This is a genomic window from Paenibacillus senegalensis JC66 (assembly GCF_000285515.1).
Taxonomy (GTDB): Bacteria; Bacillota; Bacilli; order Paenibacillales; family NBRC-103111; genus Paenibacillus_L; species Paenibacillus_L senegalensis.
In genome coordinates, this window is sequence record NZ_HE610960.1 from 478,837 (window position 1) to 536,507 (window position 57,671).

The window sequence follows — 57,671 nt, forward strand, 5'->3', positions numbered from 1 at the left end:
ACAAATCGTACAAATGCCGGGGTTTAAGCGATGTTCTGGGGAGTTTTACGCTAACGCTCGCCCTTGCTCTTATTTCGCAGAAAAGATAGCGTATTTATTTCTAACGCTCATCCTTGCTCTTATCTGTGACAAACAGGCGGGAAAACCGCGATTTGAAGCAAAATAAGGACGATGGCAAGCGTTACAATTTCCCCCCCTGATTTTGCTCAAATAAGGACAACGGCGAGCGTTAGAATTCGAAGCGGCTGCTAACGAACTGCACTCCAACTGCCAGAGCAAGCAAGCCACGATCATACTGCAAGTAAGCTGCTCACGACTCACCGAGCAATCGAGCTGCTCACGGACTCACCGAGCGCATTCGAGCTGCTCACGGCTGCATCGAGTGCATCGTGTTGCTCACGGACGCATCGAGCGCATCGAGCTGCTCACGGACGCATCGAGCGCATCGAGCTGCTCACGGCTGTACCGAGCGCATTCGAGCTGCTCACGGACGCATCGAGCGCATCGAGCTGCTCACGGACTCACCGAGCTGCAATCAAGCCGCAATCATGCGGTTCGCGACGCCCATAGTCCCCGCACACAGGGCTGAAAAGGCCTCCCTTTCCTTTACAACCGTCTTTTCCTTTTATCTCTATTAACCGATTATCTCTATTAACTGACAACCTCGACCGATATATTCTTAATCCTATAGATAGCGAGCCCCTTATTATCCTGGCGATAACAAACATAGTCTATCGACTTCAACCGTAACTAAAAATTAAATAATACTATATTTTTAACGGATGAAGGATTTTCCAAATTATTGTCGAATTTTAAGAAAAAGTAGCGGATGGCAGGGACTTAACGCCGTCAGTCACAATCTCATTTAGGGGTGTTAAGAATGAAACAAGAGAGAATTCGACATGCCAAAGGATCGGGGTTATTAGCCTTAAGCTTCCTATTTTTGCTGCTATGGCTGCCCAGCTACGTATCCGCAGCGCAAGTGGACAGCCTGCTCCCCACAAGAAGTGAGCAAGAAGTGAACGACAAATGGAACCAGTGGATGAAACCGGGCAGCACGGAGCTTCCCATCTTTGTGGATACGCCAAGCACAAGCTTGCCGTATGCAGCCGGTAGTCTCCATGGAGACTATGTGCAGCAAGGATTAAATGCCGCCAATTTTTACCGCTTTATTTCTGGTCTTGATGGCAATTTAGTGTTGGATCCTTCCTTGAACAAGCAGGCTCAACATGGGGCCGTACTGATCGCAATATCCGGCCAGCTTACCCATGAACCGAAGCAGCCCGCTGGTATGCCGAATGACTTTTATGAGCTTGGCTATCAGTCTGCCGGCACCTCCAACCTCTACTATGCCTATGGTCAGACGGGGAATTTTCTTGTTAATAGCATTGTGGCCTACATGAATGACTCTGACAAGTTCAATATTGACAGGGTGGGCCACCGCAGATGGATTTTAAGCCCCCAGCTGCAGAAAGTAGGCTTTGGTCTCGCTACCATACATAACTCTGCCAAGAACCAAACGGAATATTACAGTGTGATGCAGATTTTCGATAAGAGCAAGCCGCATCCTGCCGATTACAATTACAGTCTTTTTCCGAATAAAGGATCATTCCCTATTGAGGCGTTTGGTGCTGACCAGGCCTGGTCCATTCAGCTAAACCCGCAGCATTTTCAGAAGCCGCAGCTCTCTGACGTCCAAGTACAAGTAACTAGACTGGCCGATCAAAAAACATGGCAGCTCAATCATACGACGCAGCAAAACGGACAAGCCTACTTCAACGTGGACACGAACCAATTTGGCTACGGGTATGCGGTTATTTTCCGGCCGGATGGTATTGAGCAGCTAGCTGACGGAGATCAGTTTCAAGTTACCGTTACCGGATTAAAGAAATCCGATGGTACTTCTGCGGAAATCTCTTATCAAACGAACTTTTTTAATGTAGGAAAGCCTCAGCCCTCCCATGTAAAGCCTGCCGCATCTTCTCATTTTACGGATACGGCATCCCATTGGGCAAGAGAAGCCATACAGTGGGCTGTGAGTGAACAAGTAGTTAGCGGCTATGAGGACGGAACCTTCAAGCCGGATGCGCAAGTGACGGAAGCAGAGTTTCTTGCCATGCTTTTCAAGCTGTATTCCGAATCCAAGGTTCTTCAAACCATTCAAAACAGCACGGGAAGCACAGCGTCCAACAGCGGCGTTTGGAGCGACCCCTTTTACAACTATGCCACTGCTCTCAACCTCGATGTGGAGGATCGTTTAAAAGACACCAGTCTGCGTAATCACGCTATAAAAAGAGTTGAGGTTGCACAATTTGTGGCAGGACTGGGTGGCAAACATTATACCAATGATGATGACGCAATAAGATATCTTCTACAAATGGGTTATTCGTCAGGCAAAACGTCCGCAACAGTGGAAGGATACGCCGGTCAGGAGAAATTAACCCGTGCCGAAGCCATCGTCTTTCTTAAAAATTTAAAAGAACGAGGCTTTGAATTACAGAGCAGACCTACAACGCCAACGGTATTCACTGCCCAAGCGAACTGACGTGTCACCTGCGACCTAACTGGTTTTCCCCATTGCTCGGAACCAGCATTCTAAAGCCCCGTATAGGAGAAGCTAGTCGTTCTGCTAGAGCTTTGCTCGGCCGTTCGGCTAGCTTCTTCTCTGCTTGCTGCTTGCTCAGCCGTTCGGCTAGCCCCCTGCTTGCTGCTCGCTCGGCCGTTCAGCTAGCTTCTTCTCTGCTTGCTGCTCGCTCGGCCGTTCGGCTAGCCCCCTGCTAGCTGCTCGCTCACCTGCCTGGCTAAGCCGTTCTCCTGTACGGGCTTTTTATGAACCGCTTTATCACTGATCCCCTGGCTGCATCTGAATTCTTACCGTCCTTCATATTGAGCGGCCAAGTCATACAAAGCTTTGCGCATGAACTCAACGAGGGCGACCGGCTTCTTGACCATCGCATCAGCTCCCAGTCCGATAAAAAACCTGCCAAAAAACGGAATGCTGCTCTCAGGAATCTGATTATCCAGCCAGCCGCTGCCGTCCGCTCGGACATTGATTTTCGGATATCCGTTCGATTGTATCGAGATGTGCATTTTCGGCGCCGGCCACAGCTCGGCTTCACACCTTTGAACCCCTAGCGGAGTCAGCTCCACATGCAGGTCAAGCATAGTTCCATCCTGCTTGGCAAATGATTCCCAATTGCCTGTATGAACATGAGACAAATCGATCGCAGCTTGCTCTGAAGGTGCAATAGACCGTACCCGGTCACAGCGGAACAAGCGAAAATCGCGGCGCTCAAAGCAGTAGGCCGGACAGTACCATAACCCGCTGCTGGCATACACTCCGACCGGCTGGATGTCTCTTAGCTGCCTCGCTTGCCTGGATTGATATTCTATACGGACAACCTTCTGATCGATTGCGGCATTCAGAAGCATTTCTAAATAGGGAGCTTGGACATGACGCATTGGCGTAACCAGATCAAAGCGCTGCCTCATCTGGTCAATCCGTTTTCGAACGTCTTCAGACATGTACGAGTAGAATTTGCGCAGCACCGACTCCGTCTCCGCCTCAAAAGGAAAATAAGCGTAATGCCGCAGGGCATGACTGGCGAAAAAAATCGCCAGCGCCTCATCTTCCGTAAAAGCTATCGGGGGCAGCATTCTCTCCGTTATCATGGTATATCCCCCATGCGGGCCAACGGTGGAGTAAAACGGGACCCCCAGCGAGCTCAGCTCCTGCAAGTCTCGCAATATTGTCCGAACAGACACGCCGAACTCTTCAGCGAGCTCCTTGGCGTTAAACGTTCTCCGCTTGTTGACCGCCATCATCAATTCGATCAATCTTTTGGACTTCGCCATTTTATCCTCCTATCTAAACTTTCCCCGCCCTCATCTAAGCCTTTTTCACCTTCGTTTAAATTCCTTAATCCCGTTTCGCCTGCGTTCTTTCCCCCACCTTGCCTAAATTTTTATTTCCAAATTTATTTTCCACTTTAATCACGACAATAGTTGTCACTATTATGATTTACTATCGATTATAAGTCCAATAGGACGAGGGAATAACGATAAATTAGTTAGGAGATGATGATATGTCAATGCGTGCTACCCCATTAATCATGTTGGACGGAAAAGCGGCAGAAGCGGTCGAGTTTTACGAAAAGGCCTTCAATAGCGAGGTGCTGTTTAAGAGGACTTTCGGAGAGGGAAAGGATGCCGGGATATTGCCTGAGGAAGCCAAGCCCCGCATTGCCCATTCCGTGTTAAGAATCGGGGAGAATGACATAATGGTCGCCGATATTTTCCCTGGTGAGCCTCATAGCCTCGGAGACCAGGTAACCATCTGTATCACAGCGACAGAGCACAATGCGGTTGAAGAGATGTATAGTCGGTTAAAAGAAGACGGGGGCCAGATCATTTTCCCGCTGCAGGAAACGGAATTCAGCCCCTGTTACGGAGTGGTCAAAGACCGGTATAACGTCACCTTCCACTTGTTCAAGAATGACACAACGCGCAGCTGGAGCGGCAAATAAAGAGCAGCTGCGGCCGCGGCCGCTAGTCTTTACGAATTTACATTCTATTATAGAACCTGCCGGAATTGTCCCAATAAAAATCGGCAGCCACACCGGGAGGGAATTACGAGGAAACGGCTTGCGGACCCTGCTGCTCCCGATACTCTGAAGGGGTCATGCCCATCATTTTTTTGAACACCTGGGTAAAATAGCGGGGATCCTGATAGCCGACAAGCGAAGCAATCTGAAACACCTTGACCTCCGATTCGCGAAGAAGCTGGCAGGCTTTCCCGATCCGGAAGCGGGTTAAATACTCCAGAAAGGTACAGCCGGCCGTCTGCTTGAACAGGGTGCAAAAATAGCTGAAGCTGATTTCAACATGCTCCGCCACTTCCTCGATTCCGATGTCGTGCTGATAATGGGCATCAATGTACCGCTTCGCTTTTTCAATAAGTCCCGGACCGCTTTCTTGAGAGCGCAAATTGCAAGCCAGCTCCACCCACTTGGCAAGGGAAAGCTCCAGCACGCGGATCATCCCCTGTAAAGTATGCTCCTCTTCCAGCCGGTCGTAAAATGCATTCAGCCCGGCACCCGGCACCGAAGGAAGGAAATCCAGCTGTCTGTGTACAATCACTGCCATCTCGAACAAAATCCGTTTCGCTGTTTCCCGGGTTGCTGCCGATTCAACCAGCTGTTCCCCCAGCTGCTCCAGAGCCTGGCTGATGCCGGGCCGGTGTAGCGTTCTGACAGCGTCCACAAGCCGCTTCTCGATAGAGGCAGGATAACCTGAAGGCAGCTCCTGAGCGTTAAATTGTTCTTCATAGATAAATACTTTTTGCGCGGTTTGGTGAAACCTGTGGTGAAGCGCCTTGACCGCATGCTGGTAACATAGATTTAGATGCGAAAAGCCGATGCAGGTGGAGCTGATTCCAACCGAACAGAGCAATTTGGCATTCGTCTCCAGCGCATGCACAATCTTCCCTCCGAGCAGTCTTTTGTTGTCTGCCGGCAGCTCGGCAAACAGCAAAACCCACTCTCCGCTGTAATAAGGGAATACGGCTAACGCCTCATTCTGGGCAGCCACCTCTTTGAGAATGTTGTCGATGGCAAAAAAACGCAGCCTTTTCTCTTCCGCCGCCCAGCCTCCGGAAATGACCGGATCAAGCTGAATGAGCATGAGGAAATAAGGCGCCTCCAGCGGGTCCAGTTCAATGCCAAGCTGAAGGAGAGGGGATGGAGCCTGACCATCCATCATTTCGGAATACAGTCGTTCCTTGGCCGTTTCCGAAAGCCGCTGAACCGAGATCCGCAGCTTTTCTTCCTCAATCCGTTTAAGGTGATAGTCATCGAGCTTAAGCTTAGCCTTCTCGATGATTTTTTCCAGCTCGTCATGATCAATAGGCTTCAATATATAATCAAAAGCCCCATGGCGCAGCGCTTCCCGCGCGTAGTCAAACTCGCCGTACCCGCTCACAACAATAAAGAGCGGTTCCTTCAGCTTTTTCTCTTCGCGGGCGGCCATGACGTTGCGCATGAAAGTAATCCCGTCGATAACCGGCATCCGTATATCGCTGATTATGACATCGGGAAGCAGGCGATCTGCTGCTGTTAAGGCATCCTGACCGTTGCGGGCTTCTCCAACGATTTCCATCCCCCATTGCGACCAGGGAATGGCCACTTTAAGACTTTCTATAATAATGGGCTCATCATCAACCAGCAGAACGCGATAGATCCGCTCCTCCATCTGCTTTCCCTCCTTGTAGGCCGCAACTTCCTTGAGTTCTGGTTTGTCGTGCTCGCCGCGGCTTGGCAGCCGCATGCTGCGTGCTCGCCACTTGCAGCCGTATGCATCTGCTCAACGCAGCCTGCGGTAGTTTTCCGCCGTTCTCTGCAGCTCCTCGAGACTTTCCTGCGGAGTGATCGTCTGTTCCAGCATAGCAGCAATTACCTGCAGGAAGGTCTGCTTGATCTCGGGCGGCAGCATATTGTCATAAGGGACGAATTTGTCCCCGCTTTCCTCTGTAAGCTTGATGACTTGACTGAACACGGGCCCCATCCTCACGGTGTCCACCTTAACAGACATGGCGGGAATCCGGTACGCTTCCACCATAAAACGCTCCTGCACCTCACGATTGTACATCGCTTCCAGAAACTGCAGCGCTGCTGTTCTTTTCTTCCCGGTCAGGGCAGAGGACAGTCCTACTCCAACTGTATAACCGCCGGCAAGGGCCCCTGTCTCTTCACGCTGCTTGGCAGGGAAGGGAAGGACGCCCACATCATCCACGAAATCCGGAGGCGCCTGCTCATTTTGAAATAGCGTTATATCCCAGTTCCCATTTACATACATAGCGGCTTGACCATGGGCAAAGAGGTGAACAGCTTGTTCAGTGCTCAACTGATTGGCCATTTCCGGAAAAGCCCCCAGCTTGATCAGCTTGTCAAACGTTTCCATCGCCTGCACATAAGCCTCATGATTGAAGCTCTCTTCCCCTCTGACGACCTCCGCAAAAAAATCCGATCCAATCTGCCGGTCCATCAAATAATGAACGTAAATGGCGGCGGGCCACTGCTGGTCATTTCCCAAGGCAAAGGGGATAATCCCGTGCTGTTTAAGGTCAGGAACGAGCTCAAGCATGCCGTCAATCGTTGCCGGAGGCTCCAGGTCCAGCTCGCGGAACAGCCTTTTATTATAAAAAAGCGGCTCGGAGTTGCCTTCAAAAGGCAGCCCGTAAACCCGGCCGTCGAATGTCCACAGGCTTAAATCGCTGAATTCATCGTCCATTTCCGTCTGCTCGATAAACTCCGTTAAATCCATCAATCTCTCCGCACGGACATAAGGCTCGATCTCTCCCCCGCCAAACAGGGAAAAAATATCAGGAGGGCGCCCGGTGACCATTTCGCTCTTGAGCTTTTGCTCCCGGTGGATCGTCTGGTCCAATCCTTCGAAATCGATTTTAATATGCGGATGGGCTTCCTCAAACTCCCGGATAACATCGGCGATAATCCGCTCGACAGGACGGTCATGCTCTCGGGTCCAAAAATGGCGGAAAGTCAGTGTGATCTTGTCATCCGGGACAGCTTGCTGAGGTGACACGAACAGCCTCTGGCAACCGGTTAATGAACAGCCGGCCAGAAGCATAGCGAGGGCTAGAAGATAGACTCTGCAGGATCGGCTGCAACTTGGCATAGCGTATACCCCCGTTAAATGATCTTGGGAATTCTTATGCGAATGATCGTACCGAAGCCTTGTGACGAGCAGATCATGAGGCCGAATGGAGGGCCATACTGAATTCGTATTCGTTCAAATACGTTTTTCAAACCGACACCGCTGTGCCGATATTTGAGCCCGGAAGCTGCCGCAGGGACACTCCACAGCTTCTCGAATTGAGCATGGTCAAAGCCTGAGCCGGTATCCGCCACATCGATGAACAGATGCGGCTGTGACTGCGATTCCGTTACCTCTATCCGGATAAAGCCGGGCTCCTGCTTGGTCTCAATCCCGTGATACAGCGCATTCTCTACCAGAGGCTGAACGATTAGCTTAAGCGTCATGCAGGATTTCAGCTCATCCGGACATACAATCGCATAATCGAACTGGTCCCGGAACCGCATTTTTTGGATGTCCAAGTAATGCTTTACGTGCTCCAGCTCCATGGAAAGCGGGATCGACTCAACGTTCTCATTAATGCTGATGCGCAGCAGCTTGCCGAGAGAAATGACGATGCGGCTAATATCCCGGTTCCCGGCCAGAACGGCCATCGAGTTGATCGATTCCAGAGAGTTATAAATGAAATGAGGGTTGATTTGCGCCACCAAGGCGTGCATTTCCGCTTCCTTTTTCCGTTTCTGTTCTTTCTTCACTTCATTCAGCAGATCGCTGATTTGCCGGCTCATCTGGTTAAAACCGTTGACCAGCATTCCGGTCTCATCCCGCCAGCCGGTCGGCGACTTCAGTTCAATAAACTGGCCCTGCTCAACTCTCTTCATTCCCCTGGCGCTGACGACAATCGTACGCACCAGCTTCATAACGAACAACCTCTCGAAAATCAGGCACATAAGCAGGGAAAATAACAGCAAGCCCAGCGCCACATTGCGGATGGCGCCTGTTTCCTTCTGCAGTTCCTTCACTGGCGTTACGGCGGTAAGCAGCCAGCCTTCACGGGAAGAAGAGACGGTCGTCAGCATGGAATCCGCATCATTAAACCGGGCAAACTGATAGCCTTCCTCGTCATGCTCCAGCAGATGAGCGGGAAGGACGCGGCCTGTAGAAGCTCCGGATCTATCCCAAACAACCTTTCCCTCCCGGTTCAAGAGCAGGATATCACTGCCATCTATCGTATTGGCGCCCCATAACGCCTGTTCCAGCACATCCGGTTTAACCGTTATGACGATAGCTCCAATATCTTTCAAGGAATAATAATCTTTAATGATGCGGGCATGGAGGAGAACCGGGTTCCCGCTATCATAGGTTCCATTCTCCCCTGGTCCAAGCCATAACGGGCGCCCCTTGAGACTGCTCATTTCATGGCTCCAGGGGAAATCGTCCAAGGTATGCGGCTCAGCAGCCGGACCTGCCGTACTGTAAATCAACTTATCGCCAGAATACAGGCGGAAGGCTGTTATTTTCGGATGGACCATAATGAGATGATTGAGTGCCTGGGCCAGCTCGCTTCCGATTCTCTCCGGCGGCTCCTTGAGGATCTGCTGCAGCACCGGCTGGGTAATAGCCAAATCAGACAAGGTGCTGATTTCATTGAGGGCAAATTCCAGCTTGCGGTCGGTATCCTGCAGGGACACCCGGTAGAAGGCGTACGTTTTATGCTCAATCATGCCGGAGTAAAACACGTAGGAAACCGTCCCCATAATGAGGACTGGGATGAAAACAAGCAGAATAATGCCCAGTCTGAATTTTTTCTGCAGCTTCATGCTTGCTCATCCTCTCCCTTTTGCTTGCGCGAATCCCCTCCTAACTTATTCCATATCGGTATCATTTTTCCTACTGCCTCACTTAGTATAAATCGTTTTTTACCCAGAATAATGGCTTCTGCAAAATGAATACGCGGCTCTGTACATGTTCTCACCGCCATTTCCGGTACGCGGCCCAACATGAATCAGCTTTTTACAGCGCCGCTCGTTAACCCGGATATAAACCAACGGCTGAAAAACAAGAACACAATGAGCAAAGGCAATGTGGCGAAAAAGGTCGCCGACATGATCATGCCGTAATCCAGCCCGTCCCGGTTGCTGAACAATTGTTGAAGTGCTATCTGAATAGTAAAATGCTCCTTGTTCTTCAGAACGACCAGCGGCCAGAAGAAATCGTTCCATACGTTCATGAAGGTGAAAATTCCAAGAGTAGCGAGGGCCGGCTTGATAATAGGCACGACAATCGTATATAAAGTGCGAAAATGGCCGCATCCGTCTATGCGAGCCGCTTCCAGCAGCTCTTTGTGGACCGCCGATGAAATATACTGCCTCATCCAGAAGATCCCGAAGGCGTTAACCATACCGGGTACGATGATAGCCTGGTAGGTGTCGATCCATTTGAATTTTGCCATAATAATGTAGTTAGGCAGCACGCTTAATTGTTGCGGGACGAACAGGGTAGCCAGCACAAATATAAACAGCGTTTTTTTACCCGGAAAATCATACTTGGCAAAGGCATACCCCGCCAGCGTGCAGAAGAAAAGAACTAGCAGCGTAGTTAGTGACGAGACGAAAAACGAATTGAACAGCGCTTTGAAAAAATCGATCCGCGCCAGCACCCTTTCAAAGTTATAGACAAGCTGATCGCCGAAGGACAGGGTTGGCGGAATGCGGAACACGGCGCTGCGGTCATTGGTGCCAATCACAAACATCCAGTAAAAAGGAAAGGTCGACAGCAGGGCTCCGGCAGCCAACAGCACATAAGCTGCTGCTTTCATCAGCCGTTTGCCTGGTGCCACTGAGTTGGCTGCGCTCATGGCCGGCCTCCTTCCGTACCATTCAGCCGATTGCTGAACCCGTAATTTACCAGCGAGAATATAATCGTAAAGAAGAACAAAATGACGGCTGAAGCAGCAGCTGTTCCGAAGAACGAATTGCGGAAAGCTTCACTGTACAGATAGATCACCATAGTAATGCCTTCCTGCCGCGTCGATCCGGTCCCGGATTGCCCGAGAAAGACATACGGCTCGGTAAAGAGCTGCAGGCTGCCGATTGTTGACATCAAAATTGTAAAAATAATAAAAGGCTTGAGCAGAGGCAGCGTCAGGTAGATGAGCTGCTGCCTTGCATTGGCACCGTCGATCCGTGCGGCCTCGTACAGATCCGGAGGAATGCTCTGCAGCCCCGACAAATAAATGATGGCATTGTAGCCTACCCACCTCCAGAACACCATAGCAGCAATGGCGATTTTGACTCCCCACCAGCCGGAATTCCAGGCTACCGAGTTCAGCCCAATCAGATTGAGAAGCCAGTTGGCTATTCCTTCATGACCGAAAAAGGAGCTGAATACTAGAGTAACGGCAACGATGGAAGTGATATTCGGCAAAAAATAAAGAATGCGGAACCCCTCTTTAAAGCGGATCAGTGCAGAATTAAGGACAACTGCTAGCAGAAGAGCCGCGGCAAGCTGCGGAACCGTGCCCATCAGGCCGATCAGAATCGTGTTCATAAAGGATGTCCAGAACGTAGGGTCTTCCAGAACAAACTTGAAATTTTGCAAACCTACATACTTCATCGGCCCCAAGGCATCCCATCGGAAAAAAGAGAGATAAAAAGTAAAGAAGATCGGGTATATGCCAAAGATCGCAAACAAAATAAAAAAAGGGGAAATAAATAAATAGGCCGTACCGAGACTGCGCTTTCTTTCTGTCCAAAAGCTTGCTCTATGCAGGCCCCGGGCCGGCGGAGTGGTCTGTGGCTGATTCATGCCGCACCTCCGTAGAAGGAATGGTCGATAGATAAGGATTAGATGAGGATTAGGTAAGGATTAGATAAGGAGCTCCTTATAGACAGCCGCTGCAGGCGGAGATAAAGTCCATGGAAGAGCGTCTTCCATGGACTTTCCCCTGATGGAACCAAAGCGGCCTTACCCTCCGCGTTTGACCAATTCCTGCACCTGCTTGATCACATTATCCCATTCGGCAGCCGGATCAGCGCCAGTCTCCAAAATGTTGCGCAGGGCATTCTTAAAATAAGAATCCGTAGTATCGTGCAGCGGCCCGTAATAAACGGGATTTACTTTTTCCGCTGCCTTGGCAAACTCGACCGCAATAGCTTGCCCGCCGAAGAACTCATCCGGCGTATTGAACTCTTCACTGGAGTACAGTTCAGGTATCGATGGCATCAGCCCGCTGCCGACAAAAGACTTCAGCTGATTCTCCTTGTTGACCATCCAGCTTATGAACTCATAGGCCTCTTCAGCATGCTTCCCTTCCTTGGGAAGAGTCAGGAAGGATCCGCCCCAGTTGCCCGCCCCCTCCGGAAGCTGTGTGACCGCCCACTTGCCGGAAGTATCCGGGGCATTGCCGACGATGTTGCCTTTCATCCAGGCCGGGCCGAGCATAACGCCGAATTTGCCTTCGTTGGTGGCTGCGCCCCATTCCGGTGTCCATAGGGCGGTTTTGCCCACCCATCCTTCCTGGATCGCTTTCACGGTGAAGTCATAGGCTTTGCGGATTTGCGGATTCTGGTCGCCGATGAAGCTGTTATCTTCTTTTTTGAAATAGATTTCATCTACACTCTGATCACGAAGAGCATTGAAAAGCAGGTCAGTAAGATCGACGAAAGGGACGCCGGTACTGTCCGTAAACTGCTTGGCAACGGCCGCGAAATCTTCCCAGGTGCTGATAGCCGCCGCCAGCTGCCCGGGATCGGTAGGCAGACCCGCTTGTTCCATCAAGTCCACGCGATAATAAGTAACGGTTGGTCCTATATCAGTAGGCAGCCCTATTTGAAAAGAACCATCAGGAGATTGCGCCTGAAGCCACTTCCACTCCAAATAGTCTCCTTCGATACTGTCTGCTCCAAGATCGTACAAATTGTGAAACTTATCCTGATGCACTATGAATTTCTCCATAAAAGCAATTTCCAGCATAAAAATGTCGGGCGCTCCCGATCCCGCTGAAAGGGCGGTAAGCAAATTATTGTGATGAGCCGTCTGATCCCCCGTGTTCTGGATGCTGATCTGGACATTCGGATTAGCCTGATTCCACTCCTCTACCAGCTTCTCATAGCCGTTGTTGCCGAGTGTCCAAAACGAGAGATTGATCGCTTCCTGGCTGGGACTAGGGGAAGCTTCGTTATTCTTCTTTTCACTACCGCCATTATTGCTGCTATTATTGCCGCTGCCGCCATTGCCCGTCGTTCCGCCAGTGCAGGCTGCCATGGAGACGGCGAGAAGCCCTGTTAACAAAAGCATTGAACTCTTTTTCATTTGTAGAACCCCTTCCTGTTTAAGTTGAAACTTCACTTTTAATGTAATAGAGAGGTTAGTTTTTTTTGAGGGGGTAAATATTCGAATTCAGGTTGAAATTTATTCGGAAGACAAGCTGGAGGCTATATATATTTGGCTCTAGCGTTTGGTTAGTGCGCTTGACTATTGCGTTTAGTTAGTGTTCTTAGCTTTGCGGTTAGCTTGTGTGTTTAGGCTATCCTATTATTATTTATATATATTTACTTGTATATATTCACTTGACCGTATATATACCTATGTGTATATTATAACCATGAGTACATTATCTCTTCAAACCACATTGATGACGATTGCTGAACCAAATCGGTTCCATATTGTCGAACTGCTCAAGAAAGGCCCGCTTTCTGTAAGCGATATCGTTCAAGCCTTGGGGATCGGCCAGCCCCAGGTATCGCGGCATTTGAGGATTCTCAACGAAGCCGGGTTAGTCCGTGTGCAAAAGAAAGCCCAACAGCGCATTTATAGTCTTGAAGCCCGTCCGTTCCGTGATCTGGATGCCTGGCTGGATTCTTTCAGTCAGCTATGGGAGGACCGCTTGGATCGATTCGAAGACTATTTAAGCGATTTATCAGGAGAGGAGGACGCATGATGGCTGCCAATACCCGTATAGCCGGAGGAACGGTATGGAACAGCCGACTGCAACGCAAGAGCTGGGGAGGACTTGGCTAACCCTCTGTAAAACAAATCGGGCCTTGATACCAGCAGTTATCATTTCCATGACAGATATCGGAATATACAGCAAATACCAGCCTAGCACAGCAGTAATCAGTATACGCAGCAGATACCAGTATGCGTAAAGAGTGGCAAAGGTCAGGAATTCGTGAAATAGCGGGCAGCAAAGCCGGGGACTAAGTTTATGGGAGGAAAACAGAAACTCAATGAGACCAACGGACAAGGATGAGAAAGAATGCGAAATAAGACCATAGTAACGAAAAATCCGGAGCGCAGAGAACTAATCGTCGAACGAACTGTATCCGTGTCAGCACAGCTGGCCTGGAAAGGCTGGACTCGTCCAGAGCACATCGAACGCTGGTGGGGGCCTTCTGGATGGACCGCTGTCGTTCACGAGATGAATGTCCGCATAAACGGTATTTGGCGATACAGCATGTCACCTGACCATGGGGCCGGGGAAACGGTCCGCTGTATAGCCACTTACCACGAAGTCACTGTCCCTTCTTAAACAACGTGAACCGCAACCGTAAACATAGACCCGGGCAGAAACTACATGGAGCTTTTACGTTCTGATAACTTCAACACAATTGGGATTATGTAAAATGCTGGGCGGATAAGATTTACCAGCCGTATACCCTTTGAGGAGGACGATCATTTATGCAAACCATTAAATGCAAAGATAATACAACCATCGCCTATGAAGTCAGTGGCTCAGGACCAGCCCTTATTCTCGTTGCCGCTGCGCTAGCAAGCCATCATGATGCTGCCGGACTTGCAAATCATCTGTCTGCACACTTCACCGTCTATAACTACGACCGTCGCGGCCGCGGCCAAAGCTCCGATACGCTTCCTTATGCTGTTGACCGTGAGATCGGGGATATTGAAGCTCTGATAGATCATGCCGGCGGTAAGGCATCTCTGTTTGGAAGCTCCTCGGGGGCAGTCCTCGCACTGGAGGCAGCTAGTAAGCTTGGCAGCAAGGTAGATAGACTGTTCCTGTTCGAGCCTCCTTTTGTTACCAATAATAGTCGTCCGCCCGTGCCTGCCGAATACGTTGCTCGTCTAAACGAGCTGATTGCAGCAGATCGGCGCAGTGATGCTGTGGAATATTTCATGACAGCTGCAGTGGGCGTACCTGCCGAATTTGTCGGGTATATGAAAGCAGACGCTTCATGGAAGTCGATGGAGCAAATGGCTCATACGCTCCCTTACGATGGTACAATTATGGGCAGCACCCAATCAGGCAAGCCTCTCCCCGCAAATCGTTCGCAGGTAGAGGCCCCCACCTTGATTATGACCGGTGAAAACAGCGAATCCTTCCTCCACGTGGCTGCACAGGAACTCTCAGAGCTGCTGGAAAACGCCAAGTCCCTTACCTTGAGCGGGTTGGATCACTCTGCTGTATTTGCCGCCCCGGATGCCATTGCGAACGCTATTATAGAGCACATCCAAAATGCGTGATGCGGTAAAACAGGCAAGCTCCTAACATAGGGTTAATGGACAGCCGCCAAGGTGCTTTTCCGCAACATTCCGCCTTAGCAACGCTGCGTCGGCGCCACTTTTTCTTAAAACAATCTGCGCTATCGTCTTTAATCGCGAGAACAATGATTTTTCCTGTTTTGTCGAGAAAGCCCTACTCTCCTTTTCAGGAAATTTTGGCAAAACCTTTATTTAAAGTCCCAGGTGTAATCATTGTATGTTCCATTATGGTATAATAATTTGTAATAAAATATATTGGTGTGAAGCATATACCGCTTTAATCGCATGGCTTTGAGTGAGCTTGCGTTTTGAGGCGTTTTTTTGTTTTTCACCGGATGGGGTGTGAAGAATGAACGAAAGATTTGATGAAGCGTTCGCCAGCTGGATGGCCAAACAGATAGCCGCAGAGAAAAGTCTTAGAAGGAAGGCGTTTCTGCAGAACGGATTAAGCCATGGCACGATGGAATTTTTGCGATTAATTTGGTACCCGGTCATTGGGAATTTCGATCATTTGTATGCTGAATATGAAATTCGTGATTTCAGCAATGGCTATCGCTGTTTAGATCTCGCCTACATGCCTGGAAACGCCAAGGGCTGCATTGAAATCCAGGACTATCGAAGCCACGCCCGGGATATAGAGGTTAGCCGGTTTAAAGATTTGTGCAAGAAGCAAGCCCTGAACAATACTCACGAGGCGCTATGCTGATCCATCCCACAGAGCATCCCACAGACAATCCTGCAAATCCATTCCACAAAGCACGCTTGTCCCCCATTCTGGCTCTAACCAACTTAAGCTTTTTCCCTAATTCAAGCGGCTCAATCTAAAAATCAGTGCTTGACTTCCATCAGAGATGCCGCTGCGGGGAATGAGGGGATTTCCGATCGCTGTTGTTAGCATCTGCTCCCGAAGTACGCTTTCTCCCAGAAAGCGCTGACCCCGGATTTCTTGATGATAACCACTTCAACGGTTGAAATCCGGGGACAAAGGCGAGCGCTTCGCTTCTCCTGTCTCCCTCTTCCCCTCCACTTCTGCACAGTTGTGATGGCAAGCACTTATTCCTGTGTTGAGCCATTCAAGCTTTTGTTTTTTATTCTTGTTTGCTTCCACTGTGTAATCACGTTAATGCCCAGCAGCAGGGCGACAACCAGCCCGGAAAAGGTAACGAACAAGGCAAAATATTCAAACGGAGAATATTCCCCCAGCTTACTCCAGTCGATATTCCCCTCCAAGTCATCGATAACCTGATTCATCCCGTATATTCCCCCGATTACGGAATACAAGGTGAGGATGAACAGCAGCAGACTCTGCTTGCGTGAGTTGAAATGGTTTTGGTATTGGAACAAATCCTCCAGCGTTTTTTTTACTCTTGCGTAAAGCTCGAGATTGGAGAACCGCTCGCGCATCTTCGTAAACATTTCTTTCCCCTGTATCTCTGCAACCAGCTCCAAAGGAAAATGCTTCGCCGAAAATCGGGTAATGTCAGAGATTAGCGCCTGAATTCGTACGTTGTTTTTTTCCATCTTTACATGGGAGTAGCTGTCGGACAGCTTGAGGAGCACAATTTTGTGAAAAAAATTCAGCAAGAAGCCGTAGTAGTATTCACCGAACATCTTGTTGGCCAGCTCTGCCGCAATGTCATCGTCCGCCTGATTCGTTATGCAGCAAAACGTATGGTCGTTCATTAAATGATAAGTTGTCGGCGCCCAGCGGTCATAGGCGTGCTCGGAGCAGTAATCGCGAATATAATCCGGATTGCTGGAGCTGATATAAGGATTTCCATTAGCATCCAGCCCGTCCAGTCTTATGGCCCGGTAGCAATCTTCTACCTCTAATGTTTCATCACTATCGAGCCGGTAATAGGCTACGGCATACATCCGTTCATCTACAAAGAAAGGCAGTGTTTCAAAATAATAATCATTCCCGTTATCCTGATTCATATATGGCCGGACACTATCCGCCAGAACAGAAAACACGAATTGCTCCACTTCCTCATAAACCTCTCCGTTGTAATGGACATGAGTATATTGGCCGGAATCGGAGATGTTCTCAAGGACACGAAACCTTCGGACGAATTCCAGTGCTTCCGAGAAATTTTTATGTTCTCCTTCAAGCCGGGTGCGAATCGTAACAAATCCCAATTCATAAGGACACAGCGTGACATCCACCGATAAAACGGACAGCGGAATGCGGCTTGTTTGTGTCTGCATTTCACAACCGATCCCGAGCCTCCGCGAGTAGCGATGGAAAGCATCCTTGTTCATGGAACCCCGGCGGGGAAACAGGACTTCATTGATATAAGGCATGAAGTACCGTTCCATATTGCGGTGGGACACCGAATGCTGCTCTCCATAGTACCGCTCCTCCAGCTCCAGCCGATCGAGAGAAAACGGCTCGAACCCATCGCGGAGCAGCTGCTCGCGCGGAACTCCTTCCGCTTCTCCAGCTTGGTGGAGAACGGAAAAACAAATTGGCACAGCGCTTCCGATAAGGTCTTGTGACCGTCTTCTTTAGGTCTCACTGATCTCCCTCCACCACATTTATAGGTATGCATAGTTTCGCTTGTCTTTCTATACCCGCTATCCGTGACAGGAAAACAAAACATTGATTGTACAGTGAGTACACCCTGCACACCCATCATCTCCATGACGGCGGTCGGCAGTAAACGCCATACCGCAGATAACCTTTGCCTGACTTAGGGCAGAGCCGCCCTGCCATGTACCACGTTTGGAGAACAAAAAGTAACCCGTGCATAGTAGAAAACATTCATAACAATGGTGATTGATCGAAGAAATTGTAGGGTAAACAGACCTAACAGAGTATGGCAGATCCTCATTCCCGGCCGCCTGTTTACAGAAGGCCATAGTCCGGTCGTCCACAAGCCCTGATCCATGAAAAAGATAACTGGAAACGGACTGCTCATAATAACTTTGCGCTCCTGTAATTCTCGTCTGCTGCTCTTGTATTTTGGCTGCTGTATCTGTATTTTTCGTTCATTGCTCCAGTAATATCACTCTCTGGACCAGTACCACCGCAGTGTTGTGAAAAGGCTCAGAAGTCGCAAAGTATAGGTTGGTTTTCTCATGTTAAGCTGGTATTCTCGTAGCTATACCCTTATAACTATGGTTGTTGCCCGATCCAGCTGCCTAGCTCTAAATCAGGGTGCTCAAAATTGCAACGCTTGCCATCGTCCTTATTTTGCTCAGATCGCTATTTTCTGGGCTTTTTGTCACAAATAAGAGCGAGGACGAGCGTTAGCGCAAAACTATACCAGGTCGTCCCGCAGGACATCTGCAATTCAGGTGAAAATTCACATAAAACGACAACCTCGCATCGCGGTCGGGCTTACACTTCAACAACAAAAACAACAACAAACGGACCGACTGGCGGAAAAAATCAGAACTGAAAGGAGAAAGAAACATGCCATATCAATTTAATCGGGGTGCGCATCTCGGGTCCTTGGTCACGGGAAGACCCCCAGCTATCGGACGGAAGGGGGCGGTAACCTCACCCCATTACCTGGCGACCCTCGCCGGCTACGATTTGATGAAAAAAGGAGGCCATGCGGTAGATGCCGCCATCGCCATTAATGCGGTACTTTGTGTTGTTTATCCGCATATGGCTGGCATAGGGGGCGACTTGTTCGCTTTGGTCTGGGACAACCCCAGATCCGCTATTCGCGCGCTGAATGGGAGCGGGGCGGCATGTGGCCGGGCGACTCGGAGGTTTTACGGGGAAAACGGTCACAGCTCCATACCGTCTCGGGGTCCCTTATCTGCGATCACGGTCCCGGGAGCCGTAGATGCCTGGCACAGTCTTCATGCCGAGTATGGCAAGCTTCCGTGGAAGGAGCTGTTTGCTCCGGCTATTGATTACGCCCAAAACGGCTTTCCGGTCACCTTCAAGCTCAGTCGCTTCCTTCACCGCTTTCAAGACGAAATCAGCCGGCATGGTGAAGCGGCGAGGATGCTATTGCCCGGCGGCACCCCGGCCAAGCCCGGAGATATGATGAGGCTGCCCGATTTGGGACTTTCCTTGCAGCAGATTGCCGAACAAGGTGCGGAAGTCTTTTATCAGGGGGAGCTCGCTCGAACCATAACCGGCAAGCTGGAACAGGCAGGCGGATTAATGCGGCTTGATGATTTCCAAGCTCATCGCTCCACTTGGGAGCCAACCATCTCGACCACCTACCGGGGTTATGAAATTCATCAAACCCAGCCTAACACGCAAGGAATTGCTGCTTTGATGATTTTGAATTATTTGGAGCGCTTCGACTTGTCAGAAGTGGGGGACCAATCGGCTGAATACTATCATTTAATGGCTGAGGCTGCGAAGCTGGCATTCACTTATAGAGATCGCTGGGTCACGGACCCTAAGCACTTGGACATTCCCATAAAAGAGCTGCTTAGCAAGGATTATGTGGAGGAGGTTCTAAAACATCTGGATATGAACAAGGCGGGTGACCGGGAGAAACATCGCGAACAGCTCCCCCATATTGGCGTAAACCGCGATACCGTCTATATGGCAGCAGTCGACGATGAAGGAAACGCGGTGTCCTTGATCCAAAGCATTTACCATGAATTCGGCTCCATGTATATCCCGGAAGGAACAGGGATCTTGCTGCAAAACCGCGGATCATTTTTCGCCTTGGATCAACATCACCCAAACACACTGGAGCCTGGTAAAAAGACGTTCCACACCATTATCCCAGCTATGGCATTAAAGGACGGCAAGCCGTTTATGCTGTATGGCTCAATGGGAGGTGAGGGCCAGCCGCAAACCCAAGCCGCATTGATCACTAGAGTGATAGATTTTGGTTACAACATTCAACAGGCGATAGAAGCACCGCGTTGGCTGTACGGACGCACCTGGGGCGCTGCCACGGATTCTTTCAAACTGGAAGCTAGAGTCGCTTCCTCTGTTCTCGAAATGCTCCAGACAAAAGGACATCTGGCGGAATTTACTGTGGATTGGTCGGAAGAAATGGGCCACGCTCAAGGCATCGTCTTCGACCGGAAGCAAGGGGCGCTCAGTGCAGGTGCCGATCCTAGAGGGGATGGCCTAGCTTTAAGCTGGTAGACGCTTGATAAGCTTTTATTTGCTTTAAACACCCAAGCTGCTATTGCCGCACTGGTGCTCTCGCTGCTCTGTCCGCTCTGCTGCTCTCGCTGCTTTTGCCGCTTTTTTTAGGTTTTGTATTTTACCGGCTTCCGTTAGCAGCTTGCTTTTAACTGTTTATGCAGCGTTGGAGATTCAAAGAGCTGGTTCAGATGCTTAGATGCAGAAAAATTATACTTTTCACAATAGGGGGATGACATCATGGAGCATAATCTGCCGATTACAATATTCCATTGGACACTATCCTTGCTGCCTATTGCTGCCCTATTGGTCATGATGGTTTTTCTCGGGTGGTCTGGCTCGCTGTCGGGGGGCATAGCGCTGGCTATGGCTTTCCTCATTGCCCTTATTCTTTTTGACGCTCCGTGGCTAACTGCTGCTGTGGGCTTGGGGAAAGGAGCCTGGGATGCCTTTTTCATCCTGCTCGTTGTATGGCCTGCACTGCTTATTTACCAAGTTGCGGAAAAAGCCGGCGCATTCAAAGCCATCCGCCAAGGAATAGAAGAATACAGTCAAAACTATCTGTTCCTCGTACTCTCGCTCGGATGGGTATTTGCCTCGATCCTGCAGGGAATCGCCGGGTTCGGAGCGCCTATTGCAATCGTCACACCGCTGCTGATCGGAATAGGCGTCAAGCCATTTATGGCCATAGCTATTGCACTAATCGGACACGCCTGGGGAAAAATGTTCGGCACCCTCGGTGTAGGCTGGCTGGCTACCCTTAACGTAGTGAATATCGAGAATCAGACGATGACGCTGATCTACCATGGCATTTTGCTGTGGATTCCTAATCTGTTGGGCGGCTTCTTCATCTGCTATTTGTTTGCGAGGTGGAAGGGAGTTAAAGCAGCCTGGGTCTTTGTAGTAGTCGTTTCTCTAATCCAGGGCGGCGGTCAAATGCTATTAATGCAGGTTAATCCGGCGTTAAGCAATTTTCTGGCGGCTACTTTATCCCTAGGGGCAGTGCTGCTCTTTTCCAGGTTTGCAGCCTACCAAGAAAAAGATGAGGAGCTGGAAGAGACCAGCTCCATCCTTCAACCTTCCGATGAGAAGGAAGAGAAAAAAGCGAAGATGGGACTTCATGAAGCTTTCATGCCTTACTATGTGCTTTGTATACTGAGCATAGCAATGCTTGGAGTACCGGCACTAATTGAGTTTCTGGAACAGTGGGAATTCGGGTTTCCTGTACCGGAAACCAGCACAGGATACGGCTACACGGTGGAAGGAGAAGAAGCCTACTCTCCGATAGCGCCTCTAACCCATCCCGGACTTTATTTGCTTATCTCCAGCATTTTCGGCTACTTCTGGTACAAGTCCAAAGGGCATTACGATCATCTGCAGGAAGATGAGCAAAGCGGGCCGGTTGCCGCTATTTCCAAAGGCACAGCCAGTGAAGCGCTTGGGGCTTCGCTTGCGATCCTGGCCTTCTTGACTATGGCCAATGTGATGGAGCAAGTCGGCATGACTTCCGTGCTCGGTCTTGGCATCGCTGCCGTTTCCTCCCCGCTGGTGTATGCCGGGCTGGCTAATATTATCGGGATTGCCGGCGCCTATATCACCTCTTCCAATACGTCATCGAATGTGCTATTTGCACCTCTGCACGCCTCTGTTGCGGGCTCGATGGACGGCCTCAAGCTGGAGCAGGTGATCGCTTCACAATCGGCCGGAGGTGCGGTCGGTAATGTTATCGCCCCTGCCAATATTATTCTGGGGACGTCCACTGCCAATATCGGTAAAGAGGAAACGAAAAAAATCTACAAGCCAGCCCTGATTTTCCTAGGAATCTGCGCGGCTATTTTTTCAGCTTGCGGAATCTTGTTCTATCTCTTATTCCGTTAGTGACTTTTGTCATGAATTATCAGTCGCACTGCTTGTGCTGCCCTGCATAGCGAAGAAACTTCAAAATTATAGGAGGCATTATGGCTGATCCCATCCAAGTAGTACCTTATGATCCTTCCTGGAAAGAAGAATTTACGAAATTAGCTGCTGCGATCCGGCAAGCACTTGGTCAGGCAGCTGTTCGAATAGACCATATAGGCTGAGCCCATCATTTGGGAGATCATGAATAAAGCCAGTAAATGGAGTCAAGTTACCGGGTGGAAAGCGGGCAGATCAGATGCGTAAGCATCTTACACAAAAATCGGATCTGTCCGCGCGGATTTTTCATTCAAGCAGGTATAAATCAAATGGTTTTTTTCTGGTACGATATGATTGCTCACTTCTGCTTGACCATCACAATACCAGCTGCAATGACGCCAAGGCCTAGCCAGGTTTTCCATGACGGTATTTCTTTCATAAACCAATATCCCATCCCCACAGAGATTAAAACCTCCATGCATTTGGCGGCAATTAAAACAAAGCCCAGCTGCTGTACAGCTTTTAAGCCGAACTTGATACCATACCCGATACTTAGATTGGCAGCTAAAAAGAGGGGCAGCATCTTCAGCTGAAATTTTAAGGTTGGTACGAAATGGGGATCAACGTGTTTGCCCTGATAAGAAAAAATGATATTGATACATGTAAGTCCCGCAAGCAGCAATCCGAAGCTGGCGAAGTAATACATAGGCATCCTCCAGGAAAATTTCTTTTCTTTAAGGTTAATGTTTCCTGAAGCCAAAACTTTTATCCGTATGCAATGCCAGTGATAGGCTTGGGGCATAGAATACGGGTTACGGGTTACGGGTTGACGGGTTGTCAGGGTAAATGAAGTTGTTTTTAATTGCCGTTTTTTACTTTATCAATAATCTTACTAACACAAAATTCAATGTCCTTATTTGAGCAGTCAAGAGTTACGTCGCTATACTTCTCGTATAGAGGTGTTCTTTCCTCGTAAACGTCCTTAAGACTGCATCCCTTTTTTATGACAATGCCTCTGTTCGTTATATTTTTCAGCCTTCTTTGGATTTCATCAAAAGGGACATGCAAATAAATGATCTGTCCATTCCGTTTAAGGGCATTCATAGCTTTTTCTGAATAGATCACACTTCCGCCTGTGGCTACAATCGTATTTTCCAAATGCAGTTCGGACACAGCCCTTTCTTCAATTTCTAAAAAGGCTTCGATCCCTTCATGGTCAATAATATCTTGCAGCTGCCTGCCTTCAAGCCGCTGTATCACTATATCTGTATCGATGAAATCCATTCCCAAAGCTTTTGCAAGCAGGACACCTAATGTGCTTTTACCTGCCCCTGACATACCTATAAGGACTATATTCATAAAGTACAAAAGTTCCTCTCTTTCTATATATCATATTCCAAACGCGCCCAAATGAGCTCGTGAGCCCTTCAATCGATATTTTTAATAAAGGCTACTATTCTTCCGGCTTCCTTAAATCCTATTTTCTTGTGAAACTCCTGACTTCCGTAGTTGTCCCATTGTGTATCGGATGCGATTTCTGTGCACCCCAAAGATTTGGCCCACTGTTCACCGGCCTCTACTAACTTTCTCGATACTCCATGATTTCTGTAGTTCTCCTCCACATAGATCCCCTCCACATAACCTACCGGAGATGAATTGGAGCCTTCGACGTAATCATATCTTAGGGACATATGAACAAACCCGATATATCCCCCATCCATAACGGCAAGAAAAACGATATCTTTCCTGGACTCCAGCATGTCTGCGAATTCCGTTCTCAGAATCTCCCGCGAATTATCGGGCCAAAGCTTTAGGGCTAGTTTAGTTACTTCATCAAGAGTTGATTGGCTAGCTTTTTCAATGCGCATAGTAATCCCTGCCTTATCTGTCATTTACATGTTAATATCGCCTGAAAAACAACCCAGCCATAGATAGAGTTCTGTTCCTAGACTGGGTCATACGTTATTAGGGGGATTCTATCCTTCAATCCTCACTTAGGATAATCTCGGCAGCCATATTCAAATTGATGGTCTCTGAGTGGAGCTCACCATCATTGTCATTCCAAGTGATCGTTAATACCGAACTTCCATAGTTATGTCTATCCTTCAGCCGTTCATTATCAGCGTAATCTCCAGTGATCGACCCTATATCATTAAGATTGCTCAAAATATTTATTGGTCCGCCATGGGAGCTCGCTTCATTTACATAAACCGATTCATAATGGCCATTCGGATTTAGTTCCTGGATTTCAATTTTATAATAGGTGCTGTTTTCGATTTCCTTGGGATCGCCCTTATAGGCTAATGACCCATGCCCTCTCATAATTTTGGCAGGTGAGATAATAACCTTGTAATCAGCTGCCTCCCACAGTCTCCCTGTACCTTTGAGAGTATAAATTTGGACATCCTTGATTGACTCCGCCTGACTGCTATTCCTGGTTAGAAAGACGCTGCCCCAAATTACATTGGAAATCACAATTATACCTGCTAGTAAATAGATGATTTTTCTCATGTTCCACTCCTGAAATTGTCTAGGGTCTCGCATTGCCTTCAGACCGTTTTACAATAAATGTTCGTCGGCTCCCCGTTAAAGTAATACCCTGTAGCAAAGTGCTCCCAATTATATTTCTCATAATAGCGGGTTCCTTCTCGGGATTTACAGAATGAACGATACTGTCTTTATAAAAATCAAAGTTAGACTCGTCCCCCCACTGTTTCCAAAAAAACAAAATCGCCTCCTCTAATAAATCCAAGCGCTGGCTAATCTCATAAATTTTCATAGAGCTGAGTTCCTTCCATGTCTATCAAGCTTAGTTTGGTAATATTACTTTATCATTTTTTTCGCTTCAAAGGTTAGCTATTCACATAGCCTAATACTTTTCCCCGAATAAACTCTTCTGGAAGCGGACCGAATACCTGGCTGTCCAAGCTTCTAAACCAATCATCCCCTATAAGAAATACGTGGTTTTCAGGTACCACCATCTCGTCCATATGAATGGATTCCAAATATTCAATTATGTTCATTATATTTTGATAAATATGATCTTCGAGATTATCCTTTTTTACCGAGTCACGGAGTTCATCCAAATGACTGCCTAACCGGTGAGCCATGCCATAAAAGGTATCCAACCGGCGGCCGTTGATCAGAACCTGCCCATTGCGGATAGAGATCCTTTCCCCGGGCAAAGCAACAATTCTCGAGATGCTTTTTTCCGGTATGGCAAAAGTCTCTGCATGGGCCACTTCAGGGCTGTCGTAAAAAACCACGTCGCCTCGCTGTAGAGCATTTTTCTTGTAATGGTGCGGATCAACCACAAGCGCGTGCTGATAATAATCATGCTTGCCGCGATCCATATTATCATAATTATATTTATATATTTCGTGTCCCTCTTGAACTGAGACAAAAGGAATATCCGGACTTGTCAATTCATCTGTTATTGGTTCCTGCGGTCGTTCCTGCTGCTGAGCACATCCGGCAACCGCCCACATTAACAATATAATAGCAAGGATTCGTTTCATGCCATCCCCTCCTTACCTTTATCCTATACCATTATTTGTAAAATTGAACACAGAGGGATCACATGGCCAGCTCCTCTGACTAATTTGTGCCTTAAGGCATAATCCGCCTGAGCGAACGATTTATGAATCAGCGCGACATCCAAGAAACATAACGACAATCCCTACCAGTACAACCGTGGATAAAAAATGTGGCGCATACGTCACAGTCTGGACTGTTTTTTTGAACCGGCGATTTCGCACCTCGTTAATCATTAAAGCCAGGATGATCGGGATAGGGAAACCGACCGCCAGCTCATAAATCCCGATTATAAATGTGTTCATAATCAATCTCTCAAAATAGAAGCTTTGAAATAAACGGTCGAAATGATCGAATCCGATCCATGGACTCCCCCAAATGCCGTTCACCGCAACAAATTCTTTGAAGGCAATTTGAACTCCGTACATCGGTATGTATTTAAACACCACAAAGTAAGCAATGACAGGCAATACTAACGCATACAGCTGCCACTTTCTTGTTATGGCATGTATTTTTGGCATTCCCAGCAGTCTCCCCCTCTGCAGGATCATTCCGTTCCATGGAAGCTAAGCTCTCTCATGGAACGGAACTTTATCCTCATCTTACGCTTTCTTGTACCTCTCGTAAGCCGCCTGGTAGATTTCCATATACTCGGCCAGTCCCATTTTCTCGATAGTTCGCACATAGGTGTCCCATTCGCTGAATGGGATGTCTCCCGTAATAAATTTTGCCTGCATTTCACGAATATACGTCGATATGTCCGAGGTTAAAGCCACCATCCGTGTATTCTCTTCGTTAGTAAAGCTGAACGGTATCCACGTTTCTTCCGGCAAGTACGGCGCTATTTTGTCTGCCGCCTCCAAGGAAACCGGAGCGGACTCCCCCCCACGGAAATATTTCTGCGAGATGATGCCCGGCGTTCCTCCTCCCGGCCAGACCATATACTTTGCAGCCGCTTCATCATAAGTCAAACCGTTCGAATTTTTGGTGATTTCATCCAAGTATTCTACAGAGCCGTCCGCATTTCGTTTAAATGTAACGCCTTCAATTCCCATAAAGAACATTTCACTGCCTTCATCTCCGTAGAAATAATCAATCCATCGTATGGTTGCTTCCGGATGCTTATTGGCGCTCGTAATTACAAAGTGGCCTAGACCGGTAAGAGGAGAATTGCTTACCACTAGCTTATCTCCGTGCGGCCCTTCCAAAGCGGGAGCTCCTGCGAAGCCGTCCACGTCTGCCCATGTATCGGGATCCCACGAATTATACACTCCACCGATGTACTGATCATTTGCCACTCAATATCCATTCCCGTCATTTTCTCATACTCGTTAAACACCAGGACGTCATTCCAATTCGGATGCGTGGTGGGCGGCATGCCCGCCACGAAATTGAGCTGAATCGGCTCGTTTACGATAGGGAACCCCGAATTATTGACAGGCGCTTTTCAGTGTTCTGTTCCTCCGGTCCGGCGCTCTCCTGATGCGGCCCGCTTGAGGGATCTGCCGGTGAGTTGCTATCCGTATCTTCCGCAGCGCTGCAGCCTGTCATAATTGCAATAATCATAGCAGCTAGCATAGGGTACTTTTTAGCACTGCACTGTTCAATTTCTCTCATCTCCTATGATTTTAGGGTGTGGGTGTATAGCGCACTTTAATTTCCGCAGCCGAAGCCACATTGCCGCTTCCCTGCAGCGCTTCAAGCTTCACAAATCGAACCGCCGGCGCATTGAAATTTACCTTCTTGGGGGAATAGTCGTGTGCCCACTCTCCGGTAGCAGCTTGAGTGAAAGTGAATCCATCGGAGCTCACATACACGGCGTACTCCGTAATGATGCCGTCCGGCTTGAAATCAGTGCGGGTCTGATAATCCAAACCGGTAACATGATAGGTCCCCCCCAAATCTAATGTAATAGATTGCGGGAGAGGCTCCAACGGTGCCCATTCCGTATGCCACATCGTCTTCAGATTCCCGTCGGTCGCTCTATAGGCTTCATATCCAACATGCTCGCTGGTAGAAACGGCCGTTATCTGCCGCCATGGCACCTCGTACTCCTCCAACGGAGAATCCCCGGCAAGGCTCTCGGCATTACGCACCATAAGATCGGTTACGACCGCTGCATGATCCGAATAGAAAGGCACGGCCCGATGCTGATGCTCAGGCAGCTTTTGATCTACCGTGTACGAACCCAGCACCCTGATTTCCCGTCCCTTGGTCCAGATGTAATCAATCCGCCCCGGCGCCATTCCATATCCGGTATACGGGCTCCAGGTGCTTCCAGGATGGGCAGCCGCGTCCGGGTTAGCCCAGCGATAAGTATCTGTAAACCCCGCTTCTTGCATCAGCTCAGTGACAGGCCAGTGGAGGACAAGTCCTTCATGCCCTGGCGCATTCGCGAATCTTTCGCTCCAATCCTCAGCCGACAGCGTATTGAAATCGCCTGCCATAATGATTGGCGAACGGTCCCCTGCTAAGTAGGCAGGCAGATTTTCCCCAAGAATCTTGCGAATCATCTGAATGCGCCGGGGCTGCAGGTCGGTAGCAACAATCTCCGCATTGGTATACGTGCGGGGAATTCCGTATTTGATTTCACCAACTGTTTGGTTAACGGCGCCCCAGGCCCAACCTTCGTGGTACAACCACGTATTGAATAAATTAACCTCTTGGCCGTCAGGGAGCTGAATCTTGATGCCGCCGAAGTGGAAATCATTCATCAATCCCGGATGTGCGATGACCGGATACTGTTCCACCACCGGAAAACGGCTGAAAATCCATAGATTGTCGTTCTTCGGCTGATGGGCTGGTTGAACCGTCACTTTGGTCCCCGTGTAACGAAGATGCTCTGGCAAGCCCTCGTTCATCCCTTCCAATATCTTTTCACCCGACTCATAGGTTTCAATCGTAAACAAGATATCCGGATTCTCATGGCGGATCACTTCTATAATATTTTCAACGTTTTCCTCCCCTCCGGCCGAGCGCCCGCCACCCCAAATGTTCCATTCCATCACACGGATACGGGTTCCAAGCGGCCCTTCTCTAAACTCGTGCTCCACATCAACATGAAGTGCTCCTGACGGCGCACGGAAATCGGATGATACAGCTTCCGCCGCCCCTTCGGGATACACTACACTCCGGGCGATGACACCTTCCTCACTGCTAACGGTAAACCGCACTTCATTTCCTAGTTCGGCTTTCCCGCTCGTTCCAGCCCGTATTTCGCACTTTTGTCCTGCTGCTTGATGAGGTACAGTGAGCGTGTCGTTTCCTCGAGTTGTAAGTCTGGCTCGTGCCGCTGTTCCTCCCTCGCATTTAAGCTCCAAGAAGTACTTAGCAGGAAGAGAAGCTCGATCTCCCTCGGCGTATACCGAGAATGTCACGGTATTCTTCACGGAATTGCCTTTTGCTTCTGCTGTATCACTTGTAAAAAAACGGGGTGCTGACATAACCAGCAATGCTAAAATAAGAGCAACTATAACAGCCCTCCTGCGAACGAAGCCTGCAAAGAACTTTTCCAGACCAGCCACTTCCTTTCTATTAAGTTTGGGATGCTTCTTCCTAACCGAGACTACCAGTGCCCTTAACGAACTGTCCATCGGCATTTCGGACCAACATCTGCAATTCTGAACTAAAGCGTTGGAAAGGAGCAATTAGTGAAATTATGAGGCATGAAAAACAGGATAAGAGCGTGTAAGCCCGCGCCGGCTTATTAAATAATCGCCATCAACGCGAGCTGGAGGGTATTGTCGGGGAAATACGATGCCAACTCCCTGGCCGAAGCCGAAGCTAGCAAGAGCTTTCTTAAAAGATGGATTAGCAGAAGGTTCTTGACATGAATTTTAAAGGTTAAAGAAACATGTGAAACACTCAGCAAACTTTGTTAGGGAAGTTGGTGCAAAATTGAAGGCTGAGGGAACATGCAGCAAGCTTTGAAGGCTGAAGGAGCATGCTGCTTCAACGCTTACGAACAATGCCGCCGAAAACATGCTTCTGGTTAGCGAAGCAGTCGGAGGAAGAGGAGGGATCATAATTCCGAATCAATGCTAGTTAATTGAGTCCAGCCCAGATCTTTTCCAAATCTTCCTTCTTCCTTGTGAACATAGACCAGATACATTTCTTTATCTGCCAGTAAATTTTTATTTTCAAAATACAGTCTCATTTTATGGACCCCTGCATCCTGCGGACTCCAGAAACCGATAAAGTGTATTTGGTCTTTCTTGGCAGTACCATCAATAATCCTGTTATTTTTCAATGTGTCATATACCTTCTGCTCATCTGCCGAGTCGCTTCCAATACTAGTCGGAACAAAAAATTCAGCCTCTTCGCCAGTATCGAATGACATGTATTGTAATCCCGGTATGTAAGGATAAATCATATGTTGGCTATTCTTTTTTTGTCAATAATGACTTCAAGCATGATGTCTTTGTGGTTCATCCTTGGGTTATTATTATGCTGCAAGGTTGCTTTAACCATAATGTCGTCCGGTCTGGTTCCATTTTGATTCGACTCCATAGAGTAGATGTAAAAACCGAGTAGCGACAAAGAAAGAATAAATGTTATAAAAATATATTTTCTCAAACCTTTTTTTCTCAAAAACCTTCGCCTCCTGCCAAATTTGGTTTGGGTTCGATTGGTTTGGGTTCGATAGGCTTGATGGATTGGATTTAAGCCGCATCATTTCCCGTTCGTATTCCTTCCATATAAATCTCTTTGATTTGTTCCCAGTCTTCCTGGCCAAACGGGGCGAATAGTGTACGGCATCTGCATCTGCATCTGCACCTTGACAACGCACCTCCGTTACTTATCTAATCTTGGAATAGATACATGTATTTCTTAGTTCGTTTGAATGGGGAGCTACATCATCATTTCTTAAAATTCCTTCAAGCTCATAATTCAATCTTTCCGGGATGGCTCTGCTTCTAATATTTTTTTCGTCGCACCGGATCTCAACTCTTCTAGCTTCCAGCTCACTGAAAGCAAATCCAGTAATTCCCTCTACCGCTTCAGTCATATATCCGTTTCCCTGGTATCTTGAATCGATCCAATAGCCGATTTCGAATTTTCTTACAACCCAATTTGGATTATGTAATCCTGAAGATCCTATTAAATTATGATTGTGTTTGTCAAAGATGAGCAGCCGCAGATCCTCTCTTTTTAAAAACTTGGATTGTGCTTCTCTTATATTGGCCTCAGTATTCTCTAGGCTTTGCTCTTGATTAGCGAAAGGCAGCCACGGTCTAAGGTCTGCCAGCGAAGCCATAATCGCTTCATAGACGTATTGGCCATCGCCAGCCATCGGCATACGCAATAAAAGTCGATCTGTAATAATTTCATTGGGAAAATCGATTAATATTGGATTCATAGCATTCTCCTCTAGTTTGGCTTCCAATTCGTAAGTCCTTTAGGCTTATACTTTGAATGCCATTTTATAAACTCTTCATAGGTTCTTATGTTATAGTCCACTACAGCCTCATAAATTCGTATAGAGGATGTACGGTCTTTGTTTTCTCGTGTCTGCTCTTTAATAGTAAGAATAGCTTCTCTGGTTTCATTCGTTAACGCACGATTTAGTAGCTCTACGAGATCTTTTGCACAAGGGCCAGGATGATCATACGCTAATAGCCACATATCGATCTTCCAAATAAAATCTTCCTCTTCCTTATACTTTAGCTGAAAATAAATTCCTTGATCTTCTCCATGCAAATGGTTTACATATCTTGCTTCAATGACTTTAGGATTTTTAATACAGCTCTCTAGAACTTTAAAACCCGCAGCAGCTTCCGGCTTTTCACAATATATTTCCATATCAATATCCGGATTCAAAATCAAATTATAAGCCATAGCTCCAACCAGCATCGGCTCTCCAACCGCACTCCATAAATTAAGTAAATCCAGTTCATTCATTATCTTGTCAGCAATGATTAATTTTTGTTCTGCTTTTTGCAGTGGGTTCATCTGTATTCTGGCTCCTATTTTTAGATTCTATTCTTTGGTTCCTATTCTTTTAGGAACTTAGAATCTTATATGCTTTATCTGCGTGATTAATCGATCTAGTTTCTTTTTTATTATTCCTCTACTATCGGGCTGCAGCTCGATAGTACACTCTCTTGCTATTCGATTAAGAATTTCTTCAGGCGTCATGTTATCCGTATGAATGTGGGTTTTAAACATATCCTGAGCCAGACTAGCCATGCATCTATCTATTTGCTTCGCTGGCCATGTATTTTTATTGTCTCCTCTGCTTTTCAATCTCTTTAATAAAGTTTCGCGGCTAGCCAGTAAAGTAAAATGGTTAACGATAGCTCCATTCGATCTTAATCTAGTTATAATCTCATCGAAATATTGGGGATTAACGATCGTCATAGGGACTATGACAATTCCGGAAAACTCCTTGCTTATCGTTTGAAGAAGGGAGAAGTTAATTTCTCTCCAAATCTCATGGTCTTGAAAATCGTCTTTTAAGATTTGTTTAGGGGCATTCTTCCTAATGAAGTACCCCGCGTTTTCAGGATCATAAACAAACGAATGGGGTATTCTTCTATTCAGCTCATAAGCTATGGTTGTCTTGCCTGCTCCGAATGCCCCGTTAACCCAAAGGATCAATGATTTCACCCCAGTTTTTATTTTCTAAGCTGCAAAGTGCTTCACCTATCGCCCAGCTCTGATGCTCATTATAGATTTGCCATCATCGACTCCGCCTAATTTCTTAATAATGACCTCACATCATTTTTGAGATCTTCAAAAACTGGCCGTTGCACAGTACTTATATCTTCTAGATTATATCCTCTAAAAGCTTAAATTCTAATTTTAATGATTCTTGGTTTTTATCGTTATAAATAACGGTTTTATGATCGTCTGCTATTTTACCATCTAAGTTTGCCCTTGCATTAAAAATGAACATCACAAAAACAACTTCATTTCCGTCCGGATATGTATACTTCATTCGGGAACCACTATAAACCGTATATAATTCATATTGTTCAACTTCAAGCCCTGTCTCTTCCTTTACTTCCCGAATCATCGTTTCTTCAATGGACTCCCCCGGATCCATTCCACCACCAGGCAGTCCCCAATTCCCATAATCTGATCTTCTTTGCAGCAATATTCTCCCGTTATCATCACGAATAATGGCTCCGCCGGTCACGATTATTTTCATAATATTGTAAAACCTCCACTAAAATGTTTCTCTTCAATCTCTTACTGCGGGAGCGAGGGGGCCTCCGATCGCTGTTAAAGATCGATTTCTTTAATTCCAAAAATTAAGTAAATCGAGGAGCAAACACCAATCTGCAGGAATTGATGCTAGAGGATTTAATTCTCTATTATTTAGTCTACTATTGTTCTGTCATTCCTATTATTCGGTTGTGAAATGACTAAAAATTCAGAGTCCTTATCCGATCTATTAAAAACTTGGTGCGGAACATTAGGTTTTACTTCAATTCCTTCATGCTTTCCCAATGTATATTCAACCTCATCTAGTTCTATTGTTATCACTCCAGTAAGTACAAAGAAAAATTGTTTCAATTTACTGTGAAAATGTCTTATCTCACTTGTACCAGGCGGCATGCATTCATGAATAATGCTTTGTTCTTCTTCATCTACTAATCGCCACCCATCACAATTATTGCCCCAAATATAATGCTCTGCATTGTTTTTGCTTATCAACCAAAATCACCTTCATTTTTATAAATTCTCTTAACTATCACTCGATCGGAACAAATACTTGAACTGATTCCCACGATTCATCAACTGGAAATTCGAGAATATAACAATGGCTTTCACTATTCTGTAGTTCATTTCTCTCTACTAGGAGGTTATTGAGTTTACCGTAAACTTCTTTGATAGAATCATTTTTTTCTTTATGTATCACCATATAACGTTGTTCAGGAATTGTAATTTGTTGTAACTCCTTTGGATAGCTTCCTTGCTCAAGAGCCTCTTCGATCTCCACACATACAAAATAAATTAGTTCTTCATTCTCCACTTCCTCCGGACAGGGTTGAAAAACTCCGAACCAAGGTTTTCCCTTAAAAGTTTTTATTTCCTGCACGTATTTCATTAATTCCTTTACTGCATTTCCAACTTTATCTCCCATATTGGTAAGGCCTTTGCAAGGTATGCCCAAAACATTCAATTCTTTGAAGTTTACAATTTCAGTAGTGATGGCCATGTAGATCATCTCCTTTTAGGGTTTCATTTTTCTTTAATTGCTATGGCGTCAACCTGCACGTTGAATCCAATACCACTTTCGAATACCGTTCTTGCCGGATATGGCTCTTCAAAAAATTCTTTGTAAACGTCCTCGAACAATTGTGGACTTATGAAGATCAGATTTAATAAAATTCTTCATGGTTTCACTTCTTTCTTATCGTTATCAATTTTCTGTAAAAATAAAACGCCCCGCATGATGGGCAATCTCGGGTAATTGTACCTCAATCACATAACTTGTACGAAAATTCGTCTAGAACATTGGCTGCTGTTCCTGAATAGCTTAAAGACCTTGCATTTGTACGATTTGTCATACAAATCCCGGGTAATTGCCCTTCAATTTCCTGCATTTGTACGATTTGTCATACAAATCTTGGGTAATTGCCCTTCAATCCCCTGTATTTGTACTATGTTTCATACAAATCTCCGGTAATCGTACTTCAACCGCATGATTTTGTACGACATTTCGAATAAAACGCAGGCAACAAGCCCGAACAGCCCGCGAACCCGCCAACCTTGGCTAATTTCATGCCAGAGTTGTGCCAGAACTGGAGAAAACATGACTGTTTTCATAAAAAAGAACCCAGCCTTAGATAGCTGTTTACCATAGGCTGGGTCTTGTGTTAGCTGGAGCGTCTTCCAATATTATACTTATAATAAAAGAGGTGCGTAAGCCCTACATATGATTTCACCGTTTTTTTCTAAAGTATTAATTTATCTTCGGTCCAGTCATGGAGAAGGCTTCTTCTTCGAACGATTAACCCACTTAATCAATAACAAGCCCAGGATAAGAGCGCCCGCTCCTATAAAGAATATCTTCAAATATTCCTCCACCAAGCGGAACACAACCTGCCACTGATCCCCGAATAAATAGCCGATAGCAAAAAATGTGATTACCCACAAGCCGGCGCCTGTAAAGGCATATAATACAAATGTGCGGTAAGGTACACGGATAATCCCGATAAAATAACCGATGAACTGCCTTACGCCGGGAATGAAAAAGCTGATCAACAGCAGTTTATTGCCGTACTTGTCGTAATGCTGGCGGGTTTTGTCAACCATGGAAGGTTTCAGGAATAACCACTTGCCGTAACGTTCGATGAGCGGCATCCCCAGCTTGTACCCTAAGAAATAAGTAATCGAGACGCCAATGTACGCTCCTGCCAAAGCCAGAACGACCGCCGGCACTTCTTCCAGTATCCCCTTATAGGATAAATAGCCGGTATAGGTCAATGTACTGTTGCCAGGTGGAATCGGGAGCACGATAAAATCAAGCGGCAGTCCGAACAGCAGTACAAAATAGCCATATTGTTTGAACAAATCCTCAACAATCTCAATAACATTCATAGCGGCACACCCCGTTTGGTTACGCACATATCATTAGTCTGCTATCCGGTGGAAAATTGGAGAGAGCTTGCTTTCGGACTTAGTGTTCGTCGCCGGTCAGACATTCTGGCTACAGCCACTCTGCACTCATGCTGCCCACACAGCTGTAATTAGATAGTCTTCGCCCAACCGGTTCAGCCAGCCTGAACCTTGTCTCCGCTGCGGTATTTCCCATCCTCCGCTATCAGCTTGCTCTTAGGAAGCAGCATGTAGAAAAGGGCAATGATAGCGAGCAGTACGGCACTGATCGTTACCGAAGCGGCGTCGGTATAGCGGCTCGCGATCCAACCTCCTATAACAGGGCCGATCATAATGCCAAGGCCTTCGATTCCTGACAGAACCCCCCAGCCCGTCCCTTTCTGGTCCGGCGGGACAAGATAAGACAGAATCGCATTCCATGCCGGAAGCACGGCGGAATAGGACAAGCCCAGTATGAGGGCAAGCATCAGCGTCGAATATATCGATGCGGACCAGATCAGCAGATAGAGCGCCGCTGTAAGACAACAGAAGCCGATGACCAGCATTCGCTTATGGCCCCACTTATCCGCCAGTTTGCCCATAGGCACGAGAAACAGTATGGCACCAGCTCCTCCAAGCAGCAGCATAAGCGAATACTCGGCTTCGTTCAATCCCAAATGCTGGGAGGCGAAGCTCGGCAGAATCGGCAGCAAGAGTCCGGCTGCCATCATCTGCAGCACCATGCCTGGAGCGAGCCATTTTAGCTGAATCAGCTTTTGGCCAAGCTGGCCGAATTGCTCCGTGACGCTGACTTTTAGCACGTTCAACCTGGCTTCCTTCATCAAACTGAAGGATACAGCAAAGCCGACCGTAAGCAGAACAAAAAGCAGCCAGAACGACAAGCCGTAGCTTTGGGCAAGAATCAGATTGATCGTAATCGGTCCGAGACCGAGGCTGGCCATCCAGATCGTGTAGATCATTCCCATCTGGGATGCGCGCTGCTTCTCTTTAACTTTGCCCAGACAAATCAGCCAGATCGGCGACGCACCGATCCCGATCAGAACCGACCCCAGGATCATGACCCAAGGGAATGGACTGGAAAATACGGCAAGCAGCCCGCCCAGCATAAAAAGGAACGTTACCGGAATCAACCAGCGGAGCGGGAAGCGGTCCAGCCAATAACCGGCCACCAGCTTGATTCCCGTATCAGCCACATAATGCAAGGATACGGCCATTCCGACCCAAGCTACAGTAAAGTTAAGCTCATTAACCGCATAGAACGGAAGAAATGATAGCAGAAAGGCACTGCGGACAAACTCCGTACAGAACAAAACAACAGCTAGCGTCAAAAAAGATCGTGAAAGAGCCTTCATTCCCATAGTCATGTAGCACTCCTTATACACGCATCTGCCGCTGTGGGAAAGAAATGGCCGACTATTTTATCCGATGCGGCCTCCTGCTTGAGACTGTGCAGCTGACGCGTCATTGCCTGCCTCTCTTTGCCTTAAGGCAAATAACAACCGCATGCGGGCAGCAAGATCCTGAACTGTATCGGCTACGAAAGCCATTCCTTTGCTCTCTAGATAGCGGGCGTTTTCCTTTTCCTGTCCGGGAAACGGTCTAAGGATAAAGATCGGAACTCCCGCATAGATCGCTTCGGAAAGCGTTACTCCCCCGGCCTTGGTCACAATGCAGGCGGCCTCCCGCATCAAGCTCGCCATGCGGTCGGTAAAACCGTATATACGAACCCGCGCCTCGTTTCCCCATTCGTCAGACATTTTCCGCTCCAGCCTGCTGTCGCGGCCGCAAACGACATCAATCCGCACCTCCGGTATGAGCAGGAGCTCCCGGATTAAAGACTTCAAGGACGAAGCTCCCCCGCAGGCTGCGGCCATGACGAGAATACTTTTCTCCCTCTTACCGCTCCCCTGCTGACTCTGGAAGCTTTCTCTGATCGGGATACCGGTTACGGTAATACGGCTATCCGCAACATCTTGGCTGATGAGCGTTTGCTTGACATCCTCCGTAGCGACAAAATAATGATCGGGCCTAGCATACAGCCACCTGCGATGAACGGTAAAATCGGTTATGATCGCGGCTGTCGTCAGCTTAATGCCCAGTTTTTCAATCCGGTCTCTCACATTGCCGAAAGGAAACGTATAAATAAGGACATCCGGATTGGCATTCTTGATGATTTTCATTAGCATTCCGCCTCCTAGCGAATTAATCCATTTGGCTATAATGCTGTTGACAGGCATCCGGTTTGTCAAATTGTAAGACCATCCATAATAATTGATGCCAATGTTCGAAGATGCGAGACTGTAACGGTACAATAATTTGGTTACCTCGTTCATTACGGGGTAGGCTGCCTGAAATAAATCGATAATCGCCACCTGGTTCAAGCCAATTTTTGTAAAACTCTGCTGCAAAGCATAAGAAACTTGATTATGGCCCTCACCATAGCCTGCTGTCAGAATTAATATTTTCGTGTCTGGTCGCAATGGTTTCTCTCCTCTATTGATCAAGTTATCTACAATTTGATAAAAATTATCATCCGGCAACCGCGGAAAATTTATCAATTCTTAAGTGGTGAAAAAAACGACCAACAGTGCTGTAATAAAACCGATGGCTCCGCCGACTACGCAATCCGTCGGATAATGATAGCCCCAATATACACGCGACAAACCAACCAGGACCGCAAGCAATAGCAGCAGAAGCGAAATTGCAGGAGAAACTATAAACAAAAAAGGAGTCACGAGGGCGAATATAGCGGTGGTATGACCGGAGGGAAACGAATAGTCCTTAAGCGGGAATTTGCCAACCCTTACCTGCTGCAAAATTCGGAACGGACGGATTCGCTGCACCTTCCGTTTAATAATTACAGCGATGATATGACTGACCGTTAAAGCAAACAAACTTTGTATACCGATAGTGCTCCATTCTTCAGGGGCCAGCCAAGCGACAAGCAAAGCACTGACTATTGTGAAGATAGCTCCTCCCATGTGAGTAATTATGCCCAGCAGCTGATCCAGGACAGCATGACTTATCCTTTGATTGCACCAGACAAACAGATTGTGATCAAGTCTTTTCCACCCTTGCATGTTTCTTCCTCCCCAAGGTATCGACTTTACCTTCAATTAAATAGCGCGGTTCTTCAAACCACTTTTTTCATCATCCTGTAAGCGGGAACCCGTAGCTCGGTGGATTTCAACAATCTGGCCTTTTTAACCGGAGGATAGTCATGCAGCAGGCCTTCATATACCGTTTCAAAATCAGGATGATGGAGAAAATCGTCTGGCGTTACTAGAGCGGGAGCCTGGTCCCAAGCTTTATACCGTTCCGCTCCAGCGTCTCTGCAACGAACTGGGAACAAAAATAAGCATTTTTCCGCTTAAGGTCGCGTTTCAGCAGGACGCCAAAAAGGCCAGGCATGTTATTGCGGTAGTTTTCTCTTTGCAGGAAACGGATGATTTGTTCCACATCCTCTCTTTGCCGATCGGTTATGTTCAAACGCAGAAGCTTGCAGCGTGTATTGGGAAACAGGCGGTAAGTTCCTTCACAAACGTATTCTTCAACAAATCCGGCGATAAACGGATTGGCTGCATGCTTGCGGCCAAGCTGAACAGCTCATTTAGCCCTTCGTCCAACGCACGGATGCGTGAATATAGGGGGCATTAGTAAAATGCTTGATCAGCGTAGTAAATCAGGTTCCGGTATCTGTCAGTAGCACATATATGCTGTTATCCGACCGTTGATCTATGAAACCTCTGTGAATCCCAATCACCTTTAAAAATTTTCTATCTGATAATTACAGTGTAGTTCGTGTAAAGAATCTTCCAAAACCGACCGGCGGCGAGAATCAAGCTGGACTTTGGTCGTGTTCTTTTACAGGACCCACTGTATTAAGGCCTACACGCATCGTTACAACTAGCATCGAGTCCATCAGCCCCTCAGAACAACAAGAAGACCCGACCTAAGATCGTGCTTCTCTTAAGCTGGGTCCTATATTAGGCAAGCATATATAAATTGTAACCGAGGTATGTAACCCTTATAGGTTATTTCATCTATTTTATACAAATTTCCATCTAATTTTTTTATCAGTCTTGGAGTCCACTTACCGCTTCCTTGCCATTGTTTACGGCTTATTAAAATAAAATTACAAATCTTTTCCGTTAATTTATTAACAATAAATAGCTGCTCGTCATAATTCTGCCCACCTATCAGATCATCAATCAGATTGGTTATCTCATATCTTTCCCTTTTCCATTCGTCTTGGCTGTATGGTTTTGGGCCTTTTTGTATCAATAGCACTCCCTGCAACAAGCGCAAAAATACTGTCAGGAAACTTGTCCTCAACAAACTGTTCAGCGATTTTAATGCAGTCCATCATATTCTCTCCTCTGCAAATCCATCATAATTTCGCCACTCAAGTCAGCTCTCCTCTTCTAATTTTTTAATAAATTCATCTTTCGTCATCCCAAACATGATAAAATCCAAATATTTGCCGTTGATGTATACTACCTGGCGACGTACGCCTTCCTGAACACAACCCAGTTTCCTCATCATCTTCTCCGAGCCTTTATTTCCTTCAAGAACATAGTCATTGAATTTATTAAGTCTTCGTTCCAGGAAGGCATATTTTAGCAGAATTTTCATAGCACTTGTGCCATAACCTTTGCCCCGGTATTCCTTATCGATTACTATACCAATACTGAATGTCCCGTTTCTCTCATCAATGCTATTTAGGTTGATTCCTCCTATGCTTTCACCCTCCAGGTTTTCAATCGTGAACATTATCCGTTTATTAGTTGAAGAAAAATCAGCATTATCCTCCACAAATTTTTTAGCCCCTGTGATTGTGGGCGGTAACTCTACCGCACATTCTAGCAGTACACGTGCAGGAGTATCAAAACCGCCTAGGTAAACATTCTCCCAGTCCTCTTCCTGGATCGCCCGTAATCTAACTTTTTCATCCTGCCAAAAATATCCTGTATAGTCTATTTCTCTCACAATATCCTCCCTATCAACTTCACACTAATATAACACGACCCAGCCTTAGATAGCTCTTATCTTTAGGCTGGGTCGTATGTCGGCTGAGCTCCCTTCCATGATTATACATGTGGCAAGCAAAAGGCGGAAGCCCGCAGCGGGAATCTGGTTTTGTTCGAGCCGTGAGCCTGGTGGAACGTGTCTTCCCCAGCTCCAACATCGATGAAATCTTTGCATGTTCGATAAGGGAATTTTTGCTTGCGATTCTTTCTAATCTTACGGCACGCTTAAAACAGGAGCACGCCAAACAGGCCGCATGAAATGCGGCCTGAAACTGCTAATAGGGCGATAACCGGGCGATCACTGATGACCGCCCCTTAATCCAGAACGACACCTTCGCTGGCAAGAATTTGCTGCAGCTGCTTCACGTCAATGTCGGCTGGAGCACAGCCCTCATTGACAGCCAAAGCCGCTGCGGTACCCGCCGCTTGGCCTGTCGCCATCGCGCTTGGCGTCAGCCGCGTCGTCGCGAACGCCTCATGTGTCGTCGAGATGCACCTGCCGGCAGCAAGCAGATTACTCACTTGCTTGGCTACAAGGCAGCGATATGGAATATCGAAAGCGCCATCCCCTTCCACCCACGCGACTTCGACGTTTTTCTTGGTTGGATCATGAATGTCGATCGGATAACCGCTGCGGGCAATCACATCGGCAAATCTCTTCCCGGCCGTGACATCTTCTTTAGTCAAGATATACTCGCCGTTAATTCTCCGCGTTTCCCGGATTCCAATTTGCGTGCCGACGTTGGACACTTCAGCGTTCTCGAAGCCTGGAATGGAGCTGCGGAAGAAATCACGCAGCATCAGCACCTGCTTTCGCCCCTCCAATTCCGCCTTCGTCAAGTCGTATACATCTGCGCCATTATGTCCTTGTACGCGGGAGCAGTTGATCAGCACCTCATCATCCGCCGGTCCGGTGAAGAACAGCACCTGATCGCGGTTGATCGGCACACCGCCTGCCTCCCACTGCGGATAGAAGCCCTGGACGCCGGTGAGCGGCACCTCGTTGTTTGCTAATTCCTCGACCATCATCTTCTGGTAGAAGTTCTCCGGATGATCAATGATATGCTGCTTTACCTTCTCCAAATCTACGCCGCGCATCCGAAACTTCATCGTCAGCGGCTGTGTCAAATTGTCCTTCTCCCGCCCGATCTGTACCGGGGCACCGGACAGATAAGCCACATCCGCATCGCCTGTGCAGTCGATGAACATTGCCCCGCTCAGCTTGAGCCGCCCGGACTTGCCCGAGACGACCACATGATCGATTCGTCCATCTTTCACATTCACTTCATCAATAAAGCTGTGAAGCAGCACGTCAGCCCTCGCTTCATACAGCATTTCCATGGCCAGTACCTGATAGATCTCAGGGTGATAGGGCGTCACGGTGTGAACAAAACCGATAGTGTCCCGTAAATGCCCCGGCGAACCGCCCCTTTCCATCAGCCTTTCGACAATTTCCTGGGCAATACCTTTAATCACCTGCTTGCCGCTCTCCGTATGGAAGGTCATCCACGGATAGACGAGCGCAGCCGTGGACATACCGCCTACAAAGCCATACCGTTCAATGAGCAAAGTCGTCTTGCCCTGCCGCCCGGCAGCAATAGCCGCATTGATGCCCGCCGGCCCGCCGCCAGCGACGATAATGTCATAATGCCGTTCTTCCATTTGTTTGTTCCACCTTCCTTATGTCGTCTACAGCTTAGCTCTCCGTTCCTGCTAGACATGGCCAGAGCCGCCTAAGTAGTGGCAACTCATTTCACGCTCCCTGCGGTCATGCCTTCAATAAATTTCTTCTGACCGAAGAAAAAAAGTATGAGCAAGGGCAGTGTAACAAGCGTAGTGGCACTCATCAAATGATGCCATGCAGTGCCGGTCTCATCCGTAAACAGGGACAGGCCGATCGGCAGTGTCATCAGTTCTCTCGAATTAATAAAGATCAATGGATTCAAAAATTCATCCCAGTTGGTCAGAAACGTAAAGATCGTCAAGGTTGCCAGCGCCGGAACAGCCAGCGGCAGCATAATGCGATAATAGATTTTGAACCGGGAACAGCCGTCCATGATCGAAGCTTCTTCTATTTCTTTGGGAACAGTGATAAAAAACTGCCTCATCAGAAACACCCCGAATGCCCCCGGGGCACCGAACACCGGCAGCAGGATCAACGGGTAATGCGTGTTAACCATACCAAACTCTCTCATAAAAAGAAACAGCGGGATAATGGTCACTTCCTGCGGAATCATCATAACACTTAATAAAAGTAAAAACACCATATTCCGTCCGGGAAAATTCAAACGGGCAAACGCATAACCGGCCATCGAGGTAAACAGGAGCGTGAGTGCTGTCACGACAACGCCGATATAAATGCTGTTCCAATACTGCTGCAGGAAGACGGTCTGGCTAAGCACTTCCGTATAGTTGACCAGTCTTATTGGATTTGGAATAAACTGGGAAAATACATTGGCCGGATGCTTGAGTGAAGTGGTTACCATCCATACGAGCGGAATCAGCATGAATATTGTGATGATGCTGAGTACCGTATATTTAAATCCCCATACAAGATTAATTTTCATAGAATACCCACCGCTTTCTTACTCCCCACGAGACTAGCGTGAATACGAGCAAGATAAAGAATAAGATAAAAGCCAAAGCAGACGCATAGCCCATTTCGTAATGCCTGAAGGCCGTTTCCCAAATGTAATACACCAGCACCTTTGTGCTGTCCATCGGGCCGCCGCGTGTCATGACGTAGATTTGTCCGAATACTTTCATCGCTCCGATCGTCGTCACTATCATCGTCAGGAAGATGGTCGGCGTAATCAGCGGCAGCGTAATGCTGCGGAATTGCCTGAACGATGAGGCCCCATCCAGATCCGCAGCCTCATACAGATCTTTGGGCACCTGCTGCATCGCCGTCAGGAACAGAATCATGTTAAGGCCAACGTTCTTGATAACACTGGTCACAATAACCGCCGGCATCGCCGTGCTTGGGTTGAGCAGCCAGGCCGGGCCCTGGATGCCGAGCAAGGCCAGGAATTGATTAATAAAGCCGAGCTCGGGGGCAAGCAGATACTTCCAAACTATTGCCCAAACGATGAGCGAGGTTACAGCCGGAACAAAGATCGCCGTACGGAAAAATCCGATGCCCGGAAACTTGTTTTTCAGAAGCGAGGCCAGGCCCATAGCAAGCAGAATGTTCATAGGAACCAGGCCGGCACTGAACACGAACGTATTTATAAAAGAAACCTTGAATGTTTTGTCTTCGAACAGCTCTTTATAATTAGCGAGCCCCGTAAACTCCCTCTCACCCAGCAGCGGCCAGTCATACAGACTCATGACCAGGGCGAACAGCAGCGGTCCGAACATAAAAATTGTAAAGCCGATTAGCATTGGCGATATAAACAGCCACCCGGCAATTCGTTCGTTCCTCTGCATCGACCATTTCTTCCTGGGGGGAGAAATTATGGCAGCAGAAGTAGAGCTCGAAGTGTTAGAATCCATAGATTGCCTTACCTCCCCTGAACTTGCGCCCGCTCATCGTTACAGCGCATCGATAGCCCTGCGAAAATCGGACACCGCCTGGTACAGCGCCTCCGGATTTTCCTGTGTGACTACCGCTCCCAGCATGATTGCTTTGGCACCCGCCTGGTGGATCGTGCGGACATCACCCGCGACCAGCTTCTTCTGGGAAGGGATGATGACCGGGACGGAAGTCCGGTCTGCATAGGCACGGTACAGAAGCAAATCGGAGAAATTCAGCGGTTTGCCGTAATCATCCTTGGGTACGGTGGACACTTCAAGCGCCTCGACGCCAAATGCGCTGCAATCACCCAAATGCTCTATGGAGAAGCTGTCGCCGATGGCGAATGTTTTCTCTATCAACTCCTGGTTAATTAAAGAGCTGGAGATATGACCGGCATATAGAGAATAGTAATCGAAGCCAAGTTCCTTCACTTCATTCAGGTCTACAGCATCGACATCCTTGATTTTGTCACCCAGAACAAGCCCCATCGCACCCTTGAATTCCTGTCTGGCTTGCTTGAAAACCTCCTTATAATCGTTCAAGGACCGAAATTTGTTACCGCTGGCCCGATGATCGACCTGAATGTGAAACTTGATACCGTCTGCTCCCGCCTCCTGGGCGGCACGCACAAACTCTATTTTGTTGTTTGGCAGGCTGACGATTAGCGACATCTTGTTCTTCTGAAACATTTGCTTTAAAATACCCATCTTGTCATTCGCTCCTTAAAATAAGGACGATCCAGTGGATGGATCGTCGCTTTGTAATCGTAATTGTCAAATCGGATTGGTTGCTGCAGCATCCAATTGGTTACTGATGCATCGGATTGGTTGCCGCTGCATTGAATTGGTTACTGCAGCATCGGATTGATATTCGCTTCCAGCTGCTGCAAAATTTCTTCCGGGGAGGCCGACCGGGCGAACAGCATATCGAAGCCTTTGACTATCTCGCTTTCGATTCTTGTCCAGTCCCTGTGCAGCGGATAAATAAACCCATTTTGCATCTCGTTGATCAAAGCCAGCTCGATCGATTCCCTGGGCGGGTTGTTCGGGACATTGACGAACTCATCCGATTCCAGAACGGATTTTCTAGGCGGAACGAAGAATGCAGATTGTGCCTGAATGCCCTTTTTGCTGCCAAGGAATTTCAACAGCTCCATAGCTTCCTCGGGATGATCGCTCTGCTCGAATGCCACAATACCTGCTTGACCTAACAGCGGCGCTCTTCCTTCAGGACCTTCCGGCAAAGGCGCAATGTCCCATTCGAACGTCTCGATGCCTCTGATATTCGCAATATAGCTGTACATAAACGTAAACATGCCGACTTTTCCGCTTTCGAACGGAATCGTTTCTCCCGGCGGAACATGGGAGCGGTCCTCAAACGTCATCCGGTCGATCATTTCGAACGTAGCCACACCTTGAGGCGAATTCCAGGCGAAGCTGGTCATATCATCGGCAAACATTTGTCCGCCGTAGGATAATGTGTGGGACGGTATGGTTGCGAAGTTCGTCCATTCCATCCATAGATTAGCTCCATACACACGGTCATTGCCGGAACCGCTTGACAATGCTTTGGCCGTTTCTTCAAACTTCTCCCATGTCCATTCACCGTTTAGCGCCAGCTCTGTCGGCGTAGGCAAGCCCGCATTTTCAAAAAGTGTCTTGTTATAATACATAATCATCGGCGGCGTGGAAAAAGGAATGCCCAGCAGCTTGCCGTCATGCTCCCATAATTCCAATGTGGACGGGATAAAATCATCAAATTCAAAATCAGGATCGTCCCGGAAGCTCGATACATCCCGCAAAATGTTGTTCTGAACAAATTGCGGCACCATCCGCTCCGCTACCCAGCCAACGTCCGGCAGTTCATTCCCAGCAGCAAGCACGGAAAGCTTCTGCTGATAATCCGCATGCGGGATCGTTTCGATCCTGACCTTAATATTAGGGTGGGTATTATAGAAATCCTGCAGCAGCTCTTCGTACATTTCCATATGTTTTTCGTTGCCCCACACCGTGAACTTTAACTCCACCTGCTCCTGGCCTCCGCTGCCGCCTGGACTTTCCGGTGCTGCGCTGTTATTGCCGCCACACGCAGTCGCGACAAGCAACGAACTAACCATGAAACCTGCCAATAGCTTTTTCATCTTGCTCCCCCTTTCATTGAACCCAGTTTATCAACTGTGCAAGCGCTTTAATATGCTCTGAATTTAAGATAAGGTTCGCATTGTTAAGATTTTGTAACCGGGCATGCTGGCTAATTCGAATTCAGCTGCAAGCCCGGAAACAACGGTATAAGATAGAGACCAACGAAAACGGATCTAGGGGCCAACGGTATAGGATAGAGACCAACGAAACGGATCTAGGGGCCAACGGTATAGGATAGAGATCAACGAAACGGATCTAGAGGCCAACGGTATAATAGAGACCAACGAAACGGATCTAGAGGCCAACGGTATAGGCTAAGGGGCTAAAGCAATGAGCAAAGGTCGATGGACAACCGATAAAGAGGAAAGGACAATGGACAAAGGAAAAGGGTAAAAGATAAAGAGCAATGCAATGAATAAAGAACATGGCTAAAGGATAGGGAGCAAATACAATGAATAAAGAACATGGCTAAAGGGCAAAAAGTGCTGCGCACACTTACATGTATACGAAAACAAACATGGTCTATCGCCCACAACTCCAGCATGCAAATAGCCAAGGTTAGCGGGGTTCACGGGCTTGTTTCCTGCATTTTGTACGAAATGTCGTACAAATTCATGAGGTTGAAGTACGAATACGGTGATTTGTATGAAACGTCGTACAAATGCAGGGGATTGAAGGGCGATTACCCAAATTTTGTATGACAAATCGTACAAATACAAGGGATTGAGGGGCAATTACCCGAGATTTGTATGACAAATCGTACAAATGCATGGCTTTAAGCTATTAAGGAGCTGCAGCCAGTGTTTCGGACGAAATTTCGTAGCAAGTTATGTGATTAAATACGATTACCCGAGATTGCTCATCATGTGGGGCGTTTTATTTTCACAGAAAATATCGTACAAGCGCATGTGATGATATTTTGGCATGAAGTTTTGGCTCACTCTAATAATTAGAGCTTGACAGTATAAGATAGCAGAAGCGGAGGGGAAGAGGGAGTCCAAGCTTTCCGAAGGAAAGCAGCTTCGGGAGCGTGGAAGCGTTCGCCTTTGTCACCGGATTTCAACCGCTGAGGCGGCTATGATTAAGAAATCTGGGGTCAACGCTTTCTGGAAGAAAGCGTACTTCGGGAGCATATGCTAACAGCGATCGGAGGTTCCCTCATTCCCCGTTGTGATTTCCTCCTTTGTTGTCAACCACTAGTTTAAGTTTTGAGCCGAAGTTTTGGCAATGAAATTTTAGCAACTGAAATTAAACAAATGAGAATTAAAAAATTGAGATTCAGGCAAAATGCTGATCTCTATAGGCGTTAGGCGACAAGCCGGTTTCCCGCTTAAACACCGTGGCAAAATGCTTGGGACTTTGATAGCCGATCATCCTCGAGATATCGTATACCTTGAGATGCGTCTCACTCAGAAGTTGCTTAGCCCGATTTATTCGCATCTTCAGGACGTAATCAGAGAAGTTTTCGCCCGTTTCTTTTTTGAACAATTGACTGAAATAATTCGGGTGCAGCTGAAGGGCCTGACTGGCCCATTGCAATGAAATCTCCTGATCTAGATTGCGCTCGACCCTATCGCGGATTTTGGCAACAAGCTTGGACTCGGCAGGAAGCGCATTGCCGCCAGTCAGCTGGGCAGCAGAGTAATACTCCTCGCGGATCCGATTGAACACGAGGGCAAACTCCGAGCGGTTCACCGGCTTCAGCAAATAATCTTTTACCCCCAGCTTAATTGCCTGCTTCGCATACTCGAATTCATCGTAACCGCTTATAATAACAACCGGCAGCTCGGGATATATCTCCCGCAAATGCTTGATGAGCCGAATTCCGTCCATCACCTGCATACGCACATCCGTAATCAGCACATCGGGAATAGCGACCTTCAGAATCTCCAGCGCTCTTGCGCCATGATTCGCTTCCCACATCACCGTAAAGCCCTGGATCACTTCCTCCAGCAGCACCTTGATCCCTTGGCGGATTTTGATTTCATCTTCAACCAGCATGACTTTGATCACGAACGTTCTCCCCTTTTAGCGGAATGATGATATGAACAGCTGTGCCAATTCCCGACTCGGAATAAATCTGCAGCCCATAAGATAAACCAAAAAACATGTGCAGTCTTCGCTGAATATTGTTCATGGCGATGCCGTTATGAACCGCTTCCTCCTTCACGGACGCTCCGCCCGCCAGTCCCGCCAGATGATTCACAGAGGCAACAATATTCTCCAATACGGCACGGTCCATCCCAATTCCGTTATCCTCGATGATAATAACAACCTTGTCTGCCTTCTTTACTGTGCGAATCCATATGCTGCCGTTTTCCATATCGCCAACCCCGTGGTTGATCGCATTCTCCACAATGGGCTGAAGCGTAAACTTCGGAATAGGCGTATCCAAAAGCTCCTCATCGATATCCCAGTGAACCGAAATCTGCTCCCCCTTGCGGAACTCGATGATGGTCACATATTCCCGGACAAATCCGATTTCGTTACGCAGGGTCACCATATCCTGATCCTGCTTGAGCACATAACGCATCATATTGCCGAGCGCTGAAATCATATCCGATATTTCAAATTCGCGCTTGGACATGGCAACCATGCTGATCGCCTCTAGCGTGTTATACATGAAATGCGGGGCCATCTGGCTTTGCAGCGCCTTAAGCTCGGCTTTAGTTTTGCGCATCCCCATCTCATAAACCTCTTTCATCAAAAAATCCAACTCATCCATCATTTCGTTAAACACTTCGCCAAGCTCGCCTATTTCATCGTGGACGGGAACCTCGATCCGCTGCTTGAGATCGCCGTTTTGAATCGCTTTCATTTTGTTCTTCAGCCGTTCCAGCGGAGTTAGAAATTTCTTGGACGCAACAATGGACAGGGCGATCGAAAGGGTCAGGCTAATGAGTACAATCATCGTAAACCAGAAGTTAAACCACCGCAGCTCCTGAAAAATCTCCCCCTCCGGAAGAAAAGTCAACACCTTGACTTTCGTATATCGGGATTGATTGCTTACAACCAAGTAGTCATCACCCTCAAGAGTTATCCGGGTAGCACCGTAATCAAAAGAATAGGTAGAAGAGGCGGAGTGGCTATTTTCGCTTTGAAAAAGAACCCGCTCCCGTTCATCGACAATCAACCAGTCTCCAGCGGCAAGATTGGTCGTCATGCTGTGCAGTAAATCCGGTTTGAAATCTACCTTAATATAGCCGACGGGCGAATGATCTGCTGGATCACGAAGCAAACGGGCAACGCTGACAAGAGGCTTGGACAAAGGCTGCTGATAGTAAGACGGATGATGAAGCGGAATGAACACCCATTTTCCCTGCGAGTGCTCCAAATCTTTCACCCACGGCTCCGTACTCAGATCGATCACCGGCTTTACCCGGTATGTATCCATATGGCTGAACACAGCACCGTTATTGGCCACGATATGAACACCGTACATGTGCTCCCTTTCATATTGGAACCCCGAAAGAAATAAAGAAAGCTTCTCTACATCTTCGTGGCTTCGCAATTTGAAGTTTGCGGACGGATTATACTTTTTCAAAATATTGACAATCGTACCATCGTACAGTGGTGATAACGTCATACGCGCCGCATCCTCTACCAACAGATCGAGATTCTGGTTGAATTGGGCCCCCAGCTTCTCAGCCGAGCTGACAGCTCTTTGCTCGATTGATGTTGAGAAATGCCAATACACAAACGCTCCCAATCCCAAAAGAGGAATAAGCGTCAACAGAATAACACCTAGCAGAATCCGGTTTCTGATTTTCATAGTGAGGAACTCCTTTTGGCTTGGTAAAATGAGAAAACCTAGCGAGGCATAATCAAAAATATTGACCTCCCTAATGGAGTACCCCCTCCCCCACCCACCTGCCTACCTACTCAGCTAGCCATCTACTGATAGTAGTAGGATAGTAAAGTTAGTTGAGCTAGCAGGACCTGGTAGAGCTAGTTGAGCTAGCAGGAAATGGTAAAACCTAGTTTAGCTAGTAGAACTTTTGGGCTTGTGAAACTTCTAAGGCCCCACGCCTCGCACATCTCTCAGAGCTCTCGAGGCTCTCACGGCTCTCACGGCTCTTACGACTCTCACGACTCTTCGCGGCATTTCACGACTTCCACGACTCGTCAAGACTTTCTATATGATAGTGTAAAGTGATTAGAACAATCAATAATTTATCCATTATCCACAATACTGTTATAAGAAACTATTGTAGCTAATTAATCCATCACAACTTAAATTGAAAGCTGCAATACTGCAATTAGGAACTGATTAACTGATTGCCTCCCCGGCTATCAATACGGTAATTACCAACTGTTCAATACCGACTATCAATACGGTGATTAAGAACTGATTGCCCTGCGGGCCAAATATTGTAATTACGAAACTGCAATTGACTATTACCGAAAGCAGCCATTTGAACTGATATAAAGTTCTCTGTTAAGTGGAATAACTTGTGGTAGTCAACCGTCCATTGACGCCGACTACTGAACGCTGGGTCTTCGTTCTGCGTAAAACTGCGAGGAACGGTTGAGTGGTATTTCGGAGTCTGCGGCTTTTTCGGCAGCAATGAGGGGCTTTCGTCTCCGTTTTGCATGGTGATTTGTCATTGTATTCTTATCGGAGATTGCAGGGTGCGCTGAGCGATTCGTAAGGTCACAGGTGCAAGTGACGAGGACTGTCGCAGAGCGATTCATGAGGATTTCGCAGGGGAACGCAGCTCAGCTTCAACCGAAGCAAGCTAGTTCGCGACTCGGCTGCAACCTTTGCAAGCTAACGGCTCGGCTGCAACTGACGCAGGCTAGTTCGCGACTTTGCAACCGATGTAGACAGATTTCGGATTGTAACGCGCGCAGTTAGGCTATCGATTAGCCGCCATAACAGATTGGCAGCGGACAGGGAGGTCGTTTGCAGTCTGCTTCAAATTCTCGCCATGGTCCTTATTTAAGCAAAATCAGGGGTTTAAAAATTCTAACGCTTGCCATGGTGCCATGGTCCTTATTTTGCTCAAATCGCGGTTTTCTGGGCTTTTTGTCACAAATAAGAGCGAGGATGAGCGTTAGAAATAAAAGCCCTGCTTTTTCGGGCAAATAAGAGCGAGGGCGAGTGTTAGCGCGTGACATCTCGCGGGACTTCTCCCGGGACTTCTTTCGAATGACACCTCGAAGATCACTTCCGGGACATTTTCGCATGACACCTCCCGGGATCTCCCAGGACTTCTTTCGCGTGACACCTCGCAGGCGGCCGAATGTCTCTGCGCTTGCAGGCCAAGAAATTGCAGCGGTACCTGCTTGTAACGCAGCCAATCCTTTTGCCACGCCGATAAATTATGGCTTTCGCCTAACCTTTTCAAAGACTACTTTACTGTGAGGGATACTAGGAATGCTGACCAAGCTATAGCTTAAATCCTGATCGGGAACCTCATAATTCATTCGGTTCACCAGGAAATCGAGACTCGCTTTCATAACTTCAATGGTGACCCATTCTCCGGCACAGCGATGTCCGCCAAAATAATCACCACCGCCTTGCGGAATGAGCCCGAAAGGACTGCCTTTCCATCCGGCAAACCGCTCCGGATTAAATAATTCGGGATTATCCCAATGACTAGGATCATGATTGGTTCCATAAAGATCTAGCAAGGTTAGGGTGCCCTCTTCAAAGGTATAGCCATTCCATGTAAAATCCTGTTTTACAAGTGCTGCGGCAAATGGAAAAAAGGGATAGAAGCGGCGGACTTCGTGAACGAACATCTCCGCATCCTTTTCCTTATCTTCGCCGGATTCAAGTTTTTTTCTTTCTTCCTCATAATGATGCAGCGCAAGTGCAGTAAAAGCAATATAGATCGAGATCGCGACAATCGGTCGCAAAATGTTGATGACTTCAACAGCTGCCGTTTCGCTATCTAAAAGATTTCCTGCCAGATCCTGATGCCAAGCGAATTTGTGCAGCGCCGTATTCTCCGGAGGATTGACTTTCCCCTCCCGGACCTCTTGAATGACTTTTCCAACCCACATTTCTACTTGATTTCGCGCATATCTCCCCGACCAATGTGCCGGACCAACTGCAGCAGGCGACTCAAACATCGCGCTCAAATGCTTGGTTAGCGTTTTCACCTCTTTTTCCGGTACGGGTACACCAGCCCATTGACAGGCTGTCCTGCACAAAATTTCCTGCACCTCTTCATACAGTACAATCTTGTCCACCTGCTCCCACTTAACAAGCGCCGCCTTCCATTGATCTCGGGTGATAGCAATTAATTCGTCAAGCATTTCCCGGGACATGATGGACATAAACATCTCCTTGCGATGTCTATGCTCTTCACCGTCTAAGCCCTGAACACCATTTTTGCCTAGCAGCGTTTGCACCATCCGGTTGGGGGCTGCGTTTTCCCTTTTAAATTTCTCCGTGTCATAAAAAAGTTCCGCTGCCTCTTTTCCTCCCATACAGATAGCTTTCTTTCCAAGCAAACGGGTTTCAAACAGATCCGTATTCAAACTGCGGCGCCGATTGGGAATGTACATATATCCTTCTCGCATAAGGCTCAGGGTATGATCCAGCCCTTCCTCACGGGGGATCGTTCGAGGGATTGTTTTTGAATTTGACATTGGTTCAGGTCTCCATTTTCATGAGTGATTAATTTATTTTCTGTCATTTTTCCCATGATTATGCAGAAGCTGTTCATGTATTGATCAAGCAGCATCCTGTTCATGTAGCAGGCTTTCGTGTAGCGCTTATGCAGCATCCTGTTCATGTAACGCTTATTATAGCTGTACCGCAGCTGATCGTTTTCCGTGCAACGTAGCATTACGGTGATTAGAGCGAGATTGGAAAAATCAACACTTTTGAAAATTAGTTAGTCTTGACTTCTTGCTTTTTCGATTATATGTATCTCTAATACTGTGCGATAGGTAAAAAAACGGCATTACAAGCACCGTATAAATTACAATTCTGCCAATGTTTTTGTATATTTAACGGGAAAGTGTAAACGCGATAGACTAATGCCATTCCACTACAAAACTTAGCACCAAAAAAGAGAGAACTTCGTCTCTCGTCATTCACATTCTTCCAAGCAAACTGATCCTAGGCTAGAGCAATCTAAACCTAGGCTTTTTATTCGTGTTATGGCCAACCATTTTATGGATTGTTTACTACAAGCGGGCCCATTTCCTTCAGCGCAGCATGCCCCCACTGCTCAATGAGTCTGCAATAGCTCTCGGCGTCATGCATTTGCGCAGCTACGTCAGCAATTGTCATCGACCAGGCTATCTTGGGAAGATGCGGCGCATCTGCTGGCCTGCGAACTCCCTTGTCCCGTCCAGGACCTCGAGCAGCATCCTCGCGAATCATTGATATGGGCCATCCTTCCTGCAAATATTTGCGCAGCGCGGACTCTACCCACACATAAGATTCATCGCTATAGCCTTCGTGTTGAATCATGTAGCAGGCCACAGTGAGGAAATGAACACGCCCGTAGTCCGGATCCGTAAATTCCAGTGCCAAAAATTCATGGTAAATCTCTTCGCATGTTTTACCTTCAGTTGATACAGCGCCGCATAAAGGGCAAGCCTCCGACATCAGCATCCTCCCCATACGTTTGCTTGATTTATAAATGCCATGATATTTCAAGAAGAGCGCGCTTAATTTCGGTGAATACTTATATCTGCAAGTTGCAGTATACCTTAACGTTACCAGTGCATGCATCCGGAAGCAACTGAAATCCATAAAACTGGCGGCAATCTGCTTCACCCCTCTTAAACACACAGCACCGTACTGCATTTATTGTACAATCTTTGCGATTGCCGCCGTTTCCCAATCTGCGGCCACACCCCGTTTTCTCTTAACAAATGACAATTAGCGGATGTTACGGTTTGATCAGCGGTCGCAATAAATCCTATTATGAAGGGCAGCTGGACATCTTCTAAGGATATCCATGAATTATCTAGCTCTACCAAAAGGAAAACAGCCCGCCACATATATGAATGGCTATCATGATAAATAGACCCACTTTATGAACATCAGCTTGGGATGATCACTATCCTCTAAACGGATTTATAAACACTTTGTTAATTTCAAGTTCAAAGGAAAGCGTGCCATTTTCCCTATCGTAATTCTGAACGCCAAACCCATATTCGCCGGTTTCCGGAATAGTGAAGGATACCTGCTGCACTTCGGGGCCAACTTGGATTTCCTTTGGAGCAAATAAACCGTAACCGTTATAGCCCAATCCTTTTTCCATCCCTTCTACTGGAACCACCCCTACATACAGCACCATTTCTTCCTCTGCATGAACCCGGAAAACAACTTCATCTCCCTCTTCCCATGTTTCCCGTCCAATAACAAAAGCCCCTCCTTGGATAAGTTCCACGTCCATATGCGTGCTGTTGTCAGTAAATGTAGGAATGATCGTTGCACCAGTTGAATGAATAGATCCTTCTTTTGGGGCAGGCCCATCTTCCGGTCCCATCATGCTGTCCCCACTATCAGTTATATCAAGAGAGTTATTCTGACCGGATGAGTTTTGTGCAGCGATCATCTCCGGAACTTGGTCAGTTGTATTCTTCTGTTCCTTTCCGGCCGAGGCCGTCGTTGAAGCAGCATTAGTAGCGAATACGGATACGGTCCCAACAACCAAAGCCATTGCAAGGAATATTCCTGCAAGGGAAGCCTTCTTCATTTTCATTATGGCGACAATCCTTTCTTCAATGCAATTTTTGCTAAAATGGTTGACAAGAAGGGGCAAGCCGCTCTTGGCTTCCTTCATATTGACCAGCATCATAGCGTAAGCGGATTTCATCGTTTCACCAAATGTCCTCACTACTTTTTCATCACAGGATAATTCAATATCACGGTTGGCGAGTATATACATAACCCATACGAAAGGATTATACCAGTGCACACATACAGCTATCGTCAGCACCCATTTGGCGAGCACGTCAAAGCGCCGAATATGGACTAGCTCATGAGTAAGGATTACCCTTAGCGCAGCCTCATCCGTCAAGTCAATGTTCTTGGGGAGCAGGATAACAGGCCGCAATATCCCATATGTAAGCGGGGTTTGGATACGGTCGCTTTGCCGTACTTGCACAGTCCGCCGCAATGGATGTTGCTGCAGCCATTGAGCTATAAAATCATTCTTAACAGGCAGGGAAGTCTGGAACTCCCTACGAAATTTGATGTAAACGGTGATGAAAAACAAAGCGCTGGCCCATACTCCAGTCAGCCAGATTATCCCGATCCAGGAAAAGGGCGCGATCGATGCAGCAGCACCAGCAGGCCCTCCAACAGGCGCTCCAGCAGCCTTTCCAACAACCTCTCCAACAGCCTCTCCTACTGCTTTAATCCTCTCCATAGCAGAAAACTCCGCTATCTCCACAGGCAACCCCACGCCTGCTCTTTCCATAATCATGTGCTTTACTTTTTCCATTCCTGTATAAAAGCTGAAAGAAAACGGGATGGACAGCGGTAGGAGCAAGCGGCAAGTGACCACTCCCCACAAGACAAGAAAGGTTTTCTTAGGCAGTTTGTGCAGAGCAAGAGCGCGGATGATCACAACGACTACGATCAGGATAGATGCGGAAAGGCCCATTTGTAAAAAATCCATAGCTGCACCTCACTGTAGTTCATTGATCATCTTCTTTAGTCTCTCAACTTCTTCTGCGGAAAGATTTTTCCGGTTCAGAAGGGAAGCAAAAAGCAAATCTGCCGAACCGTCAAACACTTTGTTGATCAGCTCGTTAGTTTCCTGCTCCTGCACCTGCTCCTTGGAGATTAAGGCGCGGCACAAAAAATTGGGCTCTCTGCGCTCAATGGCGCCTTTTGCCATACATCTTTTAATAAGCGTATAAGTCGTATTTTTGTTCCAGCCTACCTGCTCTTTGAGAACACTCGCCACTTCCTTGGCCGTAGTATCGCCCTTTTCCCAAAGAACGTCCATGACTTTCAATTCGGAATCAAACAGTTTAATTTCCATCAGAAGATCCTCCTAACTACTGCAGTAGTCTGTCGACAAGTTCATACTACTACAGTCGTCTCTATTTGTAAATACTACTGGAGTAGTATTTAGATTTATTTTTTAAAAAAGCCTGCTGCTCTTAAGGCAACAGACTTGGAGTTTTCTCAGGAAAGGGGCAATCCGTTCTTGCTTCGCTTAATCCGTAATTCCACACCACTGCGCTTCGCTTATTCCGTATATTTCACACCACTGCAGACCGTTCAGCTAGCCCCGCTCATCACATACATTAAAAGATTAGCCAAATTCAAGGCTCAAGCTTTCTTGCATCAGCCTTCATGCAAACTCTATTTAGACTTTCGTCCGTAAACCAAATACAGCGTAACGGTTGAAATTATCATCAGACCAACAAGTCCCTAGGCATCACACTTGGGACGATCAATTCAATTTTGTACGCCGAGTTGGATGACAACATCTCGATCATTAATCATCCGGATGAAGGTTGGGACAAACTAATAGAGAAAAATGTAGATGTTATCCAAACCGAGTGGCTGGCTACACTGGCAGATTACAGAGATCGTAAACTTTCATTTCACTAGTGTTCTGTGTGGCGAGCGGAGCTGCGCAGGCTGCTCCCGCGATGGGCGCGCGAGCGGGGCTGCGCTAACGCTCCCCCTCGCTCTTATTCGGCGGAAAATACCCGCGTTTTAATTCCAACGCTCATCCTCGTCATCCTCGCTCTTATTTGAGACAAAGAGCCCAAAAAACCGCGGTCTGAAGCAAACCAAGGACGGTGGCGAGCGTTACAATTTTTATTCCCCTGATTTTGGCCAAATAAGGACCACGGCGAGCGTTAGAATCCGAACCACCCTAAACTATGGCTTGACCGGACTCAAGCGGGCCTATTAGTTGAAATGTATGCGGAAAATCGCATAGGAATGGCAGCTGCAACGCGCGCAAAGGCGAAATGTAGGCAAACCGTCACGCCATTGAATTCTCAGGCACAACTCCAGCATGAAAAGAGCCAAGGTTGGCTGGACTCGCGGGGGTTCGAGGGCTGCGCGGGCTTGTTGCCTGCGTTTTGTACGAAATGTCGTACAAATTTCTGCGGTTGAAGGGCGATTACCGGAGGTTTGTATGAAACGTCGTACAAATTCAGGGGATTGAAGGGCAATTACCCAAGATTTGTATGACAAATCGTACAAATGCATGTGATTAAGCACAATTACCTAAAATTTGTATGACAAATCATACAAATGCAGGGGGTTCAGGAGCAAAAACCAGTGTTTCCGACGAATTTCGTACAAGTTGTGTGATTGATGTACGATTCCCCAAAATTACTCATCATACGGCATCATACGGTCGTTTTCACAGAAAATAACATAGAATCACCACCGACCCATACCCTGAGTTGAAGTCAGCCGCATCCTCGAAAGACTTAGGTTATGCCTCGTGCTATACGATATAATAAACGTTGTTATACGATATGTGCCGTGATATACGAATCGCCATGCAATGTGACACTTCGCTATACGATCAGCTGTGCGATATACCGCGATATACTAATTCCCCCGCGGATCGCTATATGTTGTGCTACACGACATACTATACGATACTATACGACACACTTACGACGTACTAAATAACTCACTATACGACTTACTGTACGACTCACTATATAACTAACTATACGCCACACTACACTCCGCACTATACGCCGCACTACACGCTTCACACCACACGCCGCACTATACGCAGCACTACACACGTCATACCACACGTCATACCACACGTCATACTATGCGATGCACTATACGCCGCTCTATCAGCAGCCTCTCTTCTCTT

General features: G+C 47.4%; 51 protein-coding genes and 1 pseudogene (1 of these 52 running past the window's edge). 10 read left to right on the forward strand and 42 right to left on the reverse strand.

The window, feature by feature from the left end; translation table 11 throughout:
• The first annotated feature begins 880 nt into the window (after window positions 1-880).
• Window positions 881-2,545, forward strand: coding sequence for an S-layer homology domain-containing protein (locus PSHG_RS17860; RefSeq protein WP_010275623.1), 1,665 nt, complete (start codon window positions 881-883; stop codon window positions 2,543-2,545).
• Between the two features lie 326 nt (window positions 2,546-2,871).
• Here the strand turns inward: PSHG_RS17860 and PSHG_RS17865 are convergent, their stop codons facing one another.
• Entirely contained in the window at window positions 2,872-3,855 is a 984-nt protein-coding gene (locus PSHG_RS17865) for a helix-turn-helix transcriptional regulator (RefSeq protein WP_010275626.1), read from the reverse strand.
• A 230-nt stretch (window positions 3,856-4,085) separates the two neighbouring features.
• On the opposite strand from PSHG_RS17865, the gene PSHG_RS17870 reads away from it, so the two are divergent.
• Complete coding sequence (locus PSHG_RS17870; RefSeq protein WP_010275629.1) at window positions 4,086-4,526, forward strand: VOC family protein; 441 nt, start codon at window positions 4,086-4,088, stop codon at window positions 4,524-4,526.
• A gap of 103 nt (window positions 4,527-4,629) precedes the next feature.
• On the opposite strand, the gene PSHG_RS17875 is transcribed toward PSHG_RS17870, so the two are convergent.
• From PSHG_RS17875 to PSHG_RS17910, 6 genes are all read right to left on the reverse strand, one after another.
• A complete protein-coding gene (locus tag PSHG_RS17875; RefSeq protein ID WP_026021452.1) occupies window positions 4,630-6,249 on the reverse strand; it encodes a response regulator in 1,620 nt (539 codons plus the stop codon).
• 111 nt (window positions 6,250-6,360) lie between these two features.
• Window positions 6,361-7,599, reverse strand: coding sequence for an ABC transporter substrate-binding protein (locus PSHG_RS17880; RefSeq protein ID WP_010275638.1), 1,239 nt, complete (start codon window positions 7,597-7,599; stop codon window positions 6,361-6,363).
• A 107-nt stretch (window positions 7,600-7,706) separates the two neighbouring features.
• Window positions 7,707-9,431 (reverse strand): cache domain-containing sensor histidine kinase, encoded by a 1,725-nt coding sequence (locus PSHG_RS28080; protein ID WP_010275644.1) that lies wholly within the window; start codon window positions 9,429-9,431, stop codon window positions 7,707-7,709.
• Between the two features lie 185 nt (window positions 9,432-9,616).
• Window positions 9,617-10,468, reverse strand: coding sequence for a carbohydrate ABC transporter permease (locus PSHG_RS17900; protein ID WP_010275652.1), 852 nt, complete (start codon window positions 10,466-10,468; stop codon window positions 9,617-9,619).
• On the reverse strand, window positions 10,465-11,418 hold the full coding sequence (locus PSHG_RS17905; RefSeq protein WP_010275656.1) for a carbohydrate ABC transporter permease: 954 nt from the start codon (window positions 11,416-11,418) through the stop codon (window positions 10,465-10,467). The genes PSHG_RS17900 and PSHG_RS17905 overlap by 4 nt, the downstream gene beginning before the upstream one ends.
• Window positions 11,419-11,577: 159 nt before the next feature.
• Window positions 11,578-12,924 carry an ABC transporter substrate-binding protein gene (locus tag PSHG_RS17910; protein ID WP_010275660.1) on the reverse strand — a complete coding sequence of 449 codons (1,347 nt, stop codon included), beginning with the start codon at window positions 12,922-12,924 and terminating at the stop codon, window positions 11,578-11,580.
• Between the two features lie 292 nt (window positions 12,925-13,216).
• Here PSHG_RS17910 and PSHG_RS17915 point away from each other — a divergent pair, with 292 nt between their 5' ends.
• The 4 genes from PSHG_RS17915 (at window position 13,217) to PSHG_RS28095 (ending at window position 15,820) form a co-directional block, all read left to right on the forward strand.
• Window positions 13,217-13,552, forward strand: coding sequence for an ArsR/SmtB family transcription factor (locus PSHG_RS17915; RefSeq protein WP_010275663.1), 336 nt, complete (start codon window positions 13,217-13,219; stop codon window positions 13,550-13,552).
• Between the two features lie 318 nt (window positions 13,553-13,870).
• Window positions 13,871-14,143: an SRPBCC domain-containing protein gene (locus PSHG_RS28090; RefSeq protein WP_010275666.1), complete on the forward strand. Its 273-nt coding sequence runs from the start codon at window positions 13,871-13,873 to the stop codon at window positions 14,141-14,143.
• A gap of 149 nt (window positions 14,144-14,292) precedes the next feature.
• On the forward strand, window positions 14,293-15,096 hold the full coding sequence (locus PSHG_RS17930; RefSeq protein WP_010275669.1) for an alpha/beta fold hydrolase: 804 nt from the start codon (window positions 14,293-14,295) through the stop codon (window positions 15,094-15,096).
• 367 nt (window positions 15,097-15,463) lie between these two features.
• Window positions 15,464-15,820: a hypothetical protein gene (locus tag PSHG_RS28095; RefSeq protein ID WP_010275672.1), complete on the forward strand. Its 357-nt coding sequence runs from the start codon at window positions 15,464-15,466 to the stop codon at window positions 15,818-15,820.
• A 347-nt stretch (window positions 15,821-16,167) separates the two neighbouring features.
• Here the strand turns inward: PSHG_RS28095 and PSHG_RS28100 are convergent, their stop codons facing one another.
• Window positions 16,168-17,589, reverse strand: coding sequence for a hypothetical protein (locus tag PSHG_RS28100; RefSeq protein WP_010275675.1), 1,422 nt, complete (start codon window positions 17,587-17,589; stop codon window positions 16,168-16,170).
• A 943-nt stretch (window positions 17,590-18,532) separates the two neighbouring features.
• Here PSHG_RS28100 and ggt point away from each other — a divergent pair.
• The 3 genes from ggt to PSHG_RS30060 all read left to right on the forward strand — a co-directional run bounded on the left by ggt (window position 18,533) and on the right by PSHG_RS30060 (window position 22,272).
• Window positions 18,533-20,191: a gamma-glutamyltransferase gene (ggt, locus tag PSHG_RS17945; protein WP_010275677.1), complete on the forward strand. Its 1,659-nt coding sequence runs from the start codon at window positions 18,533-18,535 to the stop codon at window positions 20,189-20,191.
• 240 nt (window positions 20,192-20,431) lie between these two features.
• Window positions 20,432-22,069, forward strand: coding sequence for an L-lactate permease (locus PSHG_RS17950; RefSeq protein WP_010275681.1), 1,638 nt, complete (start codon window positions 20,432-20,434; stop codon window positions 22,067-22,069).
• An 80-nt stretch (window positions 22,070-22,149) separates the two neighbouring features.
• Window positions 22,150-22,272: a GrpB family protein gene (locus PSHG_RS30060; RefSeq protein WP_010275684.1), complete on the forward strand. Its 123-nt coding sequence runs from the start codon at window positions 22,150-22,152 to the stop codon at window positions 22,270-22,272.
• Window positions 22,273-22,445: 173 nt separating this feature from the next.
• On the opposite strand, the gene PSHG_RS17960 is transcribed toward PSHG_RS30060, so the two are convergent.
• The 33 genes and pseudogenes from PSHG_RS17960 to PSHG_RS18145 form a co-directional block, all read right to left on the reverse strand.
• A complete protein-coding gene (locus tag PSHG_RS17960; RefSeq protein WP_454185243.1) occupies window positions 22,446-22,832 on the reverse strand; it encodes an EamA family transporter in 387 nt (128 codons plus the stop codon).
• A gap of 113 nt (window positions 22,833-22,945) precedes the next feature.
• Complete coding sequence (locus PSHG_RS17965) at window positions 22,946-23,446, reverse strand: shikimate kinase (protein ID WP_010275691.1); 501 nt, start codon at window positions 23,444-23,446, stop codon at window positions 22,946-22,948.
• 68 nt (window positions 23,447-23,514) lie between these two features.
• Window positions 23,515-23,955, reverse strand: a complete 441-nt coding sequence (gene aac(6') / locus PSHG_RS17970; protein ID WP_026021457.1) for an aminoglycoside 6'-N-acetyltransferase — start codon at window positions 23,953-23,955, stop codon at window positions 23,515-23,517.
• Window positions 23,956-24,070: 115 nt separating this feature from the next.
• Window positions 24,071-24,598: a hypothetical protein gene (locus PSHG_RS17975; RefSeq protein ID WP_010275696.1), complete on the reverse strand. Its 528-nt coding sequence runs from the start codon at window positions 24,596-24,598 to the stop codon at window positions 24,071-24,073.
• A gap of 341 nt (window positions 24,599-24,939) precedes the next feature.
• A complete protein-coding gene (lepB, locus tag PSHG_RS29505) occupies window positions 24,940-25,605 on the reverse strand; it encodes a signal peptidase I (RefSeq protein ID WP_010275701.1) in 666 nt (221 codons plus the stop codon).
• Window positions 25,606-25,737: 132 nt separating this feature from the next.
• Window positions 25,738-26,172, reverse strand: a pseudogene (locus PSHG_RS28115) (sugar ABC transporter permease); the annotation flags it as partial.
• 51 nt (window positions 26,173-26,223) lie between these two features.
• Window positions 26,224-26,919: a type 2 periplasmic-binding domain-containing protein gene (locus PSHG_RS28120; protein WP_010275707.1), complete on the reverse strand. Its 696-nt coding sequence runs from the start codon at window positions 26,917-26,919 to the stop codon at window positions 26,224-26,226.
• Between the two features lie 330 nt (window positions 26,920-27,249).
• Window positions 27,250-29,010, reverse strand: a complete 1,761-nt coding sequence (locus tag PSHG_RS29510) for a discoidin domain-containing protein (protein ID WP_162137295.1) — start codon at window positions 29,008-29,010, stop codon at window positions 27,250-27,252.
• A 632-nt stretch (window positions 29,011-29,642) separates the two neighbouring features.
• The gene (locus PSHG_RS18005) at window positions 29,643-29,960 is read right to left on the reverse strand and encodes a hypothetical protein (RefSeq protein WP_026021458.1); all 318 of its coding nucleotides are present in this window, start codon (window positions 29,958-29,960) and stop codon (window positions 29,643-29,645) included.
• Between the two features lie 29 nt (window positions 29,961-29,989).
• Window positions 29,990-30,211, reverse strand: coding sequence for a hypothetical protein (locus tag PSHG_RS18010; protein WP_010275717.1), 222 nt, complete (start codon window positions 30,209-30,211; stop codon window positions 29,990-29,992).
• A gap of 208 nt (window positions 30,212-30,419) precedes the next feature.
• Complete coding sequence (locus tag PSHG_RS18015; RefSeq protein ID WP_010275722.1) at window positions 30,420-30,980, reverse strand: GNAT family N-acetyltransferase; 561 nt, start codon at window positions 30,978-30,980, stop codon at window positions 30,420-30,422.
• 11 nt (window positions 30,981-30,991) lie between these two features.
• A complete protein-coding gene (locus PSHG_RS28130; protein WP_010275724.1) occupies window positions 30,992-31,573 on the reverse strand; it encodes a hypothetical protein in 582 nt (193 codons plus the stop codon).
• Between the two features lie 57 nt (window positions 31,574-31,630).
• A complete protein-coding gene (locus PSHG_RS18025) occupies window positions 31,631-32,221 on the reverse strand; it encodes an AAA family ATPase (RefSeq protein ID WP_010275728.1) in 591 nt (196 codons plus the stop codon).
• Between the two features lie 169 nt (window positions 32,222-32,390).
• Complete coding sequence (locus PSHG_RS28135) at window positions 32,391-32,774, reverse strand: NUDIX domain-containing protein (protein WP_010275730.1); 384 nt, start codon at window positions 32,772-32,774, stop codon at window positions 32,391-32,393.
• Between the two features lie 170 nt (window positions 32,775-32,944).
• The gene (locus PSHG_RS18035; protein ID WP_010275732.1) at window positions 32,945-33,283 is read right to left on the reverse strand and encodes a cupin domain-containing protein; all 339 of its coding nucleotides are present in this window, start codon (window positions 33,281-33,283) and stop codon (window positions 32,945-32,947) included.
• Window positions 33,284-33,320: 37 nt separating this feature from the next.
• Window positions 33,321-33,788 carry a GyrI-like domain-containing protein gene (locus PSHG_RS18040; protein WP_010275734.1) on the reverse strand — a complete coding sequence of 156 codons (468 nt, stop codon included), beginning with the start codon at window positions 33,786-33,788 and terminating at the stop codon, window positions 33,321-33,323.
• A gap of 767 nt (window positions 33,789-34,555) precedes the next feature.
• Window positions 34,556-35,173, reverse strand: a complete 618-nt coding sequence (locus PSHG_RS18045; RefSeq protein ID WP_010275737.1) for a DedA family protein — start codon at window positions 35,171-35,173, stop codon at window positions 34,556-34,558.
• A gap of 173 nt (window positions 35,174-35,346) precedes the next feature.
• Window positions 35,347-36,555: an MFS transporter gene (locus tag PSHG_RS18050; RefSeq protein WP_042122208.1), complete on the reverse strand. Its 1,209-nt coding sequence runs from the start codon at window positions 36,553-36,555 to the stop codon at window positions 35,347-35,349.
• Between the two features lie 54 nt (window positions 36,556-36,609).
• Window positions 36,610-37,671 carry an MGDG synthase family glycosyltransferase gene (locus tag PSHG_RS28140; protein ID WP_010275744.1) on the reverse strand — a complete coding sequence of 354 codons (1,062 nt, stop codon included), beginning with the start codon at window positions 37,669-37,671 and terminating at the stop codon, window positions 36,610-36,612.
• An 81-nt stretch (window positions 37,672-37,752) separates the two neighbouring features.
• Window positions 37,753-38,271 (reverse strand): phosphatase PAP2 family protein, encoded by a 519-nt coding sequence (locus tag PSHG_RS18060; RefSeq protein WP_010275745.1) that lies wholly within the window; start codon window positions 38,269-38,271, stop codon window positions 37,753-37,755.
• Window positions 38,272-39,172: 901 nt separating this feature from the next.
• Window positions 39,173-39,475 (reverse strand): hypothetical protein, encoded by a 303-nt coding sequence (locus PSHG_RS30685; RefSeq protein WP_148497767.1) that lies wholly within the window; start codon window positions 39,473-39,475, stop codon window positions 39,173-39,175.
• Between the two features lie 126 nt (window positions 39,476-39,601).
• The gene (locus PSHG_RS18080) at window positions 39,602-40,180 is read right to left on the reverse strand and encodes a GNAT family N-acetyltransferase (RefSeq protein WP_010275754.1); all 579 of its coding nucleotides are present in this window, start codon (window positions 40,178-40,180) and stop codon (window positions 39,602-39,604) included.
• A gap of 356 nt (window positions 40,181-40,536) precedes the next feature.
• The gene (locus tag PSHG_RS18085; protein WP_010275757.1) at window positions 40,537-41,883 is read right to left on the reverse strand and encodes an FAD-dependent oxidoreductase; all 1,347 of its coding nucleotides are present in this window, start codon (window positions 41,881-41,883) and stop codon (window positions 40,537-40,539) included.
• 86 nt (window positions 41,884-41,969) lie between these two features.
• The gene (locus PSHG_RS18090) at window positions 41,970-42,788 is read right to left on the reverse strand and encodes a carbohydrate ABC transporter permease (RefSeq protein WP_010275761.1); all 819 of its coding nucleotides are present in this window, start codon (window positions 42,786-42,788) and stop codon (window positions 41,970-41,972) included.
• A complete protein-coding gene (locus PSHG_RS18095) occupies window positions 42,778-43,650 on the reverse strand; it encodes a carbohydrate ABC transporter permease (protein ID WP_010275765.1) in 873 nt (290 codons plus the stop codon). The genes PSHG_RS18090 and PSHG_RS18095 overlap by 11 nt, the downstream gene beginning before the upstream one ends.
• A 105-nt stretch (window positions 43,651-43,755) precedes the next feature.
• Window positions 43,756-44,445, reverse strand: a complete 690-nt coding sequence (locus tag PSHG_RS18100) for a beta/alpha barrel domain-containing protein (protein WP_010275768.1) — start codon at window positions 44,443-44,445, stop codon at window positions 43,756-43,758.
• A 140-nt stretch (window positions 44,446-44,585) separates the two neighbouring features.
• Window positions 44,586-45,878, reverse strand: coding sequence for an ABC transporter substrate-binding protein (locus tag PSHG_RS18105; RefSeq protein WP_010275772.1), 1,293 nt, complete (start codon window positions 45,876-45,878; stop codon window positions 44,586-44,588).
• A 1,279-nt stretch (window positions 45,879-47,157) separates the two neighbouring features.
• A complete protein-coding gene (locus tag PSHG_RS18110) occupies window positions 47,158-47,892 on the reverse strand; it encodes a response regulator transcription factor (RefSeq protein WP_010275776.1) in 735 nt (244 codons plus the stop codon).
• Complete coding sequence (locus PSHG_RS18115) at window positions 47,870-49,651, reverse strand: cache domain-containing sensor histidine kinase (RefSeq protein ID WP_010275780.1); 1,782 nt, start codon at window positions 49,649-49,651, stop codon at window positions 47,870-47,872. Before PSHG_RS18115 ends, PSHG_RS18110 begins: the two co-directional genes overlap by 23 nt.
• Window positions 49,652-51,204: 1,553 nt before the next feature.
• Window positions 51,205-52,482 (reverse strand): cytochrome P450, encoded by a 1,278-nt coding sequence (locus tag PSHG_RS18125; RefSeq protein ID WP_010275789.1) that lies wholly within the window; start codon window positions 52,480-52,482, stop codon window positions 51,205-51,207.
• A 529-nt stretch (window positions 52,483-53,011) separates the two neighbouring features.
• Window positions 53,012-53,452, reverse strand: coding sequence for a DUF5946 family protein (locus PSHG_RS28150; protein ID WP_010275793.1), 441 nt, complete (start codon window positions 53,450-53,452; stop codon window positions 53,012-53,014).
• A 457-nt stretch (window positions 53,453-53,909) separates the two neighbouring features.
• Window positions 53,910-55,478, reverse strand: coding sequence for a M56 family metallopeptidase (locus PSHG_RS29515; protein WP_010275795.1), 1,569 nt, complete (start codon window positions 55,476-55,478; stop codon window positions 53,910-53,912).
• Between the two features lie 9 nt (window positions 55,479-55,487).
• Window positions 55,488-55,847 carry a BlaI/MecI/CopY family transcriptional regulator gene (locus tag PSHG_RS18145; RefSeq protein WP_010275798.1) on the reverse strand — a complete coding sequence of 120 codons (360 nt, stop codon included), beginning with the start codon at window positions 55,845-55,847 and terminating at the stop codon, window positions 55,488-55,490.
• Window positions 55,848-56,248: 401 nt separating this feature from the next.
• Between PSHG_RS18145 and PSHG_RS32000 the strand changes: the two genes are divergently transcribed.
• Entirely contained in the window at window positions 56,249-56,425 is a 177-nt protein-coding gene (locus tag PSHG_RS32000) for a hypothetical protein (protein WP_081505179.1), read from the forward strand.
• Window positions 56,426-57,651: 1,226 nt separating this feature from the next.
• On the opposite strand, the gene PSHG_RS18150 is transcribed toward PSHG_RS32000, so the two are convergent.
• Window positions 57,652-57,671, reverse strand: the 3' end of a protein-coding gene (locus PSHG_RS18150; protein ID WP_010275801.1) for a PhzF family phenazine biosynthesis protein. 784 nt of this gene lie beyond the right edge of the window; 20 of the gene's 804 nt are visible here — the last part of the coding sequence; its start codon lies off the right edge, out of view; it ends in the stop codon at window positions 57,652-57,654.

Excerpts from the sequence above, each read along its gene's own strand:
- PSHG_RS17860 (WP_010275623.1), top strand. The coding sequence starts at position 881 with ATGAAACAAGAGAGAATTCGACATGCCAAAGGATCGGGGTTATTAGCC.
- PSHG_RS17865 (WP_010275626.1), bottom strand. The coding sequence starts at position 3,855 with ATGGCGAAGTCCAAAAGATTGATCGAATTGATGATGGCGGTCAACAAG.
- PSHG_RS17870 (WP_010275629.1), top strand. The coding sequence starts at position 4,086 with ATGTCAATGCGTGCTACCCCATTAATCATGTTGGACGGAAAAGCGGCA.
- PSHG_RS17875 (WP_026021452.1), bottom strand. The coding sequence starts at position 6,249 with ATGGAGGAGCGGATCTATCGCGTTCTGCTGGTTGATGATGAGCCCATT.
- PSHG_RS28080 (WP_010275644.1), bottom strand. The coding sequence starts at position 9,431 with ATGAAGCTGCAGAAAAAATTCAGACTGGGCATTATTCTGCTTGTTTTC.
- PSHG_RS17900 (WP_010275652.1), bottom strand. The coding sequence starts at position 10,468 with ATGAGCGCAGCCAACTCAGTGGCACCAGGCAAACGGCTGATGAAAGCA.
- PSHG_RS17905 (WP_010275656.1), bottom strand. The coding sequence starts at position 11,418 with ATGAATCAGCCACAGACCACTCCGCCGGCCCGGGGCCTGCATAGAGCA.
- PSHG_RS17910 (WP_010275660.1), bottom strand. The coding sequence starts at position 12,924 with ATGAAAAAGAGTTCAATGCTTTTGTTAACAGGGCTTCTCGCCGTCTCC.
- PSHG_RS17915 (WP_010275663.1), top strand. The coding sequence starts at position 13,217 with ATGAGTACATTATCTCTTCAAACCACATTGATGACGATTGCTGAACCA.
- PSHG_RS28090 (WP_010275666.1), top strand. The coding sequence starts at position 13,871 with ATGCGAAATAAGACCATAGTAACGAAAAATCCGGAGCGCAGAGAACTA.
- PSHG_RS17930 (WP_010275669.1), top strand. The coding sequence starts at position 14,293 with ATGCAAACCATTAAATGCAAAGATAATACAACCATCGCCTATGAAGTC.
- PSHG_RS28095 (WP_010275672.1), top strand. The coding sequence starts at position 15,464 with ATGAACGAAAGATTTGATGAAGCGTTCGCCAGCTGGATGGCCAAACAG.
- ggt (WP_010275677.1), top strand. The coding sequence starts at position 18,533 with ATGCCATATCAATTTAATCGGGGTGCGCATCTCGGGTCCTTGGTCACG.
- PSHG_RS17950 (WP_010275681.1), top strand. The coding sequence starts at position 20,432 with ATGGAGCATAATCTGCCGATTACAATATTCCATTGGACACTATCCTTG.
- PSHG_RS30060 (WP_010275684.1), top strand. The coding sequence starts at position 22,150 with ATGGCTGATCCCATCCAAGTAGTACCTTATGATCCTTCCTGGAAAGAA.
- PSHG_RS17965 (WP_010275691.1), bottom strand. The coding sequence starts at position 23,446 with ATGAATATAGTCCTTATAGGTATGTCAGGGGCAGGTAAAAGCACATTA.
- PSHG_RS17975 (WP_010275696.1), bottom strand. The coding sequence starts at position 24,598 with ATGAGAAAAATCATCTATTTACTAGCAGGTATAATTGTGATTTCCAAT.
- lepB (WP_010275701.1), bottom strand. The coding sequence starts at position 25,605 with ATGAAACGAATCCTTGCTATTATATTGTTAATGTGGGCGGTTGCCGGA.
- PSHG_RS18005 (WP_026021458.1), bottom strand. The coding sequence starts at position 29,960 with ATGTCATTCGATACTGGCGAAGAGGCTGAATTTTTTGTTCCGACTAGT.
- PSHG_RS18015 (WP_010275722.1), bottom strand. The coding sequence starts at position 30,980 with ATGAATCCAATATTAATCGATTTTCCCAATGAAATTATTACAGATCGA.
- PSHG_RS28130 (WP_010275724.1), bottom strand. The coding sequence starts at position 31,573 with ATGAACCCACTGCAAAAAGCAGAACAAAAATTAATCATTGCTGACAAG.
- PSHG_RS28135 (WP_010275730.1), bottom strand. The coding sequence starts at position 32,774 with ATGAAAATAATCGTGACCGGCGGAGCCATTATTCGTGATGATAACGGG.
- PSHG_RS18040 (WP_010275734.1), bottom strand. The coding sequence starts at position 33,788 with ATGGCCATCACTACTGAAATTGTAAACTTCAAAGAATTGAATGTTTTG.
- PSHG_RS18045 (WP_010275737.1), bottom strand. The coding sequence starts at position 35,173 with ATGAATGTTATTGAGATTGTTGAGGATTTGTTCAAACAATATGGCTAT.
- PSHG_RS18050 (WP_042122208.1), bottom strand. The coding sequence starts at position 36,555 with ATGACTATGGGAATGAAGGCTCTTTCACGATCTTTTTTGACGCTAGCT.
- PSHG_RS18060 (WP_010275745.1), bottom strand. The coding sequence starts at position 38,271 with ATGCAAGGGTGGAAAAGACTTGATCACAATCTGTTTGTCTGGTGCAAT.
- PSHG_RS18085 (WP_010275757.1), bottom strand. The coding sequence starts at position 41,883 with ATGGAAGAACGGCATTATGACATTATCGTCGCTGGCGGCGGGCCGGCG.
- PSHG_RS18090 (WP_010275761.1), bottom strand. The coding sequence starts at position 42,788 with ATGAAAATTAATCTTGTATGGGGATTTAAATATACGGTACTCAGCATC.
- PSHG_RS18095 (WP_010275765.1), bottom strand. The coding sequence starts at position 43,650 with ATGCAGAGGAACGAACGAATTGCCGGGTGGCTGTTTATATCGCCAATG.
- PSHG_RS18100 (WP_010275768.1), bottom strand. The coding sequence starts at position 44,445 with ATGGGTATTTTAAAGCAAATGTTTCAGAAGAACAAGATGTCGCTAATC.
- PSHG_RS18105 (WP_010275772.1), bottom strand. The coding sequence starts at position 45,878 with ATGAAAAAGCTATTGGCAGGTTTCATGGTTAGTTCGTTGCTTGTCGCG.
- PSHG_RS18115 (WP_010275780.1), bottom strand. The coding sequence starts at position 49,651 with ATGAAAATCAGAAACCGGATTCTGCTAGGTGTTATTCTGTTGACGCTT.
- PSHG_RS18125 (WP_010275789.1), bottom strand. The coding sequence starts at position 52,482 with ATGTCAAATTCAAAAACAATCCCTCGAACGATCCCCCGTGAGGAAGGG.
- PSHG_RS28150 (WP_010275793.1), bottom strand. The coding sequence starts at position 53,452 with ATGTCGGAGGCTTGCCCTTTATGCGGCGCTGTATCAACTGAAGGTAAA.
- PSHG_RS29515 (WP_010275795.1), bottom strand. The coding sequence starts at position 55,478 with ATGGATTTTTTACAAATGGGCCTTTCCGCATCTATCCTGATCGTAGTC.
- PSHG_RS18145 (WP_010275798.1), bottom strand. The coding sequence starts at position 55,847 with ATGGAAATTAAACTGTTTGATTCCGAATTGAAAGTCATGGACGTTCTT.